We start from the raw sequence: 50999 nt of genomic DNA, 5'->3' as shown, positions 1-50999 counted from the left end.
GGGCTAGGGGTGGGAAACTGTTGTTGATAATCTCTAAAAATTAGCAATTAGCAATTAGCCATTAGCCATTCTCCCATTACTAGGCAGTTTAGTTACGGAACCGTTAATCTGGAAAAAAGTTAGGTATAAAAGAAGGTAAGCAACCCCGGTCTAAAGACACGGTGGCTCTCAGCTAAGAGATTAGTTGAAGCCATGCTTGCCAGACTAAGTACCACGAGTACTACGTTTTTCGAGTCACGACACCCCGTGGATGCGTAGCTAGTCCCTTGCTCTGTCATCTGCAATTAAACAGTCTGCTCTGTCACTGAGATAGTGTTGCAGGTCTAAAAAGCTCTTAAAACTTTGTCAAAGCTAACATTACTGAAAAGGTCAGACGCAACAATGTCTAAACTAGCAAATTACGTTTTTGTTCTTGATACCAACCGTAAACATTTGACACCCTGCAAACCATCCGTAGCTCGTAAGTTACTGAATGTTGGCAAGGCTAAAGTTTTTAGGTTGTACCCGTTCACAATTATTTTGAATAAGGAGGTAGCAGGCACACCAGAACCTTTGATCCTGAAGATTGACCCTGGTTCTAAAACAACAGGATTAGCTATTCTTTCAGGTTGTAATCTGATTTGGGTAGCCGAATTAAGCCACCGTGGTCAAACAATTAAAGCTTCTCTAGAATCCAGACGTTCATTGCGTCGTGGTCGTAGAAATCGACACACAAGATATCGTCAAGCTCGATTCCTCAATCGAACCAGACCAAAAGGTTGGTTAGCGCCAAGCCTTCAGCATCGAGTTGAAACAACTTTAAATTGGGTTGACAAACTGTCAAGAATTGCACCAATTAGCGCTATTTCTCAAGAGTTGGTTAGGTTTGATTTGCAGCAAATGGAAAACCCAGAAATATCAGGGATTGAATATCAACAAGGTGAATTAGCTGGATACGAGGTGCGTGAGTATTTATTAAACAAAAGGATGGTTACAACTATGGATTTTGAATATTGTAGGCGGTTAAAACCGCTGCCGCCTCTTCCTCTCTGGTCTAAAGACACAGAGTTTCCGACGACGGAGGTGTTCTGATGAGTCAGCGTGATGGTTTTACAGGCGGATTTTTAGCTGGAATTCTATTGGGTGGAGTGGTTGGTGGAGTTATTGGCGCATTGGTAGCCGATAGGCGGAACAATAACAGCGACGATACCGAACAGCCTTTGCTGAATGCGAAACGCTCAGAAGCTAAAGCACTCAAGACGAAAAAAGCCGAGCTTCAGACAGAAGAAAGCATGGAAATGGCACGTCGCAGCTTGGAGGATAAAATTGCCCAGCTTAATACAGCGATTGATGATGTGCGCGATCAACTCGGTCAAGTCAATGGTAGCGCCGATCTGCCCTACCGGGAGCGATCGCTCGATTCTTAATCGGGAATTCCACAACGGGAGCGATATTTCGGGTATATATCACCAGAGATGGGGAAACCAGATTGGGATGATATCCGTTAAACTTACTTAAAAGGTCAATCTGCGATCTGCTGGGCTTTACTCGCAAGCGATCGCAATTTAGTAAATCAGTTTTTCCAGTTATGAGTGCTACAAATCTTCTCACTGACAGCCTTGCCAACTTCCTCCAAATCTACTTGCTCCTGATATTCATCCGCATCCTGTTAACCTGGTTTCCCACGGTTGAGTGGATGAATCAGGTTTCCTCTGTCTTAAGTCCAATTACTGATCCCTACCTGAACATTTTTCGCTCCTTCATTCCACCAATTGGCGGGATGGATTTGTCTCCCATCCTCGCAATTTTAGTCTTGCAAGTCGTGGCTGGATTGTTCGGTTAGGCTATAGAGAATGGGGAATGGGAAGGAGAGTTTTGAGTTTTGAGTTTTGAGTTTTGAATTAAAATTCTCCTCTCCTCCTCTCGCCCCTCAACTCAGCGGCGGACAATGCCTATAAAACCAGAGGCTTTGAATTGTTCCAGTATTAGAGGCGTGGGTTGATTCTCTGCCACCGAAATTCTCAATTCAAAATCACTCACGCCAGGTGGTACTTCATCAATTCCACCGACGCGAGTGCGGTTTTGGAAAACTGAGTTATGATTGGCATCGTAAATGCGACCAAAAACATCGGCATTGACAACCATTTTCCCAGAATTATTAATCGCTTTTCCTGTAATTAAGAAGCAATTAGCGCGGGCGCTAGAGCCAGCTACTACAATCCCTTCAGCCAACTTTGCGGGACATTCCTTGTAAGAAATATCTGATACTTGAAGTTGTACTAAGGCAAAAGCACTTGGGGCAAATACCCAACTAATTGTCCAGAGAAGACAAGCAACAGTAATTGTTGTAAACCAAGATCGAAATTTCATAAATCTAATTAACCTTTATAGATAGTGGCACTATTCAGCTTACCGCTAATTGTAGTTTACTAACAGCAGATTATCTTGCTAAGTCAGAAATAACTTCTGCTAAACCAGCGACGACTCTTGCCAGCTTATTATAGTCAATTTTGTCGGGAGTATCTTGTTCTGTATGATAATAATTATAGCGGTAAGGAGCAGTATCTGTTACCATAATTGCCTGGTAACCTGACTGCCAAAAAGACCAATGATCTGACCAACCAACACCAGGAACCCAATTAGGCAAAACAGCGCCTTCAGAAGGAAATTGAGCATGACGACGAAAGGATGAGATCGCATTCCTCACTAATTCCCCAGAATTAATATTACCAATAAAACAAATAAAATTACCTCGATCTGGATAGAATAGTCCTATGGGAAAAGGATATTTTTGACTGCCTTTGCTATCTGAGAAATAGCCCATTGTTTCCAGACTCAACATAGCCACAATGTTTTCCTTTTCCTGGCGTGACTGTTTGGCATATACAAAACTACCCATATTATCTGTCCAAAAAAACGGCGGTTCCTCATTAGTAAACTCAATAAAGCGAATCGTGCGATTGTTTTCTTTTTTAGCAAATATCTTCGCTAATTCCAAAGTAGCTGCTGCACCTGTACCATTATCATTAGCACCAGGGCTGCCAAATACAGAGTCATAATGACCGCCAATTACTACAATTTCATTGGGCTTTTTGATACCGATTTTCTCGGCAATTATGTTATAGTATGATTTTTCATCTATCTGGTATTCTTGTCTTTTTACTTCATATCCTACTTCACTAAAAGCAGTTTCGAGAAAATTGGCAGCAGCATTAAGGTTTTTATACTGATTAAATTCGCGGATACCAATATCATCAGCTAGCTTTTTAACATCTTCTTGGAGGGCATTTTTTAGGGTTATTTCTGATTTCTGTAAGGGAGGGAGTTGCGCTTGATAACTTTGTTCAGGCATCCAAAATAGTGTAAACCAGCCCCAGATACTCAGAATTAGCAAGATAGCGAAAAGTATTGCCAAGCGGATTAGGGCTGGTTTGGTGATGATTTGGATTCTGAGTCTTTTTTTTGGTGAATTTGGTGACATATTTTCACTTTTACTTAATCGGTTATGGCTCTTCAAGATATAAAGTATAGCAGTCGCCAAGGCGCTTAGTGCATTTTTGGTCACTTTGTCAGTGTATTTCGACTCTGATCAATGACTTAACCGCCCTGGCAGTTGCTATAACATCAACATAAAAGAATGGTATCTTGTGCCAATCTTGACGCGCGTTGATTAAAGTTTCTTGAGAAAACATACTTACTTTATACTTGTAACCGCGACTATCTTTAAAACTTCCATAGCTGGGAGAGTTAGCATTTTCTATCCGTCTTACTGCTTCCCATCCACAACACAAGAATCGCAATTCAGACATCTGGGATTTTTGCTGTAAAAACCTTTCAACTTTTGCTGCATCTTTGGTGGTGATTAATTCTATAATAATTTTTCTATTGCCTGCCTTTCTGTCATGTTTATCAAAGCTACAATTACGGATTCACCAGCATAATTTTACTTTGATTCTGGTTATGAGAAGGGACTGGTGATGTTGAATGCTGTATCCGCCATTCAAATAATACTATTGCTAAGGCATGGGTGACATTCATCGAGCCATTGACACCATACATTGGGATCTGTACTGCCTGTTGGCAATGCTCAAGTATTTTAGGAGAAACTCCATGTCTTTCATTCCCATGGGAGATAGCTTTGGGATATATCTGCCAGCTTCCCAGTTTTGCACAGTAGTTACAGTCACGCCCAATTCCAGCGCAATTTGCCGCTGTGTCACATGGAGTGATTCTCGTCGTTGTTTGAGTTTTTCTCCCAAACTAGCCATTCTGGTACTATAATGCCCTCAAACGCTTTGGAGAATTAAAAGCCGAATTTCGTATAACAGGACAACCTGTGGCTGATTTTAATTTATTGATTGCCAGTATTGCACTTACAGAAGGCTGCGTATTGATTACGAATAATATTCGTCATTACGATCGCATTCCCGGACTACAGATCGAAAACTGGAATGAACCATAGTAGTCCAGCAAACTAAAATTAAGATTCTTTAATTTACCATATTGATAGCGATGATTCCGATTAATGAAGCCAAACAGCGATTGCAAGATTTGATTGATACTGTGAGTCAATCCCATCAGCCGATTGTAATTACTTCCCAAAACAGCAACGCGATTTTACTGTCAGAAGCAGATTGGTTGGCGATTCAGGAGACGTTATATTTGCTTTCGATACCAGGAATGCGGGAATCAATTCGTGCTGGTTTGGCTACTCCAATTGAAGAGTGCAGTCAGGAGTTGGAATGGTGAGTTGGGAATTAGTTTACACAAAACAGGCTCAGAAAGATGCTAAAAAATTGACTCAAAGTAACTTAAGAGATAAGGCACAAGCACTACTCGATATCATTGCAATAAATCCATTTCAGAATCCCCCACCTTATGAAAAGCTGGTGGGGGATTTATCCGGTGCTTACTCGCGACGCATTAATGTTCAGCATCGTCTCGTCTATGAGGTGATTGAGTCACAAAATACGGTGAAGATTCTGCGGATGTGGACTCATTATGAGTAATTTTTTTTATGGTATAAGTGAAGGTGCGATCGCACTGCGGGAATAAGAAGCTGCGAGAAGACTTACAGCGTAAAGCCTTGCAGCAGCGCTTCGCTATCGCAAGGCTTTATGCTGTACTAGAATTATATAAAATACAATTTTTAGCAAAATTTTTATGAGTGTCTTAGTTCCTGATGATATTATCCGCACCGCCAAGATAACGGAGGATGAATTGAAGATTGAAATCGCTATTGTATGAATTTTGAGTAGTTAGATTGGTGTTACATTATTCGCTGAATAATTACGTGTTGCTAACCAACGTTCTAAGGATTTTTGACTTTCTCCACTACGCCTACCTGCTAGCAAACCCTCAATCCCAATATGCTCATCCAAATCACTCCATTCAATTGCATAACCATCTGCCAATAACTGCCAGTTTTGGCGTTCATTGAGCGAGCCGTACATTAAGCGAGGATACCAATTTAATGGGATACTGATACTACGACCATCAGCGAGATCGACAATTAGTTTGTCATCTGTAATGGTGACTTGGCTAGCAACGGGATCTGTCTCAAGCGTCAAAGTAATCATGCCAAGCATCCAGCAAAAATGTTTGATGTTCTGTTACCAGTTTAGCAATCTGGTTTAACTCATGCTCCTTGAACCCTCGGTTTTTTTCCAGGCTGATGGGAGCCAGCCAGTATTTAGCAAGTTGACGATCTCGCTTGATTCAGTCATGTTTAATCCAGGCGGAATTGGAGCAGGTGGAGTAGCGGGAGCAGGGGGAGTGGGTGGAGTAGGTTGGTCTTTAGGAAGAATTGGTGGAACAGAAGCAGGAGTACTCCAAACTTTTGTAGGAGTTTCGTCACCAAGTGGAACAACTTTTACCTCATCATTTTGGATAGAAGCGGTCAATTCTTCTGAAACCACCACCTTAATCCGGCGTTGAGCTGGGATTACATTAGGTTCACCATTCCGTTTGCGGCGCTCAAATTGCCCGTAATTTTTGGCAGAAAGAGTGAAGCCGAAGAATTCAAAAGGTTCATCAGAGTTTTGAAGAAGACTTTTAGCCTTTTCTTCAATCAAATCAAAAATTAATTTTACCGTTTTTAACGGCAAATCAGTTTCTAGTGCAATATCAGTCAGTAAGTTCATCTGGGTTACGAATAAATGTCAAGGATTACCTGCTTGTCTTCCTCAGAAATTTCTGGGTCAAGCAAAATAAAAGCAGTGGTTTGTGCTTTCCTAAATCTTACCGAATATACCAGGTATTGTCTAGTCTCGCCAATTGTTATTTTAGGGCGATCGCTATCTTTGACAAGCCCTGCGGGATGCCATCCAAATTGTTTGGTGGCGTTGGGGTACAGCATGTCTGCCGATAAAACTTCGGCTCCATTTTTTCCCCTAGGAGCCATCAAAAATTTTACATTAACCAATTGACCGCGCCATGGCTTGTCTTGTGGTGCTGACCATGAGTAATATTGAACACCATAAATGTCAACAAATTTTGGTGCTGGTTTCTCTTGCGCTTCTCTTAATTCCTCCAAAATATAATCAAAAAACATGGTAAAAACCATCCCCGCCCCACCTGAACTAGCATCATTAGCTACTCGCCAATAAGCTGCTGCCCACGATCGCCCTGTTAATGGATACCAATATGGGGTTTCAATCCTTTCCAGAGCTATTTTTTGCCACCTTGAACTTACTTGTAAAAGTTTTTCGTAATTACCATTGTTAGCATCTTTCCATTCAATTGCTTCTTTCATCTCTGAACGATAAATTTCTCGGTCTTTATAGGCTGTATCAATTTGTTCTTTTACTACTTCTTCATCCGCAAATAATGTGTCAACAAACACATTGGGGCGAATGTTAGACCCTAGTTCTTCATGTCGCCAAAAACTATTAACTTCCCTGACTAATCTGGATATGGTGTCTTGGGCTTGTTCATCAACCTGACATTTGCGATCGCGGTAACATTCAGGATTTTTAAAATCACTCAACCACGGTATTTTTATGTCTTTTAAAAACTCACTTACACAATTAAAACCGTTTTGATTGTTGGGATAAGCTGACTTTAAACTATCAACTGCAATTTGTAACTGTTGTCCTAAAAACTCAATAATAGTCATTTCCTGCCATTCTTTTTGCTCGCCTCCAGGAGGGATTTTTAAAACAACATTTTCTGAATTTGATGCTTTTGCCTTAGCAATTAATGATGCGACAATTCCCGTTCTATCGTGCATTGAACGGGAAGTAATTACTTTTAGATCGCCTGTAAGTGCCACATTGGGGAATTTAACCGTGTAGTTACCCAATGGCAATTCCTTTAAGCTCGTTAAAGGAATTGCCATGTCATACCCACTTGTATCTAGTTTGGGGTTATAACTTATAGTTCCCTTTCCAATCCATTTTTGAAACTCAGCAACTCTAAATTGAACTGGGAGGTTTACATCTGACTCATTTATATACCCCTCATCATCTACCAAGGGAAGCCCCAGGAAGTTCATTAACCTAGCTGATGCCTTGGCATGTGAGTCACCCGTAAACCAATGATAATTGTTGGTTGGTGTCTTTGGAGATAAACAGAACTTTGTAATTCAGTTATCAGAGGAAACAGCATTTCTCTTAAATGGAATCAGAGTGATGGGAGAGGTTCCCTCCAGAAGTATATTTTCTATTCCTGGTGGTACTACACTCAGAGGTAAGTTTTTAGTAACGAGGGTTAGGTGATGAGCGTATTTAACCTTGATAGAGCAATCGAATATTTGGAAACTAACCAAACCGAAAAACAGGTTCCTGCCTTAGAAGATGCTACAGAAAAGGTAGAGCCTCTTTCAATGTCAAATTGAGCAATTTACGTCGTTGTTTGAGCTTTTCCCCCACACTGACACTAGTCATTAACTACCTGATTCCAGAAATAATATGGTTAAGTTAAGTTAACTTAACTATGATGAAATGCCTCTATCTCATATATATCAATACTTTCAGCCGACGAAAGTACGAACTCCGGGGGTAACTTCCGTTCTATATCGGTGACTGCGGTAGGTGATATCTCAATTCCCCTCGATTTATACTGTCCAATCCTCAAGGGATAAATCTGGAACTTTACTAAAGGTTTAGGTCAGTCCGCTCCATCTGAATTCTTATGCGTTGCAATGAGTTAAACTTATGAAAATTAGTCATAATCTTGCAGTTTTGGAGTTAAAGCGTGATTGACCTCACCGCTGACGCTTGGGAAAAACGGTACCAGGAAGGTCAAGATCGTTGGGATTTGGGTTGCCCAGCTCCTCCATTGATCAATCTTTTGGCATCCGCTCAAGCCCCAAAAGTGGGCAAAATCGCAGTTTTGGGCTGTGGCAGTGGGCAGGATGCAATGCTATTTTCAACGGCAGAGTTTGATGTCGTCGGGTTTGATTTTGCGCCCAGCGCAATTGAGCGTGCCCGTGCTACTGCCAAGGCACGAGAACTAGATGCTCAGTTTTTACAGCGCAATATTTTTGAATTGGAAGCCGAGTTCCTCAATAGTTTTGATTACGTATTGGAACATACTTGTTTTTGTACCATTGATGCAACGCTGAGACCAAAATATGTACAAGTTGTCAAAAACTTATTACGTCCTAACGGTCAACTAATTGCTCTGTTTTATACCCATTCTCGGGCAAATGGTCCTCCATTTTGCATAAAGCCGCAAGCGGTTTTAGATCTCTTTGCCCCGCACTTTGATATCCTCCTGTTTAAGACAGCGCAAGACTCGATTGCTCGTCGTAAAGGGGAAGAACATTTGGCAATTTTCCAGATGAGATCAAGCTAGCAGCCACAACCACAACCACCGCTTGCCGCTTCTGCTTCTGCCTTAAAAATCTGCTTTAAATCATCCAGCGCTCCCCCGGAAAGCACGGTGTACCCATAAAGGGCAAACCGTTGCATCACATCGTAGACATCGTGGTTTTTCTGGATATCTGCCAGTATTCGACCGCCCCAACGGGTGCGGAAACCAGGTACAATACAGCATAAAGTAACAATACCAATCGACCAATGTAAAACTGCAAAGATATTCATCTCTGAGGGTTGAATACCTAGAAGACTTCTTACAGCTACCATCAATATTCCACCGAAAATTGATATAAAAAGGAAGAGTACAAAACTTGCTCCCATAAAAGCTGCCCACCCTGTCATCAAAAGTTTCTCCTGCTCCAGGGAGCTTCTGAGAAATTTCGTGTTGTATTTGCTAGCTTGCCGTAGCTCCTTTAGAACTGGAGTTCGTTGAGCCTGCTCCATCACTTGTCGTTCTAAAGTAGCTGCTTCGTAAGGTAGTAGCTTTTCGATTGCAAATGTCCGATTTCGCACATTAGGACGTAGACATCCCTGATGTACTAGTTGTGTAATCGCTAACTCCACTGCTCGTGAGTCCCCACCTGCTAAATAAGCGATTTTATATATATCCAGTTGAGGTTTTTGGGGCTGCTGGCTGGGGCTGCGAATTATATAACGTAATATCAGTCCCAGGATGACAAATCCACAAATAGGAATAACAAACTGATTGGCAGGTACATCACGCGCCACCTGCCCAATGGGAGATCCTTGAGCTGCACGGATCCAGGCAATTGTTGTCATGCAGGTAATAATGGCAAAGATACTGAAGGGTTGGACAAAGATACTAAGGGGTTGGGCAAACTTCAAGTGAGGGAATCGCTTGGGAATGACCCAATGGTCGTTTAAGCTCACTCGCTGCATTTTCAACTCTGCGCCAAACCGCACATCTGGGGGCGACCAAATGTCGGTGGGTGGAGAGCCAAAAAATTGCCGATAACTTGCGATGGTTTTCGTGTAGAGGTGATGAAATTCTGCCCGTTCTACCCGTCCCCCCCGTGCTGGATGATGATGTAGTTTTTTTCCTAACACCTTTGGGCAAAACTCTTCCCAGTAGGACTGAGTGAGGAGCACATGGGCGTGCCATACCTGGTCTACCTGATCAGAGGGCACTATCTGATGGTTGGCGACGACCGTGAGAAAGGCAAACTTTTTATACTCTGCGATCGCCCTTTGGGTATAGGTCAGGGTCCAACCCTGATTTTTCATGAGATGGCGGGTAAACCCAAACTCATGGGTTGGGTCATCCAATTCAAATGTTTGTAGCCGCTGATAAAGGGCTGACTGGAACGTATCTAGCATAGGTACTAAATTTTCTAAAAGGGTATAATCATCTTGAATGACATCTAGAGATAAGTAAATATTGGGGAAGTGTAGTAAAGTGTAATCAAGTGTAAGGGAGCCACAGAATGCTCTTGTCGTTTTGTCCGTTGCCAAATAGTGACTGATTATGAGCTGGGATTCTTTCTTAGAAGCACTTTGCAATTGTCAAGAGTACGGATTGACCTCTCTTGAAGCAGACGTAGTCATCTGTCTTCAAGAAGCTCAATGTCCAACTAAAAGTGAATTGCTAGAAGCCTATCTTGCGTCATACTCAACAATTGAAGAGGAAGCTTTTACCCAAAGGCTAAAGAATATCTATAAAAAATTTAAAATTGTGGGAAAAGGGCATAAGCTGCCACAACTTCATAAACGTTTAACTGAGCAGTATCTTCAATACCAGAACAACGATATATTCTTTTCGGAAATCGGCTTGAATTACATTTATCCAAATTTTCCTAGAGATGCCTTTGGAAAAGCAATTGATAATTTGATCGATTCGGACAATTCAGAACATAAGCAAGTAGATATTCTCCAAACCTTTGCACCCAATTTGAATGACTATTTTGAACATCTCACTCGATGCCTCCAAAATGGCGTTCAGGTCAGAATATTGCTAGCTTGGCCCTATTCCGAAGCAGCAAAACTGAGAGAAGAGGTTCTGAGGAGGTATGCCAATAGCAGCATCGGGGATGAGATTAATATTCGAGATTGCGTAATTGCCAATCTGGAGACGTTAGAGAAAATCATCGGAGTTTCAGACACTTCTAAACTTATCGAGATTAAGCTGTATGATACGCTTCCTTCTCTAGCAATTTATCGAGCTGGTAGTTATATGTTGGCAGCACCTTTTCTCCACGGATCGCTTGCTATTAATACGTTCCAATTAGAGCTGACGCTAAACTCTGCCAATCAACTCATCACGGATACCTTACAAAAAGATTTTGAGTTGATGTGGCAAGTTGCTCGTCGCTTTTATCCAAATCCAAACCGCAATTGGAGAAATGATCTGAAAATCCTATTTACGAGTTAAAAATTATGATTGAAACCCTCAACGATTTCGAGATTTCATTGATTACGAAGTTTAGAAATCATCCATTGTTTAGCCAGATTGATGCGATCGCTTGGGAAGACCTGCTGGCAATTCTTATCCAGCGCCGCTTTTTATCGCTTTCTATCGTCAACCTTTACGAATTTGTGATTGATGCTCTGACTGATGAGGGGATCAAACGGACAGTTAGAGGGATTCTGAATGAGGAATTTCCACGCAATACAAAAGGGGTTCCCCTACCTTCTCATCGAGAGCTACTTTTCCAAGATCTGCTCAATTTAGGTGCGACTTCTGAAATGATACTAATAACACCGGAAACACCAACCACTCAAAAGGTTAGAAATGAGAGCTATCAGTGCATGATCGGTTGTCTGGGTGAAAAGCATTGTCAGGTGGGGCTGGTCGCATTTCTTCGCTTTTGGGCAGAGGTGCTGGTCTCAGTTGAGTATTCCTGTCTTTGGCAACGAATTTCTGAACGCCTATCCAATGGACAATCACCACACAAAATCAGATCAGAGTTCTATTATTTCCACATGATCCATGACAGCAGAAATTCAGATATTGGACAAGAAAGCATTCTGGGCGGATTGACCCATTCTCAAGAACTGGCGATTCATTTAAAGAGACTCATTTCGTCTAAAGATGCTCTAGTTTACTGCCTTAATCTTCAAGAGAATTCATATCAGCTTAAATGTCAATTTTACGATCAGTTCATCAGGGATCGCCCCGTCAGCTTTTGTCAAAAAAAATGACCTATCTGAAGCATTTGCTGCCTACTTTAAGCAATTTCAAGATGAAACCAATGCTTACACTCGACTGGGTAATGCTTTAGTCACTTGGAGGATGAGGGCGTAAGAATAATTCGTGTATCTACTGATGACTGTAAATCAAGCGATTCTGCTAAGAAGACGGCAAAAACCATCCTATCGAGAATTGAACGAATATTGGAGAGTCGCTAACTAGGGTTTGCTGAATAAGAGGAAAAAGACGATGGGCAAAAGGCTGTGGAATAGTTCTGGCTCCTTTCGCGCTCGCATTCATGGTAGTAGCGAAACTATCGGTTTCTTGTCGAGATGGATATGTATTTTTAGACCGTATAGACTGGAATAACTTTAATGAATCACTCGATTTAAAAGCGCAAGTAGAAGCATTTAAAGAAGCCAGAGGAGTCTATCCAGAATCGGTACATGTTGACCGAATTTATCGGACAAGAGAAAATCGAGCCTTCTGTAAAGAAAGAGGAATTAGAATCAGTGGTCCTCCCTTGGGGAGGCCACCAGCTAATGTCAGTGCCTCAAAGAAAAAGCAAGCTCAATAAGATGAGAGGGTTCGTAATACGATTGAAGGAAAATTTGGAGTTTCTAAACGTAGATATAGCTTGAATCGAGTCATGGCTAAACTACCTCATACTTCTCAAACTGCGATTGCCATTGCTTTTTTAGTTATGAATCTTTCCACCCTGCTGAGGCAGGGGAAGGGGATTTTTTTTGACTTCAAACCCTCATTACACCTTTTTTGGAGGCAACTATTAATTCCGGTTATAATTGGGGAAATTGTCAAGAAGAAAAGCTCATCATTTCTTCAGGGTTAAATAACTAATTAATCCATGGATTGTCTAAATCTGACTTTTTCAACACCCCCACATTAATTCACCGCATCATCGCACACCCCCACCAACTAACTGAGTCTGTTGCACAGGAGGAACCTGTCGATAACTAGCAAACTCCATGGAAAAACTAGCCTGCCCCGCAGTAAAAGATCGTAAATCTTTCGCGTAACCAAACATTTCTTTCAATGGCACTTCGGCACGAATTACCGAGTAACCTTCCATCGTTTGAGAACCTAGTAACATTCCACGGCGAGAAGATAAATCTCCCTGTACTCTGCCCACATACTCGTTTGGTGTTTCCACTTCCACTAGCATAATTGGTTCTAAAATAATGGGTGCTGCTTTTCTAAAGCCTTGCAAGAAACCTTGCTTGGCTGCGGAGCGAAATGCTAAATCCGAAGAATCAACATTGTGATAGTCACCTCCGGTTAAAATTACTTTAACTCCAGTCACGGGATACCCAATTAACAGTCCACTTTGAGTACCATCGTGGCATCCTTTCTCGCAAGCGGAAATAAACTGTTTGGGAATTGCACCGCCAACTACCCGATTCTCGAAAACAAAGGGTTCATCACAGGGTTCAATTCGTCCGATGACATGGGCGAAATCACCGGAACCTCCTGTTTGTTTTTTCAGGGTATAGTCGAATGTTGCTGGTTGGGAAATTGTTTCTCGATAAGCAACCGCAGGCGCACCAACATAAACTTCAGCATTGTATTCCCGCTTCATTCTTTCGATGTAGATTTCTAGATGCAATTCTCCCATTCCAGAAATTAGGGTTTGTTTGGATTCTGGGTCAACTTTAACGCGGAAAGTTGGATCTTCTCGCGTAAAGCGATGGATGGCTTTGGAGATTCGATCCATATCATCTTGATGTTTGGGAGTGACAGCAAGAGTTACCACTGGCTCCGGTACAAACATACCTTCTAAGGAGAGATTAACTCCTTCCGAACAGAAGGTATCGCCAGAATTACAGTCAATCCCAATTAGCGCCACAATATTACCTGCTGGTGCTTCCGATATTTCCTGTCGATGATTGGCGTGCATCCGGACAAATCGCCCAATTCGCAATCGTTTGCCTGTGCGAGTATTGTAGACGGTATCGCCTTTTTTGAGAGTACCGGAGTAGATGCGAGTATAGGTTAATTGTCCCGTATCTTCATCGGTAAGTTTGAACGCCATGGCGACTAGGGAAGTATCTGGATCAGCGTAAACTTCAACAGTTTCGTTGGTTTTAACGTCAAAGGCTTGCACTACCTCACGATCCATAGGAGAAGGTAGATAAAGCGCGATCGCATCTAGTAGATTCTGCACCCCCTTATTTTTATAAGCGGAACCAATTAGCACTGGAGTTAGTTGATGATTTAAGGTTCCCTGGCGAATGGTATCCCAAATTAATTCTTTGGGAACTTCTTTACCATCAATCAACAATTCCATCATCGGTTCGGAAAAGATGGAAATGCGATCGAGGAGTTGATCTCGTGCTTCTTGTGCCTCAGATTGTAAATAATCTGGAATTGGCACAATCCGATGCTCTTCTCCTTTTTCTCCTTCAAAATAATGGGCGTTCATTTCAATTAAATCGATAACGCCAGTAAAGGTATCCTCACTACCGATAGGATGCTGAAGTAAGAAGGGATTTAACCCCAATTTCTCTCGCAGTGCTTGCACAACTCGGAAGGGATTTGCACCCAATCTATCCATCTTATTAATAAAGGCAATACGCGGCACTCGATAGCGCTTCATTTGCCTGTCTACGGTAATAGATTGAGATTGAACACCTGCAACTGCACAGAGTACCATAACTCCACCATCAAGTACTCGCAAAGCTCGCTCTACTTCTATAGTAAAATCGACGTGCCCGGGAGTATCAATCAGGTTAATTTGGAGATCGTGCCACATGCAAGTTGTTGCAGCAGAAGTGATAGTGATGCCTTTTTCTTGCTCCAATTCCATGAAGTCCATTGTCGCACCTGCACCCCCTCCTCTTACTTCTTCAATTTTGTGGATTCTGCCAGTGTAGAAGAGAATTCGCTCCGTAAGAGTTGTCTTTCCGGAGTCGATATGGGCTGATATCCCGATGTTACGGATGTTTTGGAGGGGAATCATCGGATTTTCTCCTTTTGTGCTTTTTGTGATGGACAATTTGTTGCCGTTTGTGGGGCAATCTCTTTTATGCTACACGTATAATACATACAGTGTCAAGGAGGTGGAAATGTTTCTTATCAATTTCTTTAGTGTGGGGATGATATGTTTTTTTTAACGCAGAGGTGCGCAGAGGGTGGTGGGGAGGTGCGCAGAGGTTTTGGGGGAAAGATGGGGTGCGTTAGATAACGCACCCTACAGATAAATTAATTCTTTGAGCCTCTTTTAAAATTGACTTAAATTTTCATTCAGTCGGTTTCAACTGAGAGCTTGCACCATTGTCGGTAAGCCTTACAACCCGCCGTAGAATTAATTCTACGGCTAATAGCTCAAGTCCATTAAAATGGACTGAAATTATTATGCCAGTCAGTTTTAACTGACTTGAGCTATTAGACAGTGGTTTTAACCACTGTCGGGTTATTGTAAGTGGTGCAAGTTGTTAGAGCCAAGATAATCGCACCCCTCATCCTTTACGCGATCGCAATTCTCTGACAGGATTAGAGATCCCACTGCCGAAACCGTCGTGGAAATTGCTGAAGCACTCAAAAGGATCGATCCTGATGCCACAGCAAAATTTATCTGGCTATATGTGGGTGATTTCCTGCAAAATAAAGCTCGGTCAAACGAAGGCTGAATTTAGAAGTATGAAGTGCAAAATCTGGAGCAAGTGTTTGCCAGTAATGGCATGATCTTGAGCTAATAATTTTGATGGCTACTTTTGATGTGTTTAATCGGTTTTTACATCGCCATATCTACAGAAAAACCTTTCAGACTCTCATTGAGATGATAAAATCTTGAAATGACTCACCATAATGTATAAAACCTGCTAAAGGTCAGTAGCCCTCCTTTGGATTATTCTACCACGATCGCTGAAACGACGCAATCTCGTAAATTATTAGGAATTAATCTCAATAAATTTCACGAAGTTAAGCGGCTTTCAGCCATTATTTATTTGTTAAGTTATGTGAAGAACATTCTTTTTGAGGGAGACGAGGGAAAAAATAGTACTTTTGATCTAGTTTGCTGGCTGGAGCGATCGCATTCCGGACAAAACCTACTCCCCACTCCCCAACCTATAAAGGATGTTGTGCGGGTACGCCAACTCCACGGGGAAATTTCACCGGAGTGGGTGAAATAAGACGTAAATATAAACAATGACGGATACTATTACTTAAGGGTGTAGTAAATTGTTCGATCGATTCAATTGCTCCTCCTAACTGTTCAACCGCTGGCTTGAGTCCCTCCATTTCTTCATCTGTCCAATTACCTCGATAAAGAATCGCTAATCCGCCAACTTTTAGGAAAGGTAGGGCATATTCAGCACAGACAGAAGCGGAGCCAACGGCACGAATTAAGGCAATATCGTAAGTTTGTCGGTACTTTTTTTGTCTGCCAATATCTTCCGATCTTCCCATTATGCTTTCAACGTTGTTAATGCCTAATTTGGCAATTAATTGGTCGAGAAAGGTAATTTTTTTACAGGTAGAATCTAGTAAGGTAACTGAACTTTGAGGAAATGTTATCGCAATTGGCAATCCGGGAAATCCTCCCCCTGTACCGATATCAATAATTCTGAGTGGAGAATTCACTGAGGTTAATAAGGATCTCACTCCTCGCAGAGAATCCCAGATGTGCTTTTCCCAAAACTCATCTGGTTCAGTTATTCGAGTCAAATTTAAGTGGCGGTTAACGGCTAAGATTTCATCGTAAATAGATTGAAACATTTGCTGCTGTGTTTCGTCCGGCTGCCAATTTAGAGTTTCTTGCCAAATCTCCTGCTTTTCTGGCAATAATATAGTATTTAGATTACTTGTCATGGGTGTTTGGGTACTGTTGAGCTTGAGTTATTTTTGAAATTGTTAAGATCTTTGATAGAGGATATCGGTTGAATATAAGACATTTTTTTTAACGCAAAGAGCGCAAAGGAAAGAGCAGATTAACAATAAACAACCAATAATAAATAACCAATAACCAATAATCAATAACTAACAACTAACAACTGTTGTTTTTTTGGCTAAAGAGGTGGGATCGACGGCTTCTAATTCTCCCTGTTTAATTGTCCAACAGCGATCGGCAATTGGCAATAGATCGCCCGCATCGTGGGTGACAATTAATAGTGTCCAATGGGTTTTCAGTTTTGCCAAAAGATTGACTAACTGACGGCGCATTGACCAATCTAAACCTGCGGTTGGTTCATCTAACATTAACATGGTTGGTTGGCGAATGAGTTGGACGGCTAAAGCAAGCCTTCGCTGTTGTCCTCCACTTAAAGCATGAGGGATGGCATTTAGGGATAAATTTGCTAATCCAACTTCTTGTAGTGCTTCGTAAACTTTTTCAGTACTCAACTCTGGATGCCCAAGGCGCAATTCCTCTAAAACCGTACTACCGCAGAAGTGTCTTTCGGGAAACTGAAATACTAATCCCCCCAACTGTTGTAAGTCATCAGAGATTAAATCCTGATCTCGCCAGAATATATTACCTCCTGTGGGTTCCGCTAACCCTGCTAATATTTCTAATAATGTACTTTTACCTGAGCCAGAAGGACCAATTACTAGTCCTAGTTGTTGGGGTGCTAATTCCAGATTCAAAGCTTTTAAGATCGGGGTAGGGGTAGCAGGGGGGTGGTACGAGAGGTTTTTGAGATATAGCATTCAGAATCTGTCAGAGACATTATATTGTTTTGAGGTATAGAGTGCGATCTCCTTGGAGCAACGCTTTGCGATCGCACTGGGCTACAATCGGTAAGGTTGATCCCTAGAATTACAGCAGATTCCAGGTTTATAAAGCACAGCCCAGAAACCCGGTTTCTTTGAGAAACCGGGTTTCTCTGTACCTCACATACCTGAAAATAGCTTTATTTATCGGCTAAGTTGAGGGAGCGATCGCCTCCTTTTAATTATTACATTGATTTTCCCAAGGATTCCCTAATGGAACATCAAATCAATTCTAACGTCAAGGTTTAACCGAGAGTTATTTTTGGATAACAATGATCGATTGCTTTGCCACACCAAAACGAACAGTAACAGCTTTTGCTGGTGCAGCGGTTGTCTTGCTTGGTTTTTTATCACAACCCACCCTTGCTGGCGATCCCTTTCGTACCAGTAATCCCCGTGCCATTGGCGACAATACCGAAACTGCTTTTGAATTAATATTCAAGGATGGAGACTATAAAAAGGCTAAAGATTATCTGCAAAAAGCAGAGTCTACTGAAGGGAATGAACCTCTAGTTTATGCTTTGCTAGCATCTTTGTCTTATCTTGATGCCAAATCGCAGAGTAAGCCTAATTTCGATAGTTTCAAAACCTACGCTAGCAAAACTAGAACAACCGCTGAAAAACTAGCTGCTACCGATTCCTTGCGCGGTAACTTATATATGGCAGTGGGTCATTTTTTAGAAGGGGCTGCTGATTTTGAACAAGATGGACCAGTCAGGGCGGTAAGCAAGTTACAGAAAGTGTTTGAATATTTAGATGAAGCCAAAAAAAGCGATCCTAACGATCCAGAATTCAACCTAATCACAGGCTACATGGATTTAATGTTAGCCGTAAATCTGCCATTTTCCGATCCCGCCCAAGCAATTCAAAAGTTAGAAAATTACGGTTACCCCAAATATTTATCCTATCGGGGGATAGCAGTGGGTAAGCGCGATCTCAAAAAATACGACGAAGCACTCGACTATGTAAATCGCGCCCTCCAATTAACGCCAAATAATCCAGAGGTTTTATACCTAAAAGCCCAGATATTAGTACGTCAAGACAAAGATAAAGAAGCACTCGATTATTTCAACCAATCCCTAGCCAAACAGACACAACTCCCCAACTATTCCGCTGCCCAGATTACTTACGAAAGATGCAAAGTCCAAAATAGCCTCGATAATGGCAGTCGAGATTGCCGAGCAGAAAGAAATAAAGTTAGGGCAGGAAACAATTAAAATCAGGAGTTAGGCAAAGAAACTCGGTTTCTAGACAAAATCATCGGTTGAGACGATCGATGTTAAGGAAGAAACTGGGTTTCTGACTCCTATTAGCGCGGAAGAAACCCGGTTTCTAGACAAAATCATCGGTTGAGACGATCGATGTTAAGGAAGAAACCGGGTTTCTGACTCCCTGCGTCAGTCCTATTAGCGCGATCGCATCGCCAATCATCCAAGATGCCAAAGCCACCCCACCCCCTACTTTCAAGAGAAAAGAATACCGACTGGGGAGTGGGGGGAGTGGAAGATGGACAAAATAAGTAATCTTCTGGCTGTTGAGAGTAATAACGCACCCGACAGGCTATAATCATCCCTGTTGTCACCTCCCACTCCCGTTCAAGATGGCTCGATTAAAAATTGTTAATAACTTTAATAGTAGCTTCGTTCTCGATCCAGAAGCTCGCGAAAACTTATTTGCTTTATTGATTGGCGAAACCTTCCGCAACCAAATTGCGACACAAATCCAATGCCAAGATATTGAGTTTACAGAATTATTATTTCAACCTGTGCCCTACAGTGAGGGGACACCGAAAGGGATGCCAAGGGAATATGAAAAATACCAGGAATCTGACGATCATATTATCATCAATGTTCCTCCTAATTTCATGTTCAAAGCTAAAATATTCCAACCTAGCCGTCTCTGTGCTATTTATCAAAAAATTCGATAGTAAATCTAAAGGGAAATAAAGATGATATCCGAAACAAAGATTCCTATTCTCTCTGAGCTAGACTTTATATCTTATATTGACGAGACGGGCAATTTACCAGAATCGTTACAGGGAAAAATTGGTATTTATGCAATTTTTAACGAGCAAAAAAACCTTCAACTAGTTAACTATTCTCGCGATATTTATCTCAGCCTCAAACAACACCTTGTCCGTCAGCCTCAATCTTGTTATTGGGTAAAGGTAGAAACTATCGATCGCCCCAATCGTACTCATTTAGAGGCAGTGCGGCAAGCTTGGATTGAGGAAAATGGGATAATTCCTCCGGGGAATGGTGTTGATGAAGTAATTTGGAATCATGCTATTGATGCTAAATTAACGATGACAGATGAAGAGCGAGCAACTTATGATAAAAGCGATGGAGTCAGCCAAATTAAGCTGTTAAAAAATATCGCACGGCGAGTTGAAGGTCAAATTTTTGAGATGCTAGAATCCCGTGGTTTGCAAGGTGATATTCGCTTTAATCCTAAGTTAAAGGAGCAAGGATTACTGGATTTAAAATAGTAACTGATATTTAACAAAGATAATAGTTTCCGCCCATGACACCAACGCTGCTAAACAATCGCTATCGGGTACTTCAAACACTAGCTGCGGGTGGATTCGGTTATACTTTTCTCGCCGAAGATACCTATATGCCTTCGGGAAGGCGCTGTGCGATCAAGCAACTCAAACCGATAAGTAACAATCCCCAGGTTGATAAGCTGGTGCAAGAGCGTTTTCAGCGAGAAGCCGCAGTTTTAGAAGCACTAGGGGAAGGTAATAATCAGATTCCTCAATTATATGCTTATTTTTCAGAAGGAGGGGAATTTTATTTAGTTCAAGAATGGATTGAAGGGGATACTTTAACTAATAAGGTACAAAAGGAGGGAATGCTAAGTGAAAGTCAGGTGACAGCAATTTTACTTAGTTTATTACCTGTATTGGATTATGTCCATAATTATCGCATAGTTCATCGAGATATCAAACCAGATAATATAATTATCCGAAAACGGGATGGGTTGCCTGTACTAATTGATTTTGGTGCAGTAAAAGAAGCGATTACAACAGTAGCTAATCCCCAAGCTAGTACTACCCAATCTATGGTAATTGGTACGCCAGGATTTATGGCAGCCGAGCAAGCCGCAGGAAGACCAATTTATGCTAGCGATTTGTATAGTTTAGGATTGGTAGCGGTATTTTTACTAACGGGCAAATTACCTCAATCTTTGGAAATAGATTCCGGTAATGGGGAAATTTTATGGCGCAGGGATGCACCCCATTGTCACTCAAACCTAGCAGGAGTAGTGGATCGAACAATTCGGTTTCATCCTCGCGATCGCTTTTCTACTGCCAGAGAAATGTTAGACACATTAAAATTAAATACCGAATCTTCAGAAATAGCAACTCAGTCAGTGCCTCTCAAGCGTTACCCTATTGCCAGTAACCCAGCAGTGCCACCTACTGTTCCTTTTAAGAGAAAACGCTATCGCTTTTGGCATTATCCCGCAGCAGAGGAACAAAAACAACTCATTGCAGGAGGTTTAGTAGTAGGAGGTTGGCTACTTGTAGCTGTGGCTATTGCGCTCAATTTTAATCGTTATCAGACTACCTCAAATCCAGTACCATCTCCAACTCAAACCATATCAGAATTACCGACTATTAAACCATCTCCATCCCCAATACCTGCGCTAATACCTTCATCACCACTCATTGCCAAACCCTCAGTAATTCTCCCTCAATCTCCTGAAGTTACTGAATCTCCCGAAACGTCAGAAATCCCATCTAATCCTGAATCTACACCAATTATTGCTGAATTACCGAAAGTAGCATCAACACCGAAGCAAGCTACATCAAGTTTTTCTCAATTATCCTCACCCCTAAAAACTCCACAACCTAAACCCTTAGAAACACCCACACCTTTAGCAATACCGAAACCTTTAGCAACATCCACACCTTTAGTAACACCAACACCATCCCCAACTATTGAAAAGAACAATCCCACCCATTCTCAGAGTAAAAGTATCCCGGCATTTGCCCCGGGGACTTCAAAAAAAATAGTCGAATCTTCTCTAGGTAATCCGACGAAGCAATCCAAAGGATTATGGCCGAAAACTAGTGCTTTATTATATGAAGAATTTCTGCCCAATAAAGTTAGTTTGGGATATCTATTTGACGTTAATTCAGGACGTTTGCGCCAAACCGAAGCTTCATTTTATCAGTCAGTTGAGTTGGAGACAATATCTGATACATTAAATCAAATGCTCAATGGTAATATCACGCCAGAGATTCAGGGAGGATTGGCAAGAGTGTATCAGCGCCAATCCAATCGCTATCGATTCATAACGGGAAACCACTTGAAGGTGGCAATTGAACGGAATGAACGCGATCGCATTTATATTGGTGTTTGGGAAGCAGATTTGCATTAATTGAGGGATTATTCTTAGAGGGAGGTTAACCGAGGGCAAAATATGAAGCTCGAAATCCATTCAATTACCCAACTCTGTGCCTTGTCTTTAGGTATTTTCGTTATCTGTAACATCCAAACTCATGCCAAACCTCCCCAATTCTATACGGAAGCGATAACAACGCCAGTTATCTCATCTCGTGGGGCGATACTAGATGAATTAGTCAAAGCGGATGTTGTATACCTGGGTGAAACTCACAATAATCCAGATGACCACAAGGCGCAACTGGAAATCCTGCAAGCACTCCACCAACGAAATCCCAAAATTGCGATCGCCATGGAGATGTTTCAGCGTCCCTATCAATCTATCATAGATCGATATTTGGCAGGAGAACTTACCGAAGCTGAATTAATCGAGCAAACTGAATACGAAAAACGCTGGGGCTTCCCTTGGGAATACTACGCGCCACTATTACGTTTTGCCAAAGACAATAAACTGCCAGTTTTAGCCTTAAATACTCCCACAGAAATCACCCGTAAAGTTGCCCGTCATGGCTTAGAAAGTCTAACACTTGATGAACAGAAACATATTCCACCCTTAACAGAAATTCGTACCGATAACCCCGACTATCGTAAAATGATCCAAGAAATCTACGAACAGCATCAGGAAGGCTCTCATGGAAATAGTACTAGCTTTGAGAGATTTTTTACTACCCAAGTACTGTGGGATGAAACTATGGCAGAAACCATTGCCCAATTTATCATCGCTAACCCAGACTATCAAGTAGTTGCGATCGCTGGCAAGGGTCATATTATTTACGGTTACGGGATACCAAGTCGAGTTGCCCGCCGCATCAATACCCCTGATTTCCTCCAGTATTCCCTTTTGTTTGGTGTTGCCGAAGATGGGAAACTGGATGGAGAAAATAGGATTGCAGATTTCTTTTGGAAGTAGGGAGTGGGGAAAAAATTTTTGAGTTTTACCTTTGATAGCCCATATTCCATGTCTTCAAAGTCCAAAATCTAGTGTAGGGGAGAAGGCTTTGGGCGATAACATCAGGCTTAAACCCAAGGTTTCCTATCCAAATGCTTCTCCCTTCCAGGGTTTGAAGACACGGCCTAGCCGAGGGCGACACTTTATCCTCAAAGAGTCTAATATGTAAAGAGAAAACTCGATAACAACTATTTCTGACTGACAGGGAGGATAAAACCATGGATGTCGTTCGTATCATCATCGCCATTTTCCTACCACCGCTGGGCGTATTCTTGCAAGTTGGGTTGGGCGGGGCTTTTTGGCTTAATATTCTGTTAACCTTACTCGGTTATGTGCCAGGGCTAGTTCATGCTATCTGGATTATTGCAAAAAGGGACTAGATTCGAGATTACTTTTTACATGAATAGTTTGCCAAATTCAGCAAAACCTTTGACTTATCAAGGAATTTATCCTTGTCCAATTTGTCGTGCTGGCGAGATTCAATCCATGCTGTTAATGGATGCTATGGCTTGTGATTCTTGTCGCCAGATTTTTATTGCTGATTTAGACAAACAAATCCTCAAAATGACGGATAGACAGCCCCCTCTTGTCTGGCGCTGGAATGGTAAAAATTGGATGGGAGGACATTTAGAGGGGGTTGAATGGGGATGGACGATATGGGTTTTAGCTATAGCTTTTGTCGTCCTCCCAGCCACTTTGATTGGTTTGTCTGCTTACACTTTTCCTCCAGAGCCTACTAGCCGTTTTTATTGGTTTCCTCTTGTTTGGACAGGGTTAACTTTTTTATCTCATTTAACCATTATTTTATGGTTAGTGACGGAGTTTTATCAATTTCCAATCAGGATGTATTTGAGAATTCGATTGCAGCAGTTATGGGATAGGTGAAATAGCTACATAGACATAGCTCAAGGGGATGTTATCAAGGAGAAAAACGAAGATGAATAGACTGATTTTATTTAAAGCAGATAAAGGAGAAATTAAAAAATATCGGGAAGCCACAGGCACAGCAATTGGTGAATCCTTTTATCGAATTGCCAACGTTGGCTCTATCCCAATTTTAATTAACACCCTCGCAGAATATCACTACTCTAGCACCAAACCCTCCCCCCAACCGGGTTATCGACTTACTGAAACTGTACCAGAAGATAAAGATTCTTTTCGCGATAATGGATGGGAGGTTATTCGCACAGAAGAATACACTCCAGAAATTCCCGCACCCTATGGTGCTGAATTCGATTCCATTTGTATTTGCTATTGCGTCTATAAACCCCTATCCCCAGAAGATGAATGGACAAAAAAAGCTCATCGTCTTGTGCCATCTTTAGATTCCTTTGGCGGTGATGAGTCAGCTTACAAAGCATGGCTCAATTCTCAATCAGAGGAAACTCAAAAAGAGTCAATAGCCACAACCCAATGGCTGAAAACACAAGAAAAACAACCTACTGAAGTGTAACAATCTAATCTTCAATACTAGTACCTGTTATCTCCCATAGATTTGTCTCAAGGTGATTATTTCAAGGAGGGAAAAGAAGATGCGTAAATTATTTGTGTTTAAAGCCGATTGGAGTGAGGTAAATAAATATAGAGGAGAAACGGGAACAAAGCATGGAGAAGCTTTCTATTCTATTGCTAACGCAGGAACAATTCCATTTCTCACCAATACCCTTGCCGAATATTACGATTGCAGTGGTAAGCCGATTCCCACTCCTGGATATAGACTAACAGAAACTGTACCAGAAGATCGAGATTCTTTCCGTGATAGTGGATGGGAGGTTATTCAGGTGGAGGAATATACTCCAGAAATTCCCGCCCCCTACGGTGCTAAATTCGATTCAATTTGTATTTGCTATTGCGTCTATAAACCCTTATCTCCAGAAGATGAATGGACAAAAAAAGCTCATCGTCTTTCTCCATCACTAGCTTCCTTTGGCGGTGATGAAGAAGCTTATAAAACATGGCTCAAGTCTCAACCAGAAGCCAGACAAAAAGAGTCAAGAGCCACAACAGAATGGCTCAAAACACAAGAAAAACAACCTACTGAAGTATAACGAATAAGTTATATATCTGCTACTTAATGGAGAATAAAATCATGTCAAAAGAAGCAATCTCATCAACTTTAACCGCTTATTTCGCTAACATGGCAGCGATGAATCCAGAAGGCTGGGTAGATACATTTGCTGAGGATGCAGTTATTTGCGATCCCATTGGCAATCCTCCCAGCAAAGCACATGAAGATTTTCACAAGTTTTTTGGGATGCTATCAGCTTTCTTTGAAAAGCTGGAATTGTCACAAGACAATATCATTATTGTTGGTAATAATGCAGCAGTTAAGTGGACAATGCGAGTGGTAGCGAAGAATGGGCGAAATGCGATGACTGAAGGAATTAGTACCTTTGAAATTAATGAGGTGGGCAAAATTCAAAAGGTATCATCCTATTGGAATGAATCTGAGATGATGGCGCAACTTAAGGGAGAATAGGAAATTGTCGTGATGTGGCAAAGCTAAAAATGTAGGTTGGGTAGAGCGCAAGCGTTACCCAACTTACCTTGACTATATTCGGTTTCCTCCCTCAACCTAACCTACATCTAATGATTGAACTAATAAAATCTACCAATCAATACCAAATCATTGTTCTTATTTTTGGGAATTATATCAAATCTGTAGCTAAGAAAATGTGATGTTTTTTTAACACAGAGGTACGCAGAGGGTTGTCTTGATTTATCCTGGTAGTTTCAAATGTTTCTAGTAAAGAAATCAATTTTGAAATATTAGATACTTTAAATATATTATGGATATAACCTTAACAGTAGCGAAATTATCTGAAAGCGATACGATCATGAAATTCATCCAAGAGCTGTACGAACATGAGGATATCAGGTTTGATGAATCTATTGCTAATACAGCCTTATCACAACTTTTAGAAGATGATTCACTCGGATATGTCTGGCTAATTTATGGCGATGGAGAAGCTATCGGTTATCTTGTTCTCACTTTCGGTTACAGTTTAGAGTTTGGTGGCAGGGATGGACTTATAGATGAATTATATATTCGAGAGGAATATCGCCGAGCTGGTATAGGAACAAAAGTCCTAGAATTTGTCACAGAATTTTGTAATTCTCTGGGAATTAAAGCCATTCATCTGGTAGTGGAAAGAAAAAATAATACAGCCCATTCCCTCTATCATAAAATGGGCTTTGAAGATTGCGATCGCGATATCATGACAAAGTGGATTAGATCCTAATCCCATCCCATAAAAGATTACCCAATTACTCCTCCTTCGTGTCTTTGTGTCTTAGTGGTTAAATAATTTTCCCTAGATCGCAAAAACCAAAGATCCCTCCCCAATGGTAAAATATCAGGTTAAGTCTCGATCGACCAAATCCATGACAGCAACTCAAATTTCTGCCCTATCCCTCAGTGCGATCGCAAAATCTACCCGCCAAGCTGCCCGTCAGTTGGCGATTCTCTCCACAGAAGCGAAAAACCAAGCCATTGAAGCAATTGCCCAAGCTTTAGAAGCTGCTACACCTGAGATATTAGCCGCAAATGCAGCAGATTGCCAAGCGGCAAAGGAAGATAATATTGCCAAACCACTTTACGATCGCCTCAAGTTAGACGAAACTAAGTTAAAAGGGGCAATTCAAGGGGTGCGGGATGTTGGTAGACTTAAAGATCCTGTGGGTGAAGTGCAACTCCATCGGGAATTAGATGAGGGATTAATCTTAAAAAGAATTAGTTGCCCTTTAGGTGTTTTAGGAATTATATTTGAAGCTCGTCCCGATGCCGCAATTCAAATTACTTCTTTAGCGGTAAAATCGGGTAATGGAGTAATTTTGAAAGGTGGTAAAGAAGCGGTTCGTTCTTGTGAAGCGATTGTCAAAGCAATTCATCAGGGATTAGCCCAAACATCGGTAAATCCGGCGGCAGTTCAATTATTAACTACGCGGGAAGAAACTATCGCCATGTTACAGCTTGATGAATATATCGATTTAATTATTCCCAGAGGATCTAACTCTTTTGTCCAATTTGTCCAGGATAATACTTGCATTCCCGTATTAGGACATGCAGATGGAATATGTCATCTATATATAGATAGTACTGCTGATTTAGAAAAAGCAGTAAATCTAACTGTGGATGCGAAAACCCAATACCCGGCGGTTTGTAATGCGATAGAAACCTTACTAGTCCATAGTGCGATCGCAAATAAATTTCTCCCCATTGTAGCAGGAGCTTTGCAAGAAAGTCAGGTAGAATTACGTGGAGATGAAGCAACTTGTCAAATTTTGGATATTGTACCAGCAACTGAGGATGATTGGCGTACAGAGTACAACGATTTAATTCTTTCTATTAAAATAGTCGATTCCTTAGATGATGCTATTCAGCATATCAATACTTACGGATCTCGCCATACAGAGGCAATTGTTACAGAAGATTTAGTAACAGCCGAAACCTTTATGAATCAAGTGGATGCAGCTAATGTTTTCCACAATTGTTCCACTCGTTTTGCCGATGGTTTTCGCTATGGATTTGGTGCAGAAGTGGGAATTAGTACTAATAAAATACCACCTCGCGGCCCCGTGGGGTTAGATGGATTGGTAACTTATAAATATAAGATGACAGGGAAAGGTGATGTGGTGGCGACTTATGCAGGGAAAGATGCGAAGGCATTTACCCATCGGGATTTAGGGTGAAGATTCAACAGCAAAATGATGTTTGTAAAATTATATTAATTTTTTGAATACCCACGCTCAGATATGGTATAAAACCTTGCCCCTTTCTCAATAATCAAAATTGTTAGCTATGGTGGCAAGCTCCAGGAATTCAATGATTTCCTATCTTATAGACGAAGACTTTAAGTTCTGGTTCAACATTCTCTTCTACCCAGATGAACACCATCGCCCTTAACTGGTTCCCAGGCTGGAGCCTGGGAACCCATATCCAGAGGCTCTGCCTCGCTTGCTTCTCATATAGGCAGATTCTAACTCTCTGCAGTACAGTTTTTTAAACAGAAGGATTCTCTAAATGGCTTATTTTGAGCATACTTGCAATTCAGCGAACTGTATTAGGCAGCCAATGGACAATCAGCAACGCTTTCGGTTGACAGTGATGCTGGTGGTAATTTTGATATTTGCGATTGTGGAATGGTTTGCAGGATATTTAAGCCATAGCCTTGCATTGCGCTCTGATGCTTGGCACATGGTTGCAGATGGGGGCGCAATTTTCCTGGCATTGAGTGCCAGTTGGCTCACCCGCTGGACTATTAGCCGCCGACTGCGGGGGCAACCTCGCTTAGATGCGATCGCTGCTTTCTTAAATAGTGTAGGATTGCTGCTGATGGCAGGATTAATTGCCTGGGAAGCCATTACCCACTTGACGGAATCTCCCCAGCAAATCCTCACCACTCCAATGTTGATCGCGGCGACAATTGGTCTGACAATTAATATCATTGGTATTGCTCTACTCCATGAAGATAGCCAAAGTAATCTGAATGTGCGGGGGGCTTTTTTACATATATTGGCAGATTTGGCAAGTTCTGTGGGAGTGATGATGAGCGCCCTTGCTATTTATGCTTTTCAGTGCTTTTGGTTAGACGGGATAATTAGTTTACTGATTGCCTTATTTATTGCCGGAAGTTCTTTACCTTTGATGGGTTCAAGCTGGCATCAACTGGGCAAAACTTCGCCCCCTGTCAACGAATTAACCCTGCTGGAAATCGGGAAAACTAATCTCATGGATTTGATCGTTCGCAAATCTGATTAAATGTTATTGGGATAGAAGGTTTTAATGGCAAGGGTAGATAATTACAATCTCAATTTCAAATTCGGTTCTCCCAATCCCGTGGGCATGTTATAAACTCCAAACAGAAAGATTGCATTTTCCTTTGTAGTTAGAAGTAGGGTGCGTTACGCTGCGCTAACGCACCCTAAGCCATTGGGATAAAACCGCTATATATAGCAAAAGTCAACAGTCAAAAGTGAAATGCTTGCTATGAATCGGTTTTGGGGTTTTCTGATACCGTAACCGCCTTGGCGACTACTATAACAACTTTATCATCACTCCTTGTCAAAGTTAAGACTATGTGATATTCTCTGACCTGTCAAGCACCCTTGTCTCTAGACGGTTGCTTCGCCCAAGTTAGAGTATCACGCAAATATAACATGAAAACTCTCCAAGCTACTTATCCTCCCAAACTTGATAGTTGCGATGCCTCCAGTGGGGTATCGCTACGCCAAACAATCCTCGATTACTTTGAGGAGGCTTGGCAACTAGAAGATATGATGATGAAAAGTCTGGTAGGGCCAGATACATTCTATCTCAATCCTGACCCCCTGAGAAATCACCTAATTTTTTATCTGGGACATTCTGCAGTTTTTTATATCAACAAATTAATCCGTGTTGGCTTATTAGAAAAGCGACTAAATCATGACTATGAAATCCTGTTTGAACTTGGGGTAGATCCAGAAATACCTGAAGAACTAGATCGAGTAATTGGTCATCTGAATTGGCCAGAAGTCCAAGAGGTTTGGCAGTATCGAGAACAAGCCTATAAAATTATATCAGAACTGATTAAGAAAACCGAATTCGACACTCCTATCAATCCGGATCATCGGCTTTGGGCTTTAATGATGGGACTTGAACATCAGCGGATTCACATTGAAACATCTTCGATGTTAATTCGCCAACTCCCGATTGAGAGAGTGAAACGCCCCGCCAACTGGAAATATGCCCCGGCTAACAGTTACTTTCCTCAGAATGAAATGGTAGAAGTGGCTGGTGGGGTAGCAAAACTGGGTAAAGCTGATGATGATTCTACCTACGGATGGGATATTGACTATGGCTCGCGCACTGTTGAAGTTGCCCCTTTTGTCGCTAGCAAATATCAAATTACCAATGGTGAATTTCTAAAATTTGTCCAGGGTGGTGGCTACGACAATCCAGACTATTGGAATGAAGAAGCTTGGGAGTGGAAGACTCAAAATAATATCAAATATCCGAAATTTTGGCTGCCTGAAAATGGTGGTTATAAATATCGCGCCATGTTTGATGAAATGGAGTTACCATTAGATTGGCCTGTGGAAGTAAATCATTATGAAGCAATGGCTTACTGTCGCGCCCAAGGTGAGGGGACTCGGTTAATGACTGAAGCCGAGTACAATCTAGCAACTTATGGTCATGGTTTGGTAGAAGATGTAGAGAATTATAATCTCAATTTCAAATTCGGTTCTCCCACTCCCGTCGGGATGTTAGAAACCGCCAAAAGTCCATCTGGATTATATGATTTGCGTGGGAATGTGTGGGAATGGTTGAGCGATAACTTAAATCCACTTTCAGGATATAAGCCGCATTTTCTTTATGAAGACAATTCTGCGATCTTTTTTGATACCAAACATAATATGATGTTAGGGGGATGTTGGATCACGAACGGGACAGAAGCTTTAAAATATTATCGCAACTGGTTCCGTCCGAATTTCTATCAGCACGCTGGTTTTCGGATTGTTCGAGATCGGAAATTACCCACCGTCTAGATATAGCAATCCTAAATGGTTTATAAAAATATACCCAGGCAAGATGCCTGGGCTACAAGGGTTCTGGCTTGGGTTTATTTACGACTAATTTAGGAATGCTATAGATGGGGAAGTACACGAAATTAACTGACTATTGTTTTAGCTTATAATCAAGAAGTTGAAACTGATTGCTTGTACTGAAAGTAGGAGATAAATCATGAAAGATTTTGATAATATTCAGATGACGGAATTTCAACAACCGATTCGTTGTTGTAACGTCACAGCCCTTGCTTATGCGACAACTGCGTTAGGCTTTCCGACAACGGTTGATGATATTTTCTACGCAACGAGGCTACCCATCGCTTCAGTTTTAGATGATGGGATGACATTGGCTGAGACATACGATACCTGTGTGAAATATGTCGAGAATGCCAACTTACCACTCACCGTCAGTGTGGAATATTTTGACAGTCCATCAATGACGATGGAGAAGTTTGTGGCATCTGTGGAAAAAGCGGTTTCAGATACAAATGACATTCACATTTTCAACTTCAATACCAAAATTGCTCACAATAACCCTAACCTGGAAGGAGGACATTTCTCCCTGTTAGCAGACTACGATCCTAATGCTAAGGAAATCACTATTGCAGATACAAATCCTAAGCGATACACTCGCTTTTGGAAGTGTCCTATAGATTTGATGTATAAAGCCTGTGTGGATAAAGATTCTGCCTGCGATCGCTCTCGTGGTATGATTGTTGTGCGGAAGAATAGCAACTAAGATTCTGCCGTACCTATTGCTGAATTAGAATGTCAGGACTTAGGTCGCGACGCTACTGATAGTGGGGATGGTGCGTTAGCAAAGCCTAACGCACCCTACAGATGGAGGCTTTGCGTAATTCCTGAATATGACATTTCAACGATCTCGCAAAAGGAATAATCATGAAAAAACTATTCGCTTTTTGTTTAGCAATAATTCTGGCGATGGGGGCAGCTAGCTTGCCAGCCAGCGCTGAGAACTCTTGCTCGCAAAACCGATGGTTAAACTCTGAAAATGTTTTTGTCTCTCTCAAACCCAGTTTTGATAATTTAGCCTTCAAGCCAGATCAGCTTTTTTCCTATCTAGAGAAATAAGTCATTAGCGTTATAAGTAATTATATGTTAATTTATTAAAGGGTAGGCAATATACATAAAGCATGACAAATCAACTCACTGTATCTGAACAATCTCTATCGCGACAAGCATTTTTTGCCAATCCAAAAAACAAAGCGATCGCAGCCTTATTATTCGCCGCAGTGGTGATTAGTTTTGTCCCAATCCTGGTCAAGTTCGCTGAAAATGAAATTAGCCCCAAGGCGATCATCTTTCATCGCCTCTGGATAGCAGGTGCTATCTTGGGATTAGGTCAGGCATTTATGAGGAAAAGAAGTGAACTTTTGCCTGAACAGCCCTCACCAGTTAATCCCTATAGCAGTCGCCAAATAGGATTATTGCTATTAACAGGAGTCTTCTTTGCTGCCCAACAAATTCTTTGGGCATTTTCAGTTACTCAGACGAGTCTGGCTAACTCCTCACTGCTGCATAACTTCACTCCTCTGTTTGTTGCTGTTATAGGCTTCCTGTTATTTGGTCAACGCTTTGATCGCAAATTTATTCTGGGTATGATAATTGCCATCAGTGGCTCAGTCATTCTCGGACTTGATGACCTATTATACGGAACTAGCAAAGTCTTAGGTGACGGAATTGCCCTGATTTCTGCGCTCTTTTTCGCTATATATCTAATCCTTGTTGAACGTGTCCGACATCACTTAGATGCTGTCACTACAGTTTTCTACTTGTGCATTATTGGCACTTTAGCAATATTACCGATCATTTGTACAAGCAAAGATTGCATTTTCCCTTCTTCATGGGGTGGATGGCTAGCAGTTGTGGGGCTAGCTTGGACTGTTGTTTTGGGTTTCTGCTCTACACTATATGCTCTTAAATGGCTTTCTTCAGGGTTTGTGGCTATGGTTTTATTGATTGAGCCAATCTTGACAGGTATCTTCGCTTGGGTAATTTTCTCCGAAAGACTAGATTTATATAATTTGCTGGCTTTTCCTACAGTGATGCTAGGGATATACCTAGCTACAACTAGCGAATTAACGGCCAAAGTTGACACTCCCCTGTCTCTTGACACCGAGATTCTTAAAACCTCACAGCCTTAATAGAGCGGGAAGTGCTGTAGTTTAGAAGCACTAGTGCAGGTGGGCAGAAATAACCCATCAGTTGCGAGCATAGAACCGATGCTACCGGACATGATCTAAAAAGTGAGAAACAGGGTGGTTTTATCTAAATGGTTAATAAATACATTGAGGATACAATGATGAAAAAATTCTTTGATATCTGTTTTGAGTTTGAATTTTATTTAAAAATAGCTATTACCTGCACAATCTTTCAGCAACTATTTTATTGGCTGTTGCACTATATAAATATAGAACTCAATTTTATCACTCAGGTGCTTTTGTACTCGCTTATTGGTTCTATCTCATTTTATACCATGGGCATTTTCATCGAAAATGTAATTAAAAAGAATGATACCCTGAGAGAGAAACTAAATGTCAGAGTTAAGCAGGTCAAAAAACAAACATTTCATTCCTTTACTGCCAAAGGCATTATTATTGGGGAAATCAGAAGTTTCATAGCAGCCTTAATTATCCTCTATCTAGCGCCAGAGGTAGATAGAGGATATAGCTTGCTCCTGAATCTTGGATGGTTTTTGATGAGGATAGTTGTTTTTGATTTCTGTTTTTACGTCACCCATTGGCTATTTCACAGAAAGTCCTTCCAGAAAATACATCTTAAACATCATGAGTTTCCTGACACATCAAGTTTTGTGGCTGGACATAAAACCTTAGCTGAATATATTATTGTTACCATTGCCGAGTGTTTGCCTATCTTTATATTTGGTTATGATATCACCCAACTATGTGCCTGGACGATTATAGGCAATGCTTACAATCTAGAAGGTCATAGTTCCTTATCAATATTTTTCATTCCCTCAGATTTTCACGATCTTCATCATACTTGTTTTAAGGGAAACTATGGCATTCAAGGATTTTGGGATCGGGTATTCAAAACCCTGAATCCTCCTACAAAGAAGCCGGGAATTATGTTCCCTGTCGCTTCTTTGGAGAAGATAGTCATGAAGTAGTAGACATAGCAAGGATAATAAAGAGGAATCAGCCCGACGCTGACACTACCGTCTCGATTACTATCTCTATCTCCGATAAGGATAACTTCACCTTTGTTAGTAGTAAAATTGGCATTGACTCTGATAGCGTTATTATCTTCAGCCGTTTGCGCTAAATTCCCAACTGTCCAAACACCAATAGCAAAACTAAACCTTGAGTTACGATAACACATGCAAATACCTAGCCGAAAAATACCCCACCGCATTTGCCAATTGGTTACTAGGAATTCAATCATCCAATATTGAAATCCTCAAAACCGAATTGACAAACGAACCAATTCGTGCAGATGCCATCACCTTTCTACGAACAGCCAACCAAATATTACACCTAGAATTCCAAACCCTTCCCTATTCTGACCCACCCATGCCACTGCGAATGCTCGATTACTCAGTCAGATTAAAACGGCAATACCGTTGTGAGGTGGAACAAGTAGTCATCTTTTTGCAACAAACAACCTCAGAGGTAGTTTTCACCCAAGAATATCGAGACAGAAACACATCGCACCACTATCGAGTTATCCGCTTGTGGGAACAAAACCCAGCCCTATTTCTCGCCAATCCTGGATTATTACCCCTAGCCACCTTAACCCAAACCGACTCTCCCGAAACCTTACTCACACAAGTGGCAGAACAAATTGCTACAATTTCCGATAGGGAACAACAGCAAACAATAGCCAGTTGCACTCAGATTTTCGCTGGATTGCGGTTTGAAAAAAATCTTATTCGTCAACTATTTCGGGAGGAAATCATGCAAGGATCTGTAATTTATCAAGATATTTTACAACAAGGAGTACAGCGAGGGCAACAACAAGGAGAAGCAATTGTAATTTTGCGCCAGCTAAACCGACGCTTGGGTACAATTAACCCCATACTGCAAGAACAAATTCGAGGATTATCTACTTTCCTCTTAGAAGAGTTAGCTGAAGCGCTGCTAGACTTTTTTAACGTTGAGGATTTAGTCACTTGGTTGAGACGGAAAGATCCCAGACAAGCCCAAGTATCTTTAATTATACGCCTGTTAAACCGAAGGTTAGGAGAAGTTGAACTATCACTAATTAACCGAGTTCAGCGGCTATCAATTGAGCAAGTAGAATCATTAGGAGAAGCCTTATTAGATTTTTCGGAAGTAACAGATTTAGTCAAGTGGTTAGATGAATTAGAGCAACAGGAGGAATAAATTATTATTGGTTATTTGTGGATCATTACTTAAGCAAAAACCCTGTTTGTCGGGTGCGTTACGCTAATGCTAACGCACCATCCCTCCTGTAGGTTATAACTAGCAACTTTAGTTATTTCACAGCTTAGACTTAGACTTAATAAACTCCTGCACAACTGACTCAACAGGGCGAGATTGATTATCCACTTGATAATTCATATTTTGCATTTCCACCGTTGAAATCACTCCCGCCAATCTCTCGATAACTCCGCGTAACTCTGGATACTTTTCCAGGGTTGCCTGATTGAATACAGGCACAGCTTGATATGGAGGAAAATATTGCTTATCATCTTCTAAAATAACTAAGTTCAAAACCGGAATCAAGCCATCGGTAGAATTGGCGGCAATCAAATCTACTTTCTTTTCCGTTAAAGCCTTATACATTAATCCTAACTCCATTTGTTGCGGCGGCTTGGCAAACTTTAAGCCATAAGTTTTAGCTAACCCTGGATAGCCATCTTCTCGTTCAAGAAATTCATACCCAAATCCTGCTACCATTTGAGGAGTATACTTCGCAGCTTCTGAAAGAGTCTTGATTTGCAAGCGTTTAGCATCTTCACCCCGGATAATCATCGCGAAGGTATTGTTAAATCCTAAAGGCTGCATGACTTCTAATTGAAATTTACGATTGTATTCTTCTTTAACTTTTTCATAGACAAGTTGAGGATTGCTAATCGGTTTTTCTTTCAATACAGCAGTAAACGCCGTTCCCGTATATTCTACATAGCCAGCAATTTGTCCTGCTTTGACAGCTTCATGACAGATAAACGTTCCTGCTAAATTTAAACTACGATCCACTTTTAAGTTAGTATGTGATTCAATTTCTTGAGCTAGTAATTCTCCTAAAATTACTTGTTCAGTAAAGTTTTTTGATCCAATCACAATCGTTGGCGTTGTTTGTCGATAGGCAAAAGTAATTAATCCTACAGCCAGTAATATTATGACAGTAAAAGAAATAACTATTTTAGGATTTATATTTCCCTTGCGGTTTTGTTTCCTTTGTTGCGTTAGTTGCTTTTCTAACGATCCCAATGCGAAATCTGCCCCTAATGCAATGAAAGTAGCTGGGATTGCTCCAGCGAGAATTAGCTGATTATTAACTGTAGAAATCCCCCGAAAAATAAAAACTCCCAATCCACCACCACCAATCGCCGCAGCAATAGTGGCAATCCCAACAGAAATAACTGTTGCCACTCTAACTCCCGCTAAAATCACACCTAAAGCCAGGGGAATTTCTACCTGAAAGAGTAATTGCCAGTCTGTCATTCCCATCCCCCTGCCCGCTTCTCGAATCGCAGGATCGACGCTATTAATCCCGATATAAGTATTGCGAATCAGGGGAAGTAAAGCGTAGAGAGTTAAGGCAACAATGGCAGGAACTTTGCCAATTCCTCCTAAAAATGGTACAGAAATAAGGAAACCAAAAATAGCTAAACTGGGAATAGTTTGAATGGCGTTAGCTAAACCAAGAATTGGTGAGGCAAATTTCGGTTTGCGAGTGATGAGAATACCTAAAGGTATTCCAATGGAGATAGCCACAGTCATCGCGATAGCAACTAATACTAAATGTTCGACCGTGTGGAGGATGATTTCTGAAGCATATTGATTGAAAAACATAAATTGCCAATAAAAATGTCTATCTCAATAATTAATTTTACCCCTCCCGGGTTAGGTTTCTCACTAATTTTCTCCACTATGCAAACAAGCAATAAAAGCTTGTGCCTCTGGATGTTGAGATTCGAGAAATTCAGCTTTGGTTCCTAGCGCAACTAAAGTACCTTCATACATTAACCCAATTCGAGTCCCCAAGAAGAAAGCCTCCTGTATATCGTGAGTGACAAAAATAACAGTCTTTCCCAATTGCCTTTGCAAATAGCGAAACTGCTCTTGCAATTCCAGGCGAGTGATAGGATCAAGTGCGCCAAAAGGTTCATCCATCAATAATATGGGGGGATCTGCAGCTAAAGCCCTAGCCACACCCACTCGTTGACGTTGACCACCAGATAGTTGATCGGGATAGCGTTGAGCAAAGATTTCTGGATCTAAACCAACTAAGTTTAACATTTCATAGACTCGCGCTTGAATTTTCTGTTCCGTCCACTTTTCTAGTGAAGGTACAAGTCCAATATTTTCTCCCACGCTAAAGTGGGGAAATAAGCCAATTTCCTGTATAACGTAGCCGATGCGCCGCCTTAGTTGAATGGCATCCCAGTCAGTAGTAGGGCGTGAGTTAACTAAAACTTGCCCTCCTGTGGGTATAAGGAGATGATTAATTAATTTCAAAGTAGTGGTTTTGCCACTACCACTACGTCCTAATAAGACGATCGCTTCTCCTGGAAAGATGGTAAGATTCAATTGAGATAAGAGGGTACGGCGATTAATCTGGAAACTGACATCCCGAAATTCAACGGCAATTTCTGCGGCTTGAGACATGAGAGTTGTTGCTTTTACTCTTTACCCTTTCCACTTTACCGTTTATCCTTAGAGTAGACGGCAACTTTTGTCCGGATGCAACCGTCTTCAGGGTGAAAAAAGAATAAAAGCAAAATTTTAGCGTTACCAAAATGAAAAATGGTCAGTGTCGCGCCTGCGGTTCCCATGAAGTTAGATCCAATCGGAATCGCAAATTTCCCGCCCTGAATACAATCACCCTAACGGTGGGTAGCTCAGTTGCCCGTTATGCTTCCCTGGATACTTATGTTTGCGTTACTTGTGGCTACGCTGAAAACTATGTCACCTCGGCAGAAGATTTAGAGTATATCCGAGAAAACTGGAAACCTGTTGGCGTTAGGTACGATAATTCAGATCGAACCCCGGAAAATGGTCACCGGATACCTGAGCAGGAATTGATTAGTAGAGTAGGGAATGGTGAGTAGGACTTCGGCGAGCGCTCAGTCGAGCCGTCGAGCCGTCGAGGCGGAATGGGGAAGTATGAAGGCTTCATCCTTTAGCCTTCATCTTGCCATCGCAATTCTGGGCAGATTGGCGCAAAATAGAGATGTCGTTGTCCTTTGTGAATCTATCCTTGACTCAATCTTCCTCCCGCCCAACCAAACTTACCCGCAATCAGCAGCAGGAAACGGATTTTAACCGCACTCGTGCTAGTTTGCGGCAAGCGCTGTCTTGGTATACTAATTTGCGTCGCCCTAGGGAACCCTTTCCGGATGTGGAATTGCAAGCAGCGCTCCGCAATGAATTGGAAGTTTTGCAGTTTAGCCTGGATAAGTTAGAGCAAAGTGTAATTCGTATTGCTACTTTTGGTTTGGTGAGTCGTGGTAAATCATCAGTTGTTAATGCTTTGCTGGGACAAAAAATCCTGCAAACTGGTCCTTTACATGGAGTGACTCAATGGCCAAAATCGGTGCGATGGACACCTATTAGTGAGGGGAAAGTACAGGTTGAGTTAATCGATACTCCTGGATTAGATGAAATTCAGGGGGAAGCTAGGGCACAAATGGCAAAAGAAGTCGCTGGGCAAGCAGATTTAATTCTATTTGTGGTGGCGGGGGATATTACTCGCACGGAATATAAGGCGCTTTGCGAATTGCGACAAGCTCAAAAACCGCTGATTTTAGTGTTTAATAAAATAGATCTTTATCCAGAAAAAGACCGAGCAGCGATTTACCAACAATTACAAGAGTTGGGAACAGGTAGTCCTCGCGATCGCCGTTTGCAAAAGTTATTATCGCAGAATGAAATAGTTATGGTAGCAGCAGAACCTGCTCCCCTACAAGTGCGGGTTGAATGGCCTAATGGTAAGGTAACATATCAATGGGAAACTCCGCTGCCACAAGTGGATGAGTTAAAGGATAAAATTTTAACTGTTCTCAACCGAGAAGGGCGATCTTTACTATCTCTAAACGCCCTATTTCAATCCCGAAATGCTCAAGCTACTATTGCCCAAAAAACACAGGAAATCCGGAAAAAAGAAGCGGAAAATTTAATCTGGCGTTTTGCTAAGTATAAGGCGCTGGGAGTTGCCCTCAATCCGATTGGGTTATTAGATGTTTTTGGCGGTACTATTGCCGATTTGGTACTGATTCGTTCCCTATCTAGACTATATGGTTTACCAATGACGAGTTATGAAGCAGGGAAACTTTGGCGTAAAATAGTCATTAGTTCTGGTGGATTATTATTAGGTGAACTTGGTAGTAGTGCTATTTTAGGATTGGGCAAAAGTGCTTCTGCTATTGCCACTACGGTTGATACTCCAGCAGGTTTAACTGCTTATGCTGGGGCTGCTGTTACTCAAGCTTCAATTGCTGGTTATGGTGCTTATGCTGTTGGTAATGCGGCGCAGATTTATTTAGAACAAGGTTGTACTTGGGGTCCCCTTGGTGCGAGTACTGTGATTCAAGAAATTCTTAATAGTGTGGAACCAGATACTATTCTTTATCGCTTGCGGCAGGAGTTGGGAGAGCAAGTATTTAATCAACCACCAAGATACTAAGACAGGAAGGAAGAGATGGGTAATTTACTTGATTTTGGCTGGCTCGTTTCTTGACAAAAAAACTTCAAATTTTAGCGTTCTTCATCAAATCTTTAAATTACCATCAGAGTTTAAAGATTGTGTAAAGTTACTTGACGAAAAATAAATAAAGGTCAAAATAAGTTTAGGTGTAAAAAAAAAATAGCTATGACTGCAACCAGAAAAGCTTTGTATGGATTCTTGGTATTCTTTGCCTTGACTCTTTCAGCTTGTGCGCAAACTACCTCAACACCGGAAGCATCCGGGGAATGGATACCAGTTGGTGAAACTAAGGACAAAAATATCATTTCAATAGATACTGGAAAGTACTCCAAAAAGGATAAAACCGCTACAGTTTGGGTACGAGTTGATTACACAACCCAATCTAAGCCAACAGTGAATGCTATTCAGTTTTATGGTAAGTTTGATTGCGATCGCGAAACGTACCAAATCGAGCGTAAGATGCAGTTAGGGCTACAGGGAGAAACGTTACATGATGAGATAATTAAAATGGAATCACAAAAACCGCCCTCGGATTCTACCGAGGGCGTTGTTTTAGAAAGGGTTTGTTTTGAGAATAAAGCTGGAAATCGTTTCTAGGTTGTTGGTTGTTGGTTATTGGTTGTTGGTTGTTGGTTGTTGGTTGTTGCTTCCCACTCCCCACTCCCTACTCCACACTCCCCCTAAAAGTTATGAGTTTTTAGTTCTCAATTTTGAATTAAAACTCAAAACTCAAAACTCAAAACTCAAAACTCAAAACTCAAAACTCAAAACTCAAAACTGTCTTCCCCACTCCCCACTCCCCATTCAAAAATTAGAAACAGCAGACTGAGTAATCTGTTTAATCGTGCCTAAGTCGGGAGTTGGAGTTTGGCTATCCATTCCCATCCATAGCAGATATTCGATATTACCAGCCGGACCAGTAATAGGTGAGTAAGTTAAACCTTTGTAAAGCCAGCCTTGATTTTGGGCTGCTGTTAAAACTTGTGCAATCGCATCGGCTTGATCGTTAGAATTTCTCACTACCCCTTTTTTCCCTACCCGCTCTCTTCCTACTTCAAATTGTGGCTTTACTAATAACAGTATCTCGCGAGGTGCTTGCAATAGATTCCACAATGGTACAATAATTTTAGTAAGGGAAATAAACGATACATCCACAACCCCCAAATCTGGATAAAACGAGGTTCCACTTGCCTCAATCGTCTCCCCTCTATCTCCTTCTTCAAACTGCGGTGAATTTCCATATAAATCGCTAGGTTGAAGATAGCGAATATTAGTCCGTTCTTTCAAAATAAGTCGTGGATCGTTTCGCAAACTCCAAGCAACTTGCCCATAGCCAACATCAACACCATAAACTAATTTCGCACCAGCTTGTAGCAAGCAATCGGTAAAACCACCTGTGGAAATACCACCATCTAAGCAAATCCTTCCCGCTACAGTAATTTCAAATAATTTTAGGGCTTTGACTAGCTTTTCGCCGCCTCTAGATACATAAGGGGATCTTTCTTTAATCTTAATTTCCGCAGTTGTATCGATTTCCGTTCCTGGTTTATCAATAACTTGCTGTTTCACCATGACTTCGCCAGCACGAATTAGTCGCTGTGCTTGTTGTCGAGATGAACATAAATCTAGTTCTACTAATAAAGTATCGAGGCGTTGTTTAGTCATGTAATTTTAACTTTTTCCCAGAGTCAAAACACCTGACTCCATATCTACTAATAACTGCCGATTTTTCAACCACTTACGACCAATTAAAATTTCCGGTACTCCATCACCCGCATGAACGGGAATATCGAATTCTTGTCCATCTATACGGAGTTTACCAATATAGAGTTCAAAATCGACATCTCCTCGTGCTGTTGTCATAGTTTGCTGACGTAGATAAGTCCAATCAAATCCCTCTAAATCTTGTTTATCAATGGCTAGCCAACCTGAAAAACCTGTATCAAGCATGGCATCAACTAGTAGTTCAAAACCATTATCAGCAAGCAAATCAATTTCAAAAAATAACTCATCCTCATCACCAAATGTACCTTGAATCATATCGTGCCGCACACTCCAGTATCATTAATCCGGAAAACGTGGAGCTTAGAATTTGGATGCTTCTGATGGGCTATCTGTGTAGCCACTTCTATATCCTGGTCGATAACATAATCTCCACTTTCTGGATCGACAGCAATATACCAGTTGTAGTGAGTTTCAATCAACTCAGGCTTAAGGCGATCGAAAACCACTTTACAACGTTTATGAGTTGCTTCAAGTTCGGCTTTCCATTGAGCAATTTTTTCAGGAGACCATTGTATTTCTGGAAAGATCCTTCCTCTCCTCATTGTGCGGGTAGAATTTGTTGTTGTCATTAATTTTGATCCTTGATAAAATTTTATTTTTAATAGCGTACCTAAATATAGCATGAATCCTCTGATAACAGAAACTCCAATTTGCTTAACAGTGAAGATGATTGGATTAGACTTATGGTATGTTTGAAGCATTTTGGCAAACGAGAACGAAGTGAGGGAACGCCCAGTGTAATTAATTATAAATTCGCCGCTCCTTGACCAATTCAGCAGCGCCAAAGCTATAGAGAGGAAGGTTTCGGAAGGTATGGTAAGCTGCGGGTGGATTTAATTTGTATATCCCCACACCCCACACCCCACAGCCCTTTCCACAAATTTAATATCCAATTTAGATGCGCCGCAGCTTAGTTTGGGATACCAGAGGCGGGCGTTAGAATTAGTGCTAGGCTAGCTCGGCGCTGCACTAGCGTCTCGCAGAGAAGCCATCGCCAAAAAAAGATTAATAAAACTAATATGGTAAAAGTACCCAGAAGGACACCCAGAGGCGATACTCTGTTTTAAGTAAACCCTAACATCATGTCAGAACAACTGCTATGACTACCCAACAGCCGAATCCGGAGACAATCACCACCGAGGAATTGTCAACAGAAGATGTAGCCTCCACTGATTTTATAGAGGATGTCGTTACCATAAACTATGCGGAGAAAATTGAAACAGTAATCTCCAGTTTGGCAGAAGAAGATAGCGCCATGGTTAGCCGCAATGAGGAAGGTTACCTGTGGAAGTTTAAGTATGGTAGTGTTGAAGTTTTTGTGGAACTTACGGGTTCTACTGATGATGATACCTTCACTGTTTGGTCTGCGGTACTTCAACTACCTGCAAATAATGAACCTCAGTTGATGCGAAAGCTTCTGGAAATGAATTGGTCTGATACATTTGAAGCCCGTTTTGGTATTGTAGAGGAGCGAGTTATCGTTTTAGCATCGCGCACAGTGGCGGAATTATCCCCTGGCGAAATTTCTCGTGCTATTACTATTGTCGCTACTATTGCTGATGATAATGATGACGCATTACAAGCTGAGTTTGGTGTGGTTTAAATGGTATTGTTTTAAACATGAAGTCAACTGGAAATAACATAAATAAGAGACTGTTAGCCTGGTTATATTCTTAGCATTTGAGAAGTGCTATAGACTTATCTTTAGGGCTGGGGGAAGCATTGGGAGATGACGATATTTATTTTTTCACTAAGGATATCGCCCTTATGCTTCCTCCCTACAAATCATCTTCTACTGAGATCTTGCACCAATGTAAAAAAAAGAGTTTTATCTAGGGTGGGCAGTCCCCAATATAAGGCAAAAAGCTGATTATTACGTTGGTGGGGACTGCCCACCCTACGGTTATTGCAACTGCTATAAGTTCAAATGGCAAAAGAATGATGATATTGGGTTAAGATAAATTTAAAAGCAATTAAGGGTAAAAAGATGAGAGCCGTTGAAGTGACAGGAATCATCTATTTCATTCTCAAAGTAAGAGTTAAAAATAGTAATATTCAAAAGGGTAAAAGTGCAGGTTATCGGCTCATTTATAGCGGTTTTCAGTTGGATGAAGTACACCTCAGAAACCGGGTTTCTTTGTCGTTTTTCTGTACTTCACATACCTGAAATAAGTGCGATCTGCGCTTCGCACAGCACAGCTCGCACTAACTAATCTACCGAGAAGCCGCCACAGAAGGACCCGCAGTCACAACTACTAAATTATCTGGATGGAGCAACTCCTTCGCCACCTGATTTACCTCTGCTAAAGTAACTCCTTCAATTTGATTGACAAATGCGCGAATTTCGCTCTTGTCTAATCCATAAACTTCGTTATCCAGAATAGTTTGAGCCAAACCATCTGGATTAGCAATACCAACAGGATATTGGCTGCTAATTGCTCGTTTAGCTGTGGCAACTTCAGCCGCTGTTACACCTTTTTCTCGTACCTGCTGCACCACAGCGATAGTACTTGCGATCGCATTTTTACTATCTTCTGGCGCAGTTTGCATGGAAATTACAAATGGTCCTCGATGTTGTCCCGCCTGAAAGTAGCTATAAATACCATAAGTCAAACCAAGGCGATCGCGAATTTCTGCTCCTAATCGACTGGATAAAGTATCGCCACCGAGGATTTGATTCAGCACTAATGCCGCATAGAAACGAGGATCTTTGCGGCTAATTCCTTCATTACCCAACAAGGTAATAGATTGGGTTTTGCCGGGAAGAATTGGGTTTAATTGTACCATAGTCTTCCCCATAGATATCTCTGGATATTGAGGAATTGACGGATTACCAATTCCTTTCCAAGAAGATAATTGAGATTCTAATAGCGATCGCACTTTGGCTGGCTCGAAATCTCCAACAAGAGTCAGTATAGTTGTTTCAGGACGGTAATTAGTCTGATAAAACTTCACCACATCTTCGCGGGTAATCCGCTTTAAGCTTTCTTCTGTGGGAAAAGCATGGAAAGGATGATTTACTGGATAAATCGCTTGTTGGAAAGTCCGTCTGGCGACTACTGCTGGTTCATCTAATGCTACAGTTAGGTCAGTTAATGTTTGTTGACGGCTTAATTCTAACTGATCCGTAGGGAATGTCGCATTTTGCACAACATCTGAGAATGTTTCGATCAGCATTGGCAAATCTGGCGCTAAACTATACCCACCAATACTGACACCTTCCCTGCTGGCACTAAAGCCTAAACTTGCACCTAAATCTTCCAATCCTTTCGCCACTTCCAGCGCATCTCGTGTTTTCGTTCCATTCATTAAATTATCAGCAGTCAGACTAGCCAACCCTGCTAAAACTTCTGAATCAAACTCAGTTCCCGCGCGGATATAACCACTTAAAGTTACAGTAGGTGTACTAGAATCAGGTAACAGCAACACCCGCAGATTATTAGCTAAAATAAACTCCTCTGGTAGAGACTGATTCATTTGTCCAGTCTGAGAGTCATCCGGAGGCAAATACTTAGCTACCTCCGCAGGATCTACAGGTGGTCCAGCATTAAACTTTTCGCTAGTTTGACTCCCACCAACCATCGTTCCTTCTGGTTGATTATCCAACTTCGTTGGTTCAAAAAAGCCGACAGTTCGATTAGTACTAGCAAGGTAAGTTTTAGCAACCCGCTGTACGTCTGCGGCACTAATATTCTGGACTGCCGCTAAATAGCGATCCGTAAAACGATAATCGCCAGTAACAGATTCATCGGAACCAAGCTGCATCGCTTGACTAGTAATGTCTCGGTTATTTAAAATTACAGTAGCAGTCAGTTGAGCTTTAGCCCGATGGAGTTCTTCGGAGGTAACACCTTTCTCACTCAAAGTAGCGATTTCTGAAATAATAACCTGCTCAATTTCTGTCAACTGATTGCCAGGTGCAGCCGTTGCTGATATTTCATACCAACCCCCATCAATTAAGTTAATTGCACCACCTGAAAAGTTGCTAGCAATACCAGATTCCACTAAGGCTTGGTATAGTCGAGAATTACGCCCCCCAGTCAATATATAATCCATTACATCAACAGCAGGTCCATCAGGGTGGTTAGCTGCAGGTAAAGGATAGACTTCATTCAAGAAAGTCGCACTACCTTGTTCCTTTAAGATAATTGGTTGTTGGTTGTTAGTTGTTGGTTGTTGGTTGTTAGTTGTTGGTTGTTGGTTATTGGTTTTTCCCCACTCCCCACTCCCCATTCCCGACTCCCCATTCTTAGGGATTTTGCCAAATGTTTCTTTGACTTTAGCCAGAGTAGATTCAGTTTGAAAATCGCCGACAATAATTAATATGGCATTATCGGGGCGATAATATTTATGGTAGTATTCCCGTACTTGCTCAACAGTAAATTTCTCCACATCTGCCTTTGTTCCACCTACAGGTAAACCATAAGATTGATAGGGAAAAGCTTGACGCATTACAGCGCGGCTAAGTCGATATTGTTGGCTATTTTCATAACCTTGTAACTCAGAAATTACTACCCGCTTTTCTGTTTCTAATTGTTCTGAATCGATGGTTGAATTTACCATTCGATCCGCTTCTAAGGTTAGTAACGGTGTCAACTTTTCACGTTTTACAGTACCGAAATAAACAGTATGATCGTAACTGGTGAAAGCGTTGAAATCACTGCCCAAAGCGCTAAAAAGACGACCGAATTGAATCGGACGATCTTTTGTACCTTTAAATAGCATGTGTTCCAATTGGTGGGCAATCCCATTCACACCTGGGGATTCATTACGAGAACCAATTTTATACCACACCTGTACAGTAACAACAGGCGCAGTATGGACTTCTTTAGTAAGGACAGTAAGACCATTATCCAATACTGTCTTACGGACACCTTGGGTTAATTTTAGTGGGGTGTCGGTAGATTTGTTTGCTGACACTAGTTTTACAGCCGTTTGTGGCGAATTGCTATTGTCATTAACGCTATAAGCAGAGGTGACTGCTGGTTTCGATTGAGGGAGAGTTGGTGGAATGGAAGTAGCTTTCGTGGCAAAGAGTACGGTACTCAGACAGATTCCGAACAGGAATAGCAGAAAACCACGACTACGCAAGATTAACTTAAAACCCATAGATTTTTTGGCATGAACTAAAAAATTAACTCCGATCGCTATCCTAGTCTAACGAAATCTATCTCCTCCTTTGTGTCTTAGTGTCTTAGTGGTTTATTAAAAGGTTATTCCCAATAGTGCCAATCCACTCAGGTTGTTTAACCCATAGATGTCATCACCCGTATAAATTCCAACGGTAAACCATCAGTATCGGCAATAAAAGCAACTTCGTAAACTAGGGAACCAATCATCTGTTGAGTTGGTGGTAATAAAATTTTAAGAGGTTGGAATTGATCTGGGTTATTGTGGGATGCTTCAGCAAATTGCCCTTCTAAATTAGTCAACCACGTTGGTATATCGCTTACACTATCAGTTAGATCGAAGGATAGATGGTAGTAGCCAACGTAATGTTCATCACCAAAAGGATCTGGTCCAGGCTTGGGTTCGGGAATTTGGATAAGTTCGATTCTTCCTGCCAATCCCTCCATCCAGCAAGCGAGAGTAATCCCGGCGGTGAAACGTTCAGATACAGTAAAACCTAATAGTTCGTAAAACGCGATCGCACGGTGAATATTGGCAGTCCGAATCGAAGCGTGGTGCATAGGAATTTGTTGTTTGTTGTTTGTTGTTTGTTGTTTGTTCTTGGATTTTTCTTAACAAATAACAAATAACCACTCTATTCAAATAATCTAAAATAAGGATAGCGGACAGGGATACCTGGTTCTTTTTCCAAATCAAAATTGATTACTTCCCAACAAGGATCTTCTGCGGGATCTGGGCTAAATTCTACGGGTAAGCCGTATAATCTGGGTTTGGTGGGATCGGATTGACCGCGCCAAGGGGTGCTACGTTCTAAGTAGGTGCTGACTAATTCCCGATACCGACTGGCGATAATTACCCTTGTGGCTCTGTATCCTTGGGTATAGAGACGATCCAATGCCTCGTGAATTTCAAAGCGAATTCCGTCTGGATGGGTGTGTTGACGATACCACTGATCCTGCCACAAACGCCAGTGTCGTCCCGATTGGAGGTGAACGAGTTCCCCTGTATTCGGATCTGCTTCAAATGCACCATGACGGGGGCACAGATAAGTATCCGTCAAAGTTAACGCCGCGATTGTCTGGCGGCAATGGGGACAATTAATTTCTGACCCAAATATGGGATACTGCAAGCTAGTATTAATCATTAAGCGCTCTCGGCATCTTTGCTATATGTGCTAGTGCCTGTGGATTTATTATATCTAAGGGGCATTCCACAACTAAATTAATCATATCTGTGAATAATTTTAATCCGCAATTGTCTTTCTCCACTTCCTATTGGTCTCCTCCCGATCTCTCTAAAGCTGCTTTTGTCGCCTCAAATGCAGTGGTTATCGGTGATGTATCCATCGGCTCTGGTGTCAGCATCTGGTATGGTGCGGTTGTCAGGGGCGATGTCGAGCGGATCGAAATTGGCGATCGCACGAATATTCAAGATGGTGTTATTTTACACGGAGATCCGGGTAAGCCTACTATTTTAGAAGATCATGTCACCCTTGGACATAGAGCTGTGATTCATTCAGCCCATATCGAGCGCGGTTGCTTGATTGGGATTGGTGCGATTGTCTTGGATGGGGTGCGTGTGGGATATGGCAGTATCGTGGGTGCTGGTGCGTTGGTGACGAAAGATGTCCCCCCCTTATCTCTGGTGGTTGGGGTTCCGGCGCGGCGCGTGCGGGAACTTTCGGAGGCGGAAGCGGCTGATTTAATTGAACATGCGCTACGTTATGAGAAATTAGCTTTAGTTCACGCGGGGAAAGGAACGGATTTGGGGTTTGTTAGGGAGTAGTTTAGCAGTTTATGATTTCCAGATATCCATTGCAATTTGAAAGTAATCTGAAATTACTAAAAGAGGATTATGTCTAAACTTTTTGCCGTTGTCGTAGCAACTGTTCCAGAATATTACGAATATAAAAAGACTCACCCACAACATGATGAAAATCAACTAGCTTGGTTTCGGGAACAAGAGGAGAAAGGAATACTACTCTGCTGCGGTCCATTTTTTCCTCATGATGGCACTGGGCTTTGGGTAATTCAGGCGGAGAATCTTGAAGAGGCTCAAGCTATTGTCAAGAGTAGCCCTCGTGCGCGAGATGGTATGCTAGCCGATTCTGCTAGGGTTGTGGAGTGGCAGGTACATATTGGAGGGGATCGTTTTTAGGAAAGTGAATATGTCAGGACTTACGCAAAATATTTATATGTAGGATGGGTTAAGCTTTGCGTAGGTTTCTTACTTATCCCTATATAAACATTTCTCGCGGATCTAGGTCTTCCATTTCTTCACGGGTTAAATTAGCTTGGTTAGCAATTTCAAATGCTCTATGAATTTCGGGAATTAGGCAGGATAAATTCTGCAACTGCTTTATTCTCCTTTATTTTACCCCCTCGGCGATCGCACTCTGCCCTTCTGGTGAACTAACATAGCCTAGAAATGCTTGTACCTGCGGAGTAGCAGGCTGTTTGTAGACATAAGAAAGTTCTCTTTGATAGGGATAATTAGCAGATTGGGGAGTCAATCCATCCACAGCTACTATTCGCACTGTTTGTTGATTTGCCACTTGAGCAAAAGTTGCATAACTAATTCCATCTGTTTTCAATTGTTGCAGTACAGCAGTAGTCTCATCTTTAGGCCAAGTTATAATATTAGGAGTAGTGCCAAAATTCTGTCCTCCTAATACTTTTGATTGAAAGGCTTGATGAGTGCCGCTAAATACAGGTCGATTAATTACCTGAATAGTTCCCGGTTTTCCTCCTACTTGTGCCCAATCTGTAATTTTTCCTTGAAAAATTACCACTATTTGAGTTTGCGTCAATCCTTTGCTACCTAATGAATTTTGATCGCCGACTACGATTGCGATTGCGTCTTTGGTTACGGGTACAGCAACTAAACCTTGGGATTGTTCCTGAGCATTCAGAGGACGAGAAATAGCAGCAATATCTACAGTACCAGCAATTAGTGACTGAATTCCTTTTTCGGTTCCGCCAGATTGAGTATTAACGGTTGTTCCGGGAAATTTACGTTCAAAAGCTATTTTAAGTGCTTGATTAATTTGCACCATGCTGGTAGAACCTTCAATATTGACAACTGTGCCACTAGGGACATTTGTCGGAGGTGGAAAGTTATTCTCAGTCACATTAGTGGCAGGATTATTATTATCGCTTTTAGCATCTAGATTCACGTCAGATTTACGGGTAAACCACCAAAAGCCAATGGCTAATATACCAGCGGCGATCCCTAGGGCTAATATTAGAGTTACAGTTTCATTCTTTTGTGACATAGTAACGATTAATGGGATTAAAATAGGTGGAAAAATATCATTTTTAACGATACTGATGTAGAGACGTTGCACCTGCTAGTCTCTACACCTGCAAGTTTTAGGGGATCTCCCGTACTTGTGGTGGAAAACCCTTTTTTTGGCAGGGGGGCAGGGGGGCTTTCTAGCAGGGGGAAACCCGATCTAGTATGCCTTTGGTGATTTCAATAACTTTGACTTATCACCATAACTCCCGGAGAGCCGTTTTAGGTTTAATTTTACCTACCTCCTTATCCAAATAGCAATTGCCAACCGACAATTGCGATCGCAAAATCCGCCAGAGCATGACTGATATAATTAGACCATATTGAACGGTAATGCAAATAACACAACGACCACAGAGATCCAGCAATAAATACGCCTAATGAGGCTACCATGACAACGCGCCAGTCGTTAGTGTAAGCTGCCAAACCAATGATGTGATGAAGTGTGAAAAACAATCCTGCCACAAATATAGCCCCCTTTCCCGGTATCAGGATTTCACACTTGCTATAAACAAAACAACGCCATATATACTCTTCAAGCAAAGAGTTAACAACCGTAAAATAAATAGAACCTACTAAGTAAATAGTTTGGCTACTAATACCAACTTGTTTCGCTCTATTTCGCACATCTATAGGATCGATCCAGTCTTGACCAAAAAACCAATAAATAGCGATAATAATGCCAAACATTAACAATCCCAATAGAGTGCCTACTAATAATTCTTTTCGCTTCGGCAGTGGTAGATTAATCTTGCCTCCATCAATCCAAAAAAACCACATCAGAGGTAGCCCTATCATCCAAATTTGGCATAATGAAAACGATATCCGTCCTAAAATTCCCGGCGAAATATACACAGTCATTGCCGCACCGATGCTAGCCGCAGCTACAATCGATCCCACAGCCAATCCGACATTTTTACGAGCGGAATATTCAAGCATTTTCAATCCTCCGTTTCCAACCAGAATATACTGATAAACGGTAACCCTTCACTACAGTAAAGGAGTCAGGTTTGTGCCACTTTAGTAACTTGCTAGCTTCCTCAAATTATTGGGTCTGACCTACAAAGGGGTGCTAATTTTTTGAATATAATCGATGAGGGGCTGTATAGAGAGGATATAACAAAAGTCAAAAGTCACCCATTCAGGCATTTACTCATTCACCCATTGAAATGCTTGCTGTGAATTGATTCTAGCGTTTTCGGATTTCCTAACCGTTGTCGCGACTGAAGTGAAAATGCTGAAGTAGCTCACCATAGGGTGTAAAATCTCCAAAAGGTCATTAGCCCTCCTTTGGATTATTAGACCACAATAGCTGAAACGACGCA

At 41.5% G+C, this 50999-nt stretch carries 57 protein-coding genes and 4 pseudogenes; 36 read left to right on the top strand and 25 right to left on the bottom strand.

Annotated features, from left to right (window positions below; all coding sequences use genetic code 11):
* Window positions 1-381: 381 nt before the first annotated feature.
* From iscB to NJ959_RS00700, 3 genes and pseudogenes are all read left to right on the top strand, one after another.
* A pseudogene (gene iscB, locus NJ959_RS00710) lies at window positions 382-963 on the top strand (RNA-guided endonuclease IscB); the annotation flags it as partial.
* A 107-nt stretch (window positions 964-1070) separates the two neighbouring features.
* Window positions 1071-1406 (top strand): ssl2009 family thylakoid membrane protein, encoded by a 336-nt coding sequence (locus NJ959_RS00705; RefSeq protein ID WP_254009815.1) that lies wholly within the window; start codon window positions 1071-1073, stop codon window positions 1404-1406.
* Window positions 1407-1567: 161 nt separating this feature from the next.
* On the top strand, window positions 1568-1822 hold the full coding sequence (locus NJ959_RS00700; protein ID WP_254009814.1) for a YggT family protein: 255 nt from the start codon (window positions 1568-1570) through the stop codon (window positions 1820-1822).
* 92 nt (window positions 1823-1914) lie between these two features.
* Here NJ959_RS00700 and NJ959_RS00695 read toward each other — a convergent pair whose 3' ends face one another.
* The 5 genes from NJ959_RS00695 to NJ959_RS00680 form a co-directional block, all read right to left on the bottom strand.
* Window positions 1915-2349 (bottom strand): hypothetical protein, encoded by a 435-nt coding sequence (locus NJ959_RS00695; protein WP_254009813.1) that lies wholly within the window; start codon window positions 2347-2349, stop codon window positions 1915-1917.
* Window positions 2350-2419: 70 nt separating this feature from the next.
* On the bottom strand, window positions 2420-3460 hold the full coding sequence (locus NJ959_RS00690) for a M28 family peptidase (protein WP_254009812.1): 1041 nt from the start codon (window positions 3458-3460) through the stop codon (window positions 2420-2422).
* Between the two features lie 88 nt (window positions 3461-3548).
* Window positions 3549-3788 (bottom strand): hypothetical protein, encoded by a 240-nt coding sequence (locus NJ959_RS00685; protein ID WP_254009811.1) that lies wholly within the window; start codon window positions 3786-3788, stop codon window positions 3549-3551.
* Window positions 3789-3900: 112 nt separating this feature from the next.
* Window positions 3901-4074, bottom strand: coding sequence for an RNA methyltransferase (locus NJ959_RS30530; protein ID WP_373693577.1), 174 nt, complete (start codon window positions 4072-4074; stop codon window positions 3901-3903).
* Window positions 4014-4247 carry a helix-turn-helix transcriptional regulator gene (locus NJ959_RS00680; RefSeq protein ID WP_254009810.1) on the bottom strand — a complete coding sequence of 78 codons (234 nt, stop codon included), beginning with the start codon at window positions 4245-4247 and terminating at the stop codon, window positions 4014-4016. Before NJ959_RS00680 ends, NJ959_RS30530 begins: the two co-directional genes overlap by 61 nt.
* 11 nt (window positions 4248-4258) lie before the next feature.
* Here NJ959_RS00680 and NJ959_RS30030 point away from each other — a divergent pair.
* The 3 genes and pseudogenes from NJ959_RS30030 to NJ959_RS00670 form a co-directional block, all read left to right on the top strand.
* Window positions 4259-4441, top strand: a pseudogene (locus tag NJ959_RS30030) (PIN domain-containing protein); the annotation flags it as partial.
* A gap of 50 nt (window positions 4442-4491) precedes the next feature.
* Window positions 4492-4728, top strand: coding sequence for a type II toxin-antitoxin system Phd/YefM family antitoxin (locus tag NJ959_RS00675; RefSeq protein ID WP_254009809.1), 237 nt, complete (start codon window positions 4492-4494; stop codon window positions 4726-4728).
* Entirely contained in the window at window positions 4725-4988 is a 264-nt protein-coding gene (locus NJ959_RS00670; RefSeq protein WP_373693576.1) for a Txe/YoeB family addiction module toxin, read from the top strand. Before NJ959_RS00675 ends, NJ959_RS00670 begins: the two co-directional genes overlap by 4 nt.
* 249 nt (window positions 4989-5237) lie before the next feature.
* On the opposite strand, the gene NJ959_RS00665 is transcribed toward NJ959_RS00670, so the two are convergent.
* Genes NJ959_RS00665 through NJ959_RS00655 form a run of 4 tightly spaced genes read right to left on the bottom strand, consistent with a single transcriptional unit; the run spans window position 5238 to window position 7474 of the window.
* On the bottom strand, window positions 5238-5558 hold the full coding sequence (locus tag NJ959_RS00665; protein WP_254009807.1) for a DUF2442 domain-containing protein: 321 nt from the start codon (window positions 5556-5558) through the stop codon (window positions 5238-5240).
* Window positions 5539-5649, bottom strand: coding sequence for a DUF4160 domain-containing protein (locus NJ959_RS30525; RefSeq protein ID WP_373693575.1), 111 nt, complete (start codon window positions 5647-5649; stop codon window positions 5539-5541). The genes NJ959_RS00665 and NJ959_RS30525 overlap by 20 nt, the downstream gene beginning before the upstream one ends.
* Entirely contained in the window at window positions 5613-6122 is a 510-nt protein-coding gene (locus NJ959_RS00660) for an HU family DNA-binding protein (RefSeq protein ID WP_254009806.1), read from the bottom strand. The genes NJ959_RS30525 and NJ959_RS00660 overlap by 37 nt, the downstream gene beginning before the upstream one ends.
* A 5-nt stretch (window positions 6123-6127) precedes the next feature.
* Window positions 6128-7474 carry a hypothetical protein gene (locus NJ959_RS00655; protein WP_254009805.1) on the bottom strand — a complete coding sequence of 449 codons (1347 nt, stop codon included), beginning with the start codon at window positions 7472-7474 and terminating at the stop codon, window positions 6128-6130.
* 701 nt (window positions 7475-8175) lie between these two features.
* Between NJ959_RS00655 and NJ959_RS00650 the strand changes: the two genes are divergently transcribed.
* Window positions 8176-8778 carry a methyltransferase domain-containing protein gene (locus NJ959_RS00650; RefSeq protein ID WP_254009804.1) on the top strand — a complete coding sequence of 201 codons (603 nt, stop codon included), beginning with the start codon at window positions 8176-8178 and terminating at the stop codon, window positions 8776-8778.
* Here NJ959_RS00650 and NJ959_RS00645 read toward each other — a convergent pair.
* Entirely contained in the window at window positions 8775-10274 is a 1500-nt protein-coding gene (locus NJ959_RS00645; RefSeq protein ID WP_254009803.1) for a TIGR04222 domain-containing membrane protein, read from the bottom strand. The two genes, NJ959_RS00650 and NJ959_RS00645, sit on opposite strands and share 4 nt — an antisense overlap.
* Window positions 10275-10287: 13 nt before the next feature.
* On the opposite strand from NJ959_RS00645, the gene NJ959_RS00640 reads away from it, so the two are divergent.
* The 3 genes and pseudogenes from NJ959_RS00640 to NJ959_RS00630 all read left to right on the top strand — a co-directional run.
* Window positions 10288-11190, top strand: coding sequence for a hypothetical protein (locus tag NJ959_RS00640; RefSeq protein WP_254009802.1), 903 nt, complete (start codon window positions 10288-10290; stop codon window positions 11188-11190).
* A 5-nt stretch (window positions 11191-11195) separates the two neighbouring features.
* Window positions 11196-11960: a hypothetical protein gene (locus NJ959_RS00635; protein ID WP_254009801.1), complete on the top strand. Its 765-nt coding sequence runs from the start codon at window positions 11196-11198 to the stop codon at window positions 11958-11960.
* Window positions 11961-12256: 296 nt separating this feature from the next.
* Window positions 12257-12799: pseudogene (locus tag NJ959_RS00630) on the top strand (transposase); the annotation flags it as partial.
* Window positions 12800-12865: 66 nt separating this feature from the next.
* Here the strand turns inward: NJ959_RS00630 and fusA are convergent.
* A complete protein-coding gene (fusA, locus tag NJ959_RS00625) occupies window positions 12866-14926 on the bottom strand; it encodes an elongation factor G (RefSeq protein WP_373693574.1) in 2061 nt (686 codons plus the stop codon).
* Window positions 14927-15809: 883 nt separating this feature from the next.
* On the opposite strand from fusA, the gene NJ959_RS00620 reads away from it, so the two are divergent.
* On the top strand, window positions 15810-16100 hold the full coding sequence (locus NJ959_RS00620; RefSeq protein WP_254009799.1) for a hypothetical protein: 291 nt from the start codon (window positions 15810-15812) through the stop codon (window positions 16098-16100).
* Here the strand turns inward: NJ959_RS00620 and rsmG are convergent.
* Together rsmG and NJ959_RS00610 are read right to left on the bottom strand one after the other, a co-directional pair.
* On the bottom strand, window positions 16036-16779 hold the full coding sequence (gene rsmG / locus NJ959_RS00615; RefSeq protein ID WP_254009798.1) for a 16S rRNA (guanine(527)-N(7))-methyltransferase RsmG: 744 nt from the start codon (window positions 16777-16779) through the stop codon (window positions 16036-16038). The two genes, NJ959_RS00620 and rsmG, sit on opposite strands and share 65 nt — an antisense overlap.
* A 168-nt stretch (window positions 16780-16947) precedes the next feature.
* The gene (locus tag NJ959_RS00610; protein WP_254009797.1) at window positions 16948-17616 is read right to left on the bottom strand and encodes an ABC transporter ATP-binding protein; all 669 of its coding nucleotides are present in this window, start codon (window positions 17614-17616) and stop codon (window positions 16948-16950) included.
* A gap of 335 nt (window positions 17617-17951) precedes the next feature.
* Here NJ959_RS00610 and NJ959_RS00605 point away from each other — a divergent pair, with 335 nt between their 5' ends.
* Window positions 17952-18896 carry a Sll0314/Alr1548 family TPR repeat-containing protein gene (locus tag NJ959_RS00605; protein ID WP_254009796.1) on the top strand — a complete coding sequence of 315 codons (945 nt, stop codon included), beginning with the start codon at window positions 17952-17954 and terminating at the stop codon, window positions 18894-18896.
* Between the two features lie 125 nt (window positions 18897-19021).
* Here the strand turns inward: NJ959_RS00605 and NJ959_RS00600 are convergent, their stop codons facing one another.
* Window positions 19022-19261 carry a hypothetical protein gene (locus tag NJ959_RS00600; protein WP_254009795.1) on the bottom strand — a complete coding sequence of 80 codons (240 nt, stop codon included), beginning with the start codon at window positions 19259-19261 and terminating at the stop codon, window positions 19022-19024.
* An 18-nt stretch (window positions 19262-19279) separates the two neighbouring features.
* Here NJ959_RS00600 and NJ959_RS00595 point away from each other — a divergent pair, with 18 nt between their 5' ends.
* The 18 genes from NJ959_RS00595 to NJ959_RS00510 all read left to right on the top strand — a co-directional run bounded on the left by NJ959_RS00595 (window position 19280) and on the right by NJ959_RS00510 (window position 34955).
* Window positions 19280-19606, top strand: coding sequence for a hypothetical protein (locus tag NJ959_RS00595; RefSeq protein WP_254009794.1), 327 nt, complete (start codon window positions 19280-19282; stop codon window positions 19604-19606).
* Between the two features lie 21 nt (window positions 19607-19627).
* Window positions 19628-20167, top strand: a complete 540-nt coding sequence (locus NJ959_RS00590; protein ID WP_254009793.1) for a GIY-YIG nuclease family protein — start codon at window positions 19628-19630, stop codon at window positions 20165-20167.
* A gap of 35 nt (window positions 20168-20202) precedes the next feature.
* Complete coding sequence (locus NJ959_RS00585) at window positions 20203-22068, top strand: protein kinase domain-containing protein (RefSeq protein ID WP_254009792.1); 1866 nt, start codon at window positions 20203-20205, stop codon at window positions 22066-22068.
* 42 nt (window positions 22069-22110) lie between these two features.
* Window positions 22111-23001, top strand: coding sequence for a ChaN family lipoprotein (locus NJ959_RS00580; protein ID WP_254009791.1), 891 nt, complete (start codon window positions 22111-22113; stop codon window positions 22999-23001).
* A gap of 257 nt (window positions 23002-23258) precedes the next feature.
* The gene (locus tag NJ959_RS00575; protein ID WP_254009790.1) at window positions 23259-23420 is read left to right on the top strand and encodes a YqaE/Pmp3 family membrane protein; all 162 of its coding nucleotides are present in this window, start codon (window positions 23259-23261) and stop codon (window positions 23418-23420) included.
* Window positions 23389-23925 carry a hypothetical protein gene (locus NJ959_RS00570; RefSeq protein ID WP_309242528.1) on the top strand — a complete coding sequence of 179 codons (537 nt, stop codon included), beginning with the start codon at window positions 23389-23391 and terminating at the stop codon, window positions 23923-23925. Before NJ959_RS00575 ends, NJ959_RS00570 begins: the two co-directional genes overlap by 32 nt.
* Before the next feature lie 52 nt (window positions 23926-23977).
* Complete coding sequence (locus NJ959_RS00565) at window positions 23978-24493, top strand: hypothetical protein (RefSeq protein WP_254009789.1); 516 nt, start codon at window positions 23978-23980, stop codon at window positions 24491-24493.
* Between the two features lie 79 nt (window positions 24494-24572).
* Entirely contained in the window at window positions 24573-25088 is a 516-nt protein-coding gene (locus tag NJ959_RS00560; protein ID WP_254009788.1) for a hypothetical protein, read from the top strand.
* A gap of 41 nt (window positions 25089-25129) precedes the next feature.
* A complete protein-coding gene (locus NJ959_RS00555; protein ID WP_254009787.1) occupies window positions 25130-25519 on the top strand; it encodes a nuclear transport factor 2 family protein in 390 nt (129 codons plus the stop codon).
* 310 nt (window positions 25520-25829) lie between these two features.
* Window positions 25830-26282, top strand: a complete 453-nt coding sequence (locus tag NJ959_RS00550) for a GNAT family N-acetyltransferase (RefSeq protein ID WP_256528490.1) — start codon at window positions 25830-25832, stop codon at window positions 26280-26282.
* 142 nt (window positions 26283-26424) lie between these two features.
* Window positions 26425-27732 carry a glutamate-5-semialdehyde dehydrogenase gene (locus NJ959_RS00545; RefSeq protein ID WP_254009785.1) on the top strand — a complete coding sequence of 436 codons (1308 nt, stop codon included), beginning with the start codon at window positions 26425-26427 and terminating at the stop codon, window positions 27730-27732.
* 382 nt (window positions 27733-28114) lie between these two features.
* A complete protein-coding gene (locus tag NJ959_RS00540) occupies window positions 28115-28801 on the top strand; it encodes a cation diffusion facilitator family transporter (RefSeq protein WP_254009784.1) in 687 nt (228 codons plus the stop codon).
* A 398-nt stretch (window positions 28802-29199) separates the two neighbouring features.
* A complete protein-coding gene (ovoA, locus tag NJ959_RS00535; protein ID WP_254009783.1) occupies window positions 29200-30567 on the top strand; it encodes a 5-histidylcysteine sulfoxide synthase in 1368 nt (455 codons plus the stop codon).
* A 196-nt stretch (window positions 30568-30763) separates the two neighbouring features.
* A complete protein-coding gene (locus tag NJ959_RS00530) occupies window positions 30764-31327 on the top strand; it encodes a phytochelatin synthase family protein (RefSeq protein ID WP_254009782.1) in 564 nt (187 codons plus the stop codon).
* A 161-nt stretch (window positions 31328-31488) separates the two neighbouring features.
* Window positions 31489-31680 (top strand): hypothetical protein, encoded by a 192-nt coding sequence (locus tag NJ959_RS00525; RefSeq protein WP_254009781.1) that lies wholly within the window; start codon window positions 31489-31491, stop codon window positions 31678-31680.
* A gap of 62 nt (window positions 31681-31742) precedes the next feature.
* A complete protein-coding gene (locus NJ959_RS00520; RefSeq protein ID WP_254009780.1) occupies window positions 31743-32753 on the top strand; it encodes a DMT family transporter in 1011 nt (336 codons plus the stop codon).
* Window positions 32754-32881: 128 nt separating this feature from the next.
* Window positions 32882-33739 carry a sterol desaturase family protein gene (locus NJ959_RS00515; protein WP_254009779.1) on the top strand — a complete coding sequence of 286 codons (858 nt, stop codon included), beginning with the start codon at window positions 32882-32884 and terminating at the stop codon, window positions 33737-33739.
* A 193-nt stretch (window positions 33740-33932) separates the two neighbouring features.
* Window positions 33933-34955 (top strand): DUF4351 domain-containing protein, encoded by a 1023-nt coding sequence (locus tag NJ959_RS00510; protein WP_309242527.1) that lies wholly within the window; start codon window positions 33933-33935, stop codon window positions 34953-34955.
* A gap of 117 nt (window positions 34956-35072) precedes the next feature.
* On the opposite strand, the gene NJ959_RS00500 is transcribed toward NJ959_RS00510, so the two are convergent.
* Complete coding sequence (locus tag NJ959_RS00500; RefSeq protein WP_254009778.1) at window positions 35073-36611, bottom strand: glycine betaine ABC transporter substrate-binding protein; 1539 nt, start codon at window positions 36609-36611, stop codon at window positions 35073-35075.
* Between the two features lie 63 nt (window positions 36612-36674).
* On the bottom strand, window positions 36675-37427 hold the full coding sequence (locus NJ959_RS00495; RefSeq protein ID WP_254009777.1) for an ATP-binding cassette domain-containing protein: 753 nt from the start codon (window positions 37425-37427) through the stop codon (window positions 36675-36677).
* A gap of 131 nt (window positions 37428-37558) precedes the next feature.
* Here NJ959_RS00495 and NJ959_RS00490 point away from each other — a divergent pair, with 131 nt between their 5' ends.
* From NJ959_RS00490 to NJ959_RS00480, 3 genes are all read left to right on the top strand, one after another.
* Window positions 37559-37870 carry a hypothetical protein gene (locus tag NJ959_RS00490; RefSeq protein WP_254009776.1) on the top strand — a complete coding sequence of 104 codons (312 nt, stop codon included), beginning with the start codon at window positions 37559-37561 and terminating at the stop codon, window positions 37868-37870.
* Between the two features lie 122 nt (window positions 37871-37992).
* Window positions 37993-39444, top strand: coding sequence for a GTP-binding protein (locus tag NJ959_RS00485; RefSeq protein ID WP_254009775.1), 1452 nt, complete (start codon window positions 37993-37995; stop codon window positions 39442-39444).
* Between the two features lie 186 nt (window positions 39445-39630).
* Window positions 39631-40062 (top strand): surface-adhesin E family protein, encoded by a 432-nt coding sequence (locus tag NJ959_RS00480; RefSeq protein ID WP_254009774.1) that lies wholly within the window; start codon window positions 39631-39633, stop codon window positions 40060-40062.
* Window positions 40063-40269: 207 nt separating this feature from the next.
* Here NJ959_RS00480 and NJ959_RS00475 read toward each other — a convergent pair whose 3' ends face one another.
* The 3 genes from NJ959_RS00475 to NJ959_RS00465 are packed head-to-tail and all read right to left on the bottom strand — an operon-like array spanning window position 40270 to window position 41819.
* Window positions 40270-41130 carry a TlyA family RNA methyltransferase gene (locus tag NJ959_RS00475; protein WP_254009773.1) on the bottom strand — a complete coding sequence of 287 codons (861 nt, stop codon included), beginning with the start codon at window positions 41128-41130 and terminating at the stop codon, window positions 40270-40272.
* Between the two features lie 6 nt (window positions 41131-41136).
* Entirely contained in the window at window positions 41137-41505 is a 369-nt protein-coding gene (locus NJ959_RS00470; protein ID WP_254009772.1) for an aspartyl protease, read from the bottom strand.
* Complete coding sequence (locus tag NJ959_RS00465) at window positions 41502-41819, bottom strand: hypothetical protein (RefSeq protein WP_254009771.1); 318 nt, start codon at window positions 41817-41819, stop codon at window positions 41502-41504. Before NJ959_RS00465 ends, NJ959_RS00470 begins: the two co-directional genes overlap by 4 nt.
* 530 nt (window positions 41820-42349) lie before the next feature.
* Here NJ959_RS00465 and NJ959_RS00460 point away from each other — a divergent pair.
* On the top strand, window positions 42350-42853 hold the full coding sequence (locus tag NJ959_RS00460; RefSeq protein ID WP_254009770.1) for a YbjN domain-containing protein: 504 nt from the start codon (window positions 42350-42352) through the stop codon (window positions 42851-42853).
* Between the two features lie 611 nt (window positions 42854-43464).
* On the opposite strand, the gene NJ959_RS00455 is transcribed toward NJ959_RS00460, so the two are convergent.
* The 3 genes from NJ959_RS00455 to NJ959_RS00445 form a co-directional block, all read right to left on the bottom strand.
* Window positions 43465-46359: a M16 family metallopeptidase gene (locus NJ959_RS00455; protein ID WP_254009769.1), complete on the bottom strand. Its 2895-nt coding sequence runs from the start codon at window positions 46357-46359 to the stop codon at window positions 43465-43467.
* Window positions 46360-46496: 137 nt separating this feature from the next.
* Window positions 46497-46940 carry a VOC family protein gene (locus NJ959_RS00450; protein ID WP_254009768.1) on the bottom strand — a complete coding sequence of 148 codons (444 nt, stop codon included), beginning with the start codon at window positions 46938-46940 and terminating at the stop codon, window positions 46497-46499.
* Between the two features lie 74 nt (window positions 46941-47014).
* Entirely contained in the window at window positions 47015-47524 is a 510-nt protein-coding gene (locus NJ959_RS00445) for a TIGR02652 family protein (RefSeq protein ID WP_254009767.1), read from the bottom strand.
* Window positions 47525-47613: 89 nt separating this feature from the next.
* Between NJ959_RS00445 and NJ959_RS00440 the strand changes: the two genes are divergently transcribed.
* Both NJ959_RS00440 and NJ959_RS00435 read left to right on the top strand, forming a co-directional pair.
* Window positions 47614-48165: a gamma carbonic anhydrase family protein gene (locus tag NJ959_RS00440; protein WP_254009766.1), complete on the top strand. Its 552-nt coding sequence runs from the start codon at window positions 47614-47616 to the stop codon at window positions 48163-48165.
* Between the two features lie 69 nt (window positions 48166-48234).
* On the top strand, window positions 48235-48537 hold the full coding sequence (locus NJ959_RS00435; protein WP_254009765.1) for a YciI family protein: 303 nt from the start codon (window positions 48235-48237) through the stop codon (window positions 48535-48537).
* 82 nt (window positions 48538-48619) lie between these two features.
* Here NJ959_RS00435 and NJ959_RS00430 read toward each other — a convergent pair.
* From NJ959_RS00430 to NJ959_RS00420, 3 genes and pseudogenes are all read right to left on the bottom strand, one after another.
* Window positions 48620-48712 (bottom strand): annotated as a pseudogene (locus NJ959_RS00430) (Rpn family recombination-promoting nuclease/putative transposase); the annotation flags it as partial.
* A 36-nt stretch (window positions 48713-48748) separates the two neighbouring features.
* A complete protein-coding gene (locus NJ959_RS00425) occupies window positions 48749-49654 on the bottom strand; it encodes a phosphate ABC transporter substrate-binding protein (RefSeq protein ID WP_256528493.1) in 906 nt (301 codons plus the stop codon).
* 266 nt (window positions 49655-49920) lie between these two features.
* Window positions 49921-50613, bottom strand: coding sequence for a CPBP family intramembrane glutamic endopeptidase (locus NJ959_RS00420; RefSeq protein ID WP_254009763.1), 693 nt, complete (start codon window positions 50611-50613; stop codon window positions 49921-49923).
* Window positions 50614-50999: the final 386 nt, after the last annotated feature.

Origin of the sequence: Limnofasciculus baicalensis BBK-W-15 (assembly GCF_024178385.1) — a bacterium.
GTDB classification, from domain to species: domain Bacteria; phylum Cyanobacteriota; class Cyanobacteriia; order Cyanobacteriales; family Coleofasciculaceae; genus Limnofasciculus; species Limnofasciculus baicalensis.
The sequence above is the reverse complement of the archived record's forward strand: the minus strand, read 5'-3'. Positions and strand labels throughout refer to the sequence as shown.

What these genes read in the sequence shown, in the direction of transcription:
- NJ959_RS00705 (WP_254009815.1), top strand. Translation starts at nt 1,071, where the DNA reads ATGAGTCAGCGTGATGGTTTTACAGGCGGATTTTTAGCTGGAATTCTA.
- NJ959_RS00700 (WP_254009814.1), top strand. Translation starts at nt 1,568, where the DNA reads ATGAGTGCTACAAATCTTCTCACTGACAGCCTTGCCAACTTCCTCCAA.
- NJ959_RS00695 (WP_254009813.1), bottom strand. Translation starts at nt 2,349, where the DNA reads ATGAAATTTCGATCTTGGTTTACAACAATTACTGTTGCTTGTCTTCTC.
- NJ959_RS00690 (WP_254009812.1), bottom strand. Translation starts at nt 3,460, where the DNA reads ATGTCACCAAATTCACCAAAAAAAAGACTCAGAATCCAAATCATCACC.
- NJ959_RS00685 (WP_254009811.1), bottom strand. Translation starts at nt 3,788, where the DNA reads ATGTCTGAATTGCGATTCTTGTGTTGTGGATGGGAAGCAGTAAGACGG.
- NJ959_RS00680 (WP_254009810.1), bottom strand. Translation starts at nt 4,247, where the DNA reads ATGGCTAGTTTGGGAGAAAAACTCAAACAACGACGAGAATCACTCCAT.
- NJ959_RS00675 (WP_254009809.1), top strand. Translation starts at nt 4,492, where the DNA reads ATGATTCCGATTAATGAAGCCAAACAGCGATTGCAAGATTTGATTGAT.
- NJ959_RS00665 (WP_254009807.1), bottom strand. Translation starts at nt 5,558, where the DNA reads ATGATTACTTTGACGCTTGAGACAGATCCCGTTGCTAGCCAAGTCACC.
- NJ959_RS00660 (WP_254009806.1), bottom strand. Translation starts at nt 6,122, where the DNA reads ATGAACTTACTGACTGATATTGCACTAGAAACTGATTTGCCGTTAAAA.
- NJ959_RS00655 (WP_254009805.1), bottom strand. Translation starts at nt 7,474, where the DNA reads ATGAACTTCCTGGGGCTTCCCTTGGTAGATGATGAGGGGTATATAAAT.
- NJ959_RS00640 (WP_254009802.1), top strand. Translation starts at nt 10,288, where the DNA reads ATGAGCTGGGATTCTTTCTTAGAAGCACTTTGCAATTGTCAAGAGTAC.
- NJ959_RS00635 (WP_254009801.1), top strand. Translation starts at nt 11,196, where the DNA reads ATGATTGAAACCCTCAACGATTTCGAGATTTCATTGATTACGAAGTTT.
- fusA (WP_373693574.1), bottom strand. Translation starts at nt 14,926, where the DNA reads ATGATTCCCCTCCAAAACATCCGTAACATCGGGATATCAGCCCATATC.
- rsmG (WP_254009798.1), bottom strand. Translation starts at nt 16,779, where the DNA reads ATGACAAGTAATCTAAATACTATATTATTGCCAGAAAAGCAGGAGATT.
- NJ959_RS00610 (WP_254009797.1), bottom strand. Translation starts at nt 17,616, where the DNA reads ATGCTATATCTCAAAAACCTCTCGTACCACCCCCCTGCTACCCCTACC.
- NJ959_RS00605 (WP_254009796.1), top strand. Translation starts at nt 17,952, where the DNA reads ATGATCGATTGCTTTGCCACACCAAAACGAACAGTAACAGCTTTTGCT.
- NJ959_RS00595 (WP_254009794.1), top strand. Translation starts at nt 19,280, where the DNA reads ATGGCTCGATTAAAAATTGTTAATAACTTTAATAGTAGCTTCGTTCTC.
- NJ959_RS00590 (WP_254009793.1), top strand. Translation starts at nt 19,628, where the DNA reads ATGATATCCGAAACAAAGATTCCTATTCTCTCTGAGCTAGACTTTATA.
- NJ959_RS00585 (WP_254009792.1), top strand. Translation starts at nt 20,203, where the DNA reads ATGACACCAACGCTGCTAAACAATCGCTATCGGGTACTTCAAACACTA.
- NJ959_RS00580 (WP_254009791.1), top strand. Translation starts at nt 22,111, where the DNA reads ATGAAGCTCGAAATCCATTCAATTACCCAACTCTGTGCCTTGTCTTTA.
- NJ959_RS00575 (WP_254009790.1), top strand. Translation starts at nt 23,259, where the DNA reads ATGGATGTCGTTCGTATCATCATCGCCATTTTCCTACCACCGCTGGGC.
- NJ959_RS00570 (WP_309242528.1), top strand. Translation starts at nt 23,389, where the DNA reads ATGCTATCTGGATTATTGCAAAAAGGGACTAGATTCGAGATTACTTTT.
- NJ959_RS00565 (WP_254009789.1), top strand. Translation starts at nt 23,978, where the DNA reads ATGAATAGACTGATTTTATTTAAAGCAGATAAAGGAGAAATTAAAAAA.
- NJ959_RS00560 (WP_254009788.1), top strand. Translation starts at nt 24,573, where the DNA reads ATGCGTAAATTATTTGTGTTTAAAGCCGATTGGAGTGAGGTAAATAAA.
- NJ959_RS00555 (WP_254009787.1), top strand. Translation starts at nt 25,130, where the DNA reads ATGTCAAAAGAAGCAATCTCATCAACTTTAACCGCTTATTTCGCTAAC.
- NJ959_RS00550 (WP_256528490.1), top strand. Translation starts at nt 25,830, where the DNA reads ATGGATATAACCTTAACAGTAGCGAAATTATCTGAAAGCGATACGATC.
- NJ959_RS00545 (WP_254009785.1), top strand. Translation starts at nt 26,425, where the DNA reads ATGACAGCAACTCAAATTTCTGCCCTATCCCTCAGTGCGATCGCAAAA.
- NJ959_RS00540 (WP_254009784.1), top strand. Translation starts at nt 28,115, where the DNA reads ATGGACAATCAGCAACGCTTTCGGTTGACAGTGATGCTGGTGGTAATT.
- ovoA (WP_254009783.1), top strand. Translation starts at nt 29,200, where the DNA reads ATGAAAACTCTCCAAGCTACTTATCCTCCCAAACTTGATAGTTGCGAT.
- NJ959_RS00530 (WP_254009782.1), top strand. Translation starts at nt 30,764, where the DNA reads ATGAAAGATTTTGATAATATTCAGATGACGGAATTTCAACAACCGATT.
- NJ959_RS00525 (WP_254009781.1), top strand. Translation starts at nt 31,489, where the DNA reads ATGAAAAAACTATTCGCTTTTTGTTTAGCAATAATTCTGGCGATGGGG.
- NJ959_RS00520 (WP_254009780.1), top strand. Translation starts at nt 31,743, where the DNA reads ATGACAAATCAACTCACTGTATCTGAACAATCTCTATCGCGACAAGCA.
- NJ959_RS00515 (WP_254009779.1), top strand. Translation starts at nt 32,882, where the DNA reads ATGGTTAATAAATACATTGAGGATACAATGATGAAAAAATTCTTTGAT.
- NJ959_RS00500 (WP_254009778.1), bottom strand. Translation starts at nt 36,611, where the DNA reads ATGTTTTTCAATCAATATGCTTCAGAAATCATCCTCCACACGGTCGAA.
- NJ959_RS00495 (WP_254009777.1), bottom strand. Translation starts at nt 37,427, where the DNA reads ATGTCTCAAGCCGCAGAAATTGCCGTTGAATTTCGGGATGTCAGTTTC.
- NJ959_RS00490 (WP_254009776.1), top strand. Translation starts at nt 37,559, where the DNA reads ATGAAAAATGGTCAGTGTCGCGCCTGCGGTTCCCATGAAGTTAGATCC.
- NJ959_RS00485 (WP_254009775.1), top strand. Translation starts at nt 37,993, where the DNA reads ATGTCGTTGTCCTTTGTGAATCTATCCTTGACTCAATCTTCCTCCCGC.
- NJ959_RS00480 (WP_254009774.1), top strand. Translation starts at nt 39,631, where the DNA reads ATGACTGCAACCAGAAAAGCTTTGTATGGATTCTTGGTATTCTTTGCC.
- NJ959_RS00475 (WP_254009773.1), bottom strand. Translation starts at nt 41,130, where the DNA reads ATGACTAAACAACGCCTCGATACTTTATTAGTAGAACTAGATTTATGT.
- NJ959_RS00470 (WP_254009772.1), bottom strand. Translation starts at nt 41,505, where the DNA reads ATGATTCAAGGTACATTTGGTGATGAGGATGAGTTATTTTTTGAAATT.
- NJ959_RS00465 (WP_254009771.1), bottom strand. Translation starts at nt 41,819, where the DNA reads ATGACAACAACAAATTCTACCCGCACAATGAGGAGAGGAAGGATCTTT.
- NJ959_RS00460 (WP_254009770.1), top strand. Translation starts at nt 42,350, where the DNA reads ATGACTACCCAACAGCCGAATCCGGAGACAATCACCACCGAGGAATTG.
- NJ959_RS00455 (WP_254009769.1), bottom strand. Translation starts at nt 46,359, where the DNA reads ATGGGTTTTAAGTTAATCTTGCGTAGTCGTGGTTTTCTGCTATTCCTG.
- NJ959_RS00450 (WP_254009768.1), bottom strand. Translation starts at nt 46,940, where the DNA reads ATGCACCACGCTTCGATTCGGACTGCCAATATTCACCGTGCGATCGCG.
- NJ959_RS00445 (WP_254009767.1), bottom strand. Translation starts at nt 47,524, where the DNA reads ATGATTAATACTAGCTTGCAGTATCCCATATTTGGGTCAGAAATTAAT.
- NJ959_RS00435 (WP_254009765.1), top strand. Translation starts at nt 48,235, where the DNA reads ATGTCTAAACTTTTTGCCGTTGTCGTAGCAACTGTTCCAGAATATTAC.
- NJ959_RS00425 (WP_256528493.1), bottom strand. Translation starts at nt 49,654, where the DNA reads ATGTCACAAAAGAATGAAACTGTAACTCTAATATTAGCCCTAGGGATC.
- NJ959_RS00420 (WP_254009763.1), bottom strand. Translation starts at nt 50,613, where the DNA reads ATGCTTGAATATTCCGCTCGTAAAAATGTCGGATTGGCTGTGGGATCG.